Source organism: Paenibacillus sp. P2(2022), assembly GCF_029522175.1.
In the GTDB taxonomy this organism is placed as follows: Bacteria; Bacillota; Bacilli; order Paenibacillales; family Paenibacillaceae; genus Paenibacillus; species Paenibacillus polymyxa.
Map to the genome: position 1 here is coordinate 1 of NZ_JAKWFI010000009.1, position 57,671 is coordinate 57,671.

A 57,671-nucleotide genomic window follows, 5' to 3' on the forward strand; every position below is an offset into this window, starting at 1 on the left:
ACTCTCCATTAAAGACGTTACAAAGTAACGTCAACCTGTTTCATCTTCATCCACTCCAAGGAGAAGAACCGAAGATGAAACAATATAGAAAGAGCGATTAGCTCATTTTGAAACTGACGAGATAAAATATCTCTTGTTTGATTTTGCGAACAAAATCAGTTTACTCACTCGTTGTTCAGTTTTCAAAGATCAAACTTTATTTCGAATCAGCTTTTCGCTTCATCAACTCTTATATCCTACCACATACCAACCAACTTTGCAAGTTTTTTTTCAAAAGTCTTTTTTGAAACATTCGCTCACAACCTTGTGTTTCTTGGCCGGAATTAGAATATACCATATGTAATTTTAGTTTGCAAGTATTATTTATATAAATTTTCATAACACATATTTATTAATCGTTTTCTTTCATATATTAATTCTTTTGTTTTTACTCGTGGTTAACTATAAAAAAGAACCTCCTCCCTTTTAAACCAACAGGAAAGAGGTTCTGTATTTTATATCTACTGAATTATTCGGAGCCCATAAAGGCAAAGCGGATTACTACAATTATAGCAAGCACCCACATAAGCCAGTGAATTTTAACTTTATTGCTGGTAAACAGATTACTGAACACAGCCAGCACAACGTAAGACAGAATACCAGCAGAAATACCATTCGCAATTCCACCTGTAAAAGGCATCAAAACAATAGTCAGAAACGCTGGGAATGCCAACAGGAAGTTATCCCAGTCAATATTACGAACCTGACTCATCATCAACACCCCAACGATAATCAGAGCCGGAGCAGTAGCCGCAGAGGGCACAACCAGTGCCAGCGGCGCAATAAAGAGGGCCAACAAGAACAGAACGCCTGTCGTTACAGCAGTGAGACCTGTACGGCCACCTTCTTCTACCCCTGCGGAGCTTTCTACAAATGCTGTAATTGTACTTGTACCCAATACCGCACCAGTACTTACGCCAACAGCATCTACCAGCATCGCTTTACCGATAATTTTCTCGCCTTTTTTCTTATCTTTCATTATGCCTGCGCGTGTAGCTGTACCTACCAACGTACCGAACGTATCAAACAACTCTACAAATGTGAAGATGAAAATAATATCAAACAAACCAATATGCAAAGCTGCCTTCAGGTCTAGCTGACCTACTGCCAAATTGCTGAAATTTGGAATCCAGTGGCCTGTTGTCAAGCTACTCAGATTCGTTACACCCATCGGAATACCGATTAATGTAGTAGCTACGATTCCAATCAGCAATGCGCCTTTGACCCGAACGACCATCAACGCTGCGATAATGAGCAACCCGATTAGCGCCAGCAGCGCATCCTTTTGATGTACCAGGCTACCTAGAACCAAATTAAAAGCATGACCCGGAACCGGTTGACCAACATCTGTCCCTGGAACAATACTCACCATAACCAGATTACAAAGCTTGAAGCCAACAATTGTGATAAACAAGCCGATACCAACTGTAATAGCGGTTTTTAAATTTTCCGGAACTGCAACAAGCAGCATCTGTCTAACCCGGGTAACAGTTAAAATCAGAAAGACGATACCGGATATAAATACAGCGCCAAGTGCCGCTTGCCAAGTAATCATCCCATTAGAACTCAAGACTACAGTCATAAAATAAGCATTCAAGCCCATCCCTGGTGCCATACCGATCGGCACATTTACAAACAAGCCCATCAGAATGGTTACTAAACCTGCACCTACTGCTGTCGCAAAGAAAACAGCTTCACTAGGCATCCCCGCTCCAGTTGGTCCCAAAAAGGTATTGTTGACCACCAGGATATAAGCCATGGTCATAAAAGTAGTGATCCCCGCAATAATCTCGGTGCGGACGTTCGTGCCATGTTCCTTTAATTTAAAGAAACGCTCCATGAGTCGTAATTCCTCCTACGCAAAGCATACTCGTATTGTTGTCGTTCAATTGCTGTAATATTCGCCTTCATATACGCTATATTACATCCGTTATTTTAGGCTCTCGCCTACGGCTTGTCAACAGAAAAAACGAATGTTACAAATTGAACACATATGTATTGTTCGGAAAATAGATAACCCGCAAGCTATTATACAGCTGGCGGGTTATTATTTAGGATAATCAGATATTTTTATACTTATCAAAGGCATCCGCTGTATCTGGTATATTTTCCAGATAAACGATCTTCCCTTCTGTATCCAGTCGGGCTTTGTCCACTCCAGTAAGTGTATAAACTTCGCCTGTTACTTTTTTACCGCACACTGCCCATTTAGTTTGATAGGTATCAGCTTCTTCGGAAACAAGCTTCCACCCCTCATACATATGCTTAATTTCGAGCGTCCCCTCGAAGAACATGTTCAAAAAGCTTTTCCAACTGTTCATCCCTTGTTTTCGATTACCATTCAATACAAACTCAATCTTCTCGGAAAAAAGGCTGATTAATCGTTCTCTGCTCGTCTCATCATCTTTTGCTAAATCATAGTAGTGAAAATAGTCTTCTAAAATCTTCATCGAGTGGCCTCCAAAATCATTTTGTCCTCGCATATTTTTACATATTCTTCACATTGCTAGACATACGCTGTAGTGCATCTGTTAAAGCCACAATTTCCTCGTCTTGAAAATTGTAGAGAAGTTGTTCCTGAAAGGCTTGTCTTTGCTCTGTCAAAACTTGCAGCTCTTGAATCCCTAATTCGGTTAAACGTATATAAGTTACACGCTTATCCTGCTCTTTTTTACTGCGTAAAATCAGACCTTCCTCTTCCAGCCTTTTCAGATGCCGGGTCACTGCTGCACCATCCAGAACGAGCAGATGTTGAAGCTCCAGCTGACTTAATTCCTGACGATGGTCAATATGATACAAAATTTCGACCTTGGTAAAGCTGGTTTTTAACTGTGCTTCAAAAGCGTTATTCATTTCTTTACACAAAAGATGCATGCGATAAAATAACTGGCTTTTTTCAGAGCAATGTTCGATGACTACCTCGCCTCCTTTTGATACTTGACCCATCAATTGATATATCAAGTATTATACACCCTCACTATAAATAAACAAGCCATGAGACAAGTCTACATATACAAAAAAGTTGGGGCTATGGCTTTTCTCCATCACGCAATTCATATCCAAACGTAATGCTATCGTCCAAAAATACAGCATGGTAGCCTTGGTATTTGCCTTGATTAATTGGCATTTGATGTCTCTCCTATTCTATTAGATCGTATTATTGATTTCGATAAATTTATGTTCAATTGCTGTCATTTTGTGATTGGGACGAGATATTAAATATGTATCCATATAGCCAAAAACCGGAGGAACGGGTAGATAGGATGCTACTTTAAATTGCCGGGCCAGCTTTTTGGACATAAGGGTAATTCCCATTCCCATTAGAGCGAATTCCACCATCGTATCAAATATTCCAACCTCGACAACCTCGACATGGGTCAATTGCATGTCCTGATACATCTTCTCTAAATGCGTGAGGTACAGGCAGCTATCCGACAATATGATAATAGAAGCTCCTTGTAGTACTTGCTGGAGATCCGAACCTTCGTGTATACCCTTCCCCACCAGCACCAGCTCTTCACGGCATATTTTTTGATAATGAATATATGGGTTGGTAGGATATCCTGTAACAAAAGCAATATCAAGCTCTCCGTCGAGGATGAATTGTTCCATTTCCGGGGTGGTTCCCGTTTTTAATGTCACCGAAACCTGCGGATACATCTCATATACCTTCGTTAGCGCCCTTGTTGTTTCGCCTGCTACAATGGACTGCATCGTGCCGACGCGCAGTTTTTCCTCCTGGGGTCTCATTTTCATCTCCGTGTCTTGCCATAGCAGCAAAATTTGCTTGTACTGAGCGTATAAAATTTCGCCTGCGGGTGTCAGTTCCATACCACGAGGCTTTCTGTAAAATAACGCTGTGCCATAATAGGTCTCCAGCTTCTTTATTTTTGCCGTCATATTCGATTGCAGATGATTCAGCTTCTGGGCAGCTTCTGTTAGACTTCTAAGCTCTGCCACCGAAACGAATGCCTGCATATTTTGAATATCCACCGCTTTACCTCCCATCAAATAAAATGATATCTACATCATTAACAAGCATTATTCTTTATGAGTTAAGTGTATTATATTGGGCTTGAGCGTTATTTTCTACTCACATTTTAAAATTAGGAGGGATGGCACATGGTTAAACAGAAGATTCGTGCAGGTATCATAGGAGGTTCGATGAATAACAAATGGGCCAGCCAAACGCATATTCCTGCTTTGCTCAAGCACCCGAGCTTGGATATCACGGCCATCGGCACTTCCCGTATGGGGAGTGCACGAAAAAGTGCAGAGGACGTAGGGGCAACATTAGCTTTTGACGATGCCAAAAAGCTCGCAGCTTCCGAGGATGTGGACATGGTCGTGGTGAGCGTAAAAGTTCCCCATCATTATGAGGCGGTGATGGCGGCTATTCAAGAGGGAAAGCATATTTTTTGTGAGTGGCCTCTGGGGGCCAACACTGCGGAAGCTACTGAAATGGCTAAGGCGGCGGAAATGGCGGGCATCCATCATACCGTCGGCTTGCAGGCACGTCAGGATTTTGAGGTGCAAATGATGAAAAAGCTGGTGGAAGACGGGACAATTGGTGAAATAGTATCCTGTCATATGCAAGTAGCTACTCCCGGCAAAGGAGGACGAACAAATCAGGATACGTCTTATCTACTGAATAGAGCCAGTGGTGCCAACCTACTGACCATTAACGGAGGGCATTCCTTGGATGCGCTACAATACATCGTTGGCGAATTCCGTGAGCTATCGGCCATCACATCCTCCCGTTATAATGAAGCCACTATTCATGAAACGGGCGAAGTCATTTCCAAGGATACTGCCGATCAAATTCTGATTCACGGACTAATGGAAAATGGAGCACCGACATCCGTTCACATTCAAGGTGGAGTGAATTCTAAGTTTGAGCTAGAGATTCAGGGGAAAAAGGGCATTTTGCGTTTGTCACAGAATCCTTCGCTTGGACATATTCAATTTGGGAATCTGACGCTTGAAAAACTGATATATGATCCAAGTAATGAGCAGAGTCATGCGCCTAACGGTGATTTTGAAACAATAAATATAGCTCATGAACCTGATAATACCCTGGATTTCCCAAAAGAAGGGGTAACCCTGAATGTAGCCAAAGCTCATCATGTATTTGCCAGGGATATTTTGACGGACACCCGTCTCGCCCCCGATTTCAACCATGCCTTAAAACTACATCAGTTACTGGACCGCATCGAGGAATCGGCTGCAACCGGGAAAAAGATCGTATGGTAAGTTAGAATTTAAAAAAAGAACCTTCAATACCAAGATAGATGTGGATTGAAGGTTCTTTAAAATATTTATCAGTTGAAATTCTCCTTTATTTAAGGAAGTCATGCATTCTCGACTTTTATACTATCACCTTCAACCAAAATAACCTCTTCGTTGCTGATTGGATATAAATTTAATTGGCTGCCATATTTCTCAATGATGTTCTCCACCGCTTTTTTAAACGGGATGTTCGTATGGTGAGGGACTGGATAGAATTCAATTGCCCTGAGTGCAGCAAAGGAATCCAAAGCAGGCGCCTCCTGCACATTGTCCATAAGTCGGGCATATTCGATATTAGGTGATAAAATCATCGAACCTGCCGATTCGCCTATATACAACTTCCCTGCATTAACTTCCTCAGCAATGATTTTGTCAGCTCCGGTTCTTCTTAACTCTTGAAGTAAATAAAATGTGTTGCCTCCGGTCATATAAATATAGTCATTTCCTCTAATTTTACTCTCTATTTCACTCCATGTTGCTGTGCTGATTTCGATTTCATCCACGATTAATCCTAAATTCTCTAATGCTTTTTTCCCTGTATTCACATAAAACTTAACTTTCTCTGGAATACTTGCGGTTGGGATGAAAGTGACTTTTTTTCCTTCCAAGTTTTCATCGGCAAAATGAACTAAGCATGGTGCAACATCCTTAAATGAGGACGACAAAAATAATTTTCTCATCTCTTTATTCTCCTTAGTAGCGTTTAATGAACCGGGATATGTAACACTTTAATCTAGATAAATTATAAAATATATTGGTATCAAAACATGACACCATTAAAAGATGACATGAAAATAAACGTTTAATTCCATACTTGATTTAAGCTATTTATAGCTTAAAGCTAATAAACTCATATAAAAAAAGGAGACATTACCATTGAATAATATCTCCTTTTTTCAACTTCATATTCTGTTTTGTAATAACAAATGACTTTATATCTCCGTCGCATGAGGCCATGCTGTTCGCCTTTAGCTAAACCTCGTCGATTGAGGTTGCCGTGCAGTAAACTTTCCCGAGCAAAGTTTCGACCTTGCCCCCGTAAAAAAAGACTCCAGCCGCATAGCGATATTTCGCCGATGCAGAGGAGCCTGATGTTGTATTGGTAAATCTCAAAGGGTTCGTGGTTAAGATGCGGGAGTCTCCACGCTTATTCCCACTCGATTGTTGCTGGTGGTTTGGAAGTTACGTCGTACACGATACGATTGACGTTGTCCACTTCGTTGACAATACGAACAGAGATTTTCTCCAACACGTCCCAAGGGATACGTGCCCAGTCGGCGGTCATACCGTCGATCGACGTTACTGCGCGAATACCTACAGTGTAGGAATACGTACGGGCATCGCCCATAACGCCAACACTCTTCATATTCGGCAGAGCGGTGAAGTATTGCCAAATCTCCCGATCCAGACCCGCTTTGGCAATCTCCTCGCGCAAAATAAAGTCAGAATCACGGACAATCTTGAGCTTGTCCTCTGTCACTTCGCCCAATACACGGATGGCAAGACCCGGACCTGGGAATGGCTGACGCCATACAATTTCGGCCGGAAGTCCGCATTCTTCACCGACTCTACGCACTTCATCCTTGAACAAAGCATTCAGTGGCTCGATCAGTTTGAACTTCATGTCTTCCGGTAAACCGCCCACGTTATGGTGCGACTTGATAGTTTGTGCCGTTGCTGTTCCGCTCTCTACAATATCTGTGTACAACGTGCCTTGTGCCAGGAAGTCAAAATCATCGAATTTAGCGGATTCTTCTTCAAAGACGTAAATAAACTCGTTACCGATGATTTTACGTTTTTGTTCTGGATCATCCACTCCTGCCAGTTTGGACAGGAAACGCTCACGTGCATCAATTTTGACAACTTTCATATCAAATTTACCAACGAACGTCTCCATTACACTTTCGGCTTCACCTTTGCGCAGCAGTCCGTGATCAATGAACATACATGTCAGTTGGTCGCCGATAGCTCTGTGAATAAGCATGGCTACGACGGAAGAATCCACGCCGCCACTTAAAGCGCACAGTACTTTCTTGTCGCCTACTTGCTGGCGGATTTCACGGATTTGCTCTTCAATGAACGATTCCATGGTCCAGTTGCCTTCACAACCACACACTTCATACAGGAAGTTGCTAATCATCTCATTACCTTGAACAGAATGACGCACCTCTGGATGGAATTGTACCGCATACAGATTCCGCTCCAGGTTACTCATCGCAGCAATCGGAGCACTCTCTGTTCCCGCATCCAGTGTAAAGCCAGTTGGCAGATCTGTAACGTGATCGCCATGGCTCATCCATACCGTTTGACGAGAATCCAGCCCTTTAGTCAAACGGGCATCCTCATTGAATTGCACGTCTGCTTTGCCATATTCACGCTTGCCCGCACGTTCTACTTTACCGTCCAGTTGGTGGGCCATCAGCTGCATGCCATAACAAATACCAAAGATAGGGATGCCAAGATCATAAATTGCCCGATCCACCTGAGGAGCATTGTCTGTGTATACGCTGGAAGGTCCGCCTGAGAAAACAATTCCTTTCGGCGCCAGCTCTCTCAGCTTCTCCGCAGGCGTATTGTATGGAAGGAGCTCGCTATATACGCCGAGATCCCGAATTCTTCTTGCAATTAACTGGTTGTATTGTCCTCCAAAATCGAGAACTACAACGATTTCATTAGGCTTATTCATTACCGTGCCTCCCTCAATTGTTCGTTTCATTATACGCAACGATAAAACAACACGTCAAGAAATCAACCATAGTTGAGTGGTCATGAAAAGATTGATAAAATAAATTGATTCTAAATTACTTAATCTGCCCGTAGGAGTGTACACGATGGATGTGCTGAAATGGATTGCGCAATTGTTCGAAGAATATGGATACGGCGTCCTTTTTTTCGGCTTGCTGCTGGAGTTTATTGCCTTGCCTTTTCCCGGGGAAACCACGATGGCTTATGCGGGATATCTCTCCTATGCCGGTACTCTGGATTTCAGCAAGCTGCTGCTGCTAGCTTTTTTGGGCACAACCATCGGTATGACCATTACCTACTTTATTGGAAAATGGGCTGGACTTCCCTTTATTCAGAAATACGGCAAATGGGTTTTGTTATCGCCGGACAAGCTACAGAAAACACAAAAATGGTTTCAACGTTATGGATACTGGCTTATTTTCCTTGGATATTTCATCCCAGGTGTCAGGCATTTTACCGGCTATTTTGCTGGAATTATAGCTCTTTCTTTCCGTAAATTTGTCCTGTATGCTTACAGCGGTGCTTTATTCTGGGTCGTCCTCTTTCTAAGCATCGGCAAGCTGTTTGGCCCGAAATGGGATGCCATTTTCCATTTGGTAGAGCTGTACGCACTACGAATCGCAGCAGCGGTTGGATTCGTAATCCTGCTGTATTTTATATATCGGTGGAGAAGCTTCCTGTTTGGATCACTATACAAATCCAAAAAATCAGTAAAAACCAGCCACAAGGATGACACGGAATAGTTAAACTCCTTCAGCCGAGCCCACATTCGCGGCTCATGATTTGAGCTACCCCTGCTCCAAACATAGACATTCCGATCATACCTTGGTTCTACGTCGTCAGCATACCCAACAATGGACCCTGTAAATACAATGGGGTCTCCTGCATTAATAATGTCTCCAAATATGCGGGTAATAAGCAGACCCTCCGCAGATGACAGGACCAAAAAAGGAATCACCCACTAGACAGTAAGACACCTACGCTAAACCCCGAAACCATAAGCCGTTATATTAAAACCCAACAAAGCGATACGGAGAAACGCCCCCCAATTCAATTAATGTTATCTGCAGCGAATAACTCCCTATACTGCCAATCTACCATTCTAATCAGTTCTAATACGACAGACTCCATAAATTAAACAAAAATATAATTTAATTATTTATCACTAATCATCAGATTACTTTGCAGCCGTCAAGGCATAAATTCATATATTCAGAGCATACTAAGCCAACAAACTCCAATATCGGAGGATTTTACGTATGCCAAATCAGAATAAAAGTTGTCCACTTACTCATGTATCCTCTAACTTGAAAGATAATGTAAATCATATCGAGAGCTCCTTTGGAAACAGCGGAGATGTAATCATTAAAGAGCTATTATGGATGCAAAAATGGCCAGCAGCTCTTTTATATATCGATGGTCTGGTTAACACTCAATTGCTTCATGATTCCGTTCTCCGTTCATTGATGCGAGTAAATGAACATCATTTACCGGAGGGCGCAGAACCATTCGACTATTTGAAGAATCAAGTTTTGATTGCAGGTAACTCAGGTAGTGTGGATGAAATGGACGCCCTATTCAATCAAATGTTATCCGGCAGTATTATCATTTTGCTGGACGGATACGCAAAGGGCATATGGATTGATGCGGTCGGTTGGGAGGATCGCAGTGTTAGCGAGCCCCAATCCCAAAGTGTCGTACGGGGTCCAATGGAGGCTTTTACCGAAAATTTACGAACCAATACCGCTCTAATTCGTAGGCGAATCCGCGATCCGCGACTGTGGATGGAAACAAGACAGATCGGTCAAGTGACTCATACCAATGTAGCCGTGATGTATGTCAAAGGAATTGCTGACGAAGGGGTTATTCAGGAACTGAGAGAACGTTTGGACCGAATTGATATTGACGGAATTTTGGAAGGGGGTTACATCGAGGAGGAAATTCAGGATGAAACCTATACCCTGTTTCCCACCATTTATAACAGCGAGCGTCCGGATTCGGTCGCTGCCAGCCTGCTGGAAGGGCGAATTGCTATTTTGGTGGACGGAACACCATTTGTTCTACTGATACCTGCATTGTTCGTTCAATTCTTCCAGTCAGCAGAGGATTATTACCAGCGTGCTGACATCAGCACTTTGCTGCGTTTACTGCGTTTCTTTTCCTTTTTTATCGCAATGCTGGCACCCGCTGTTTATATTGCGGTAACTACCTTTCACCAAGAGATGATTCCTACAAACCTTTTGGTCAGTCTCGCTGCACAAAGAGAAGGCGTACCGTTTCCGGCTTTTGTCGAGGCGATGCTTATGGAAATTACTTATGAAATTTTGCGTGAAGCAGGAATCCGAATTCCCAAGACCGTCGGACAAGCTGTCTCGATTGTAGGCACGCTGGTTATTGGACAAGCAGCTGTCGATGCAGGAGTGGTCTCGGCGGCTATGGTCATTATTGTGTCAATCACAGCGATCTCCAGCTATGTTATTCCAGAAAATGGTTTGTCGATAGCGGTTCGTATTGTACGCTTCGCCTTAATGATGCTTGCGGCAGCCTTCGGACTGCTTGGAATATTGATGGGGTTAATTGTACTTTTGCTGCACTTAACCAGTCTGCGATCGTTCGGCGTCTCTTATATGAGTCCATTCGGCCCATATGTGGAAAGCGATTTGAAAGATACGCTGTTTCGCCTACCTTGGTCTCATATGAAATCACGACCTCAATCCACCCCTATCCAAAATACGATCCGCCAAAAAACGAAAAAAAGACGGATTGGCAATAAATCAAAAACCAGAAGGGATCAACCATGAAGCAGATCGTACATTTGCTCTTCGTCTGGGGGCTGATTGCATTACTATTGGGTGGATGCTGGGATCGAAAAGAATTAAACGAGTTGGGCATCGCTATCGGGATTGGGGTAGACATGGAAGGAGACCAATATCAGGTGACTGCTCAGGTGGTCATTCCTTCTGCTGTAGCCTCCAAATCCTCACCCAGCTCAGGCTCACCAGTTGTTACTTATCAGGCTACTGCGCCCACGATTCAAGAGGCTATTCAAAAAATGACGGATACAAGCCCGCGATCCATCTATTTATCTCATATTCGTATGCTGATTTTAGGTGAAGAGTACGCGAGAAGAGGAATTTCGGATGCGATTGAAACCTTGATGCGAGAGCCTTTTACCAGAAGCGACTTTTATATTGCCATAGCTAAAAATAATAAGGCCTCTACGATGTTAAAGATCCCCACTCCACTGGAAAAGTTGCCAGCCAATAAAATGTTTGCTTCATTGGATACGTTAACTAAAACATGGGCTCCTGCCACCAAAGTAACCATGGATCAATTGCTGAGCGACTTGGCCAATCCTGATATCCAGTCCACTCTACCCGCATTGGAAGCTGTGGGGGATATAGAATCGTCCAATGAAAAAGGTGTAGATGCCACCAAAAGCATATCTCCTGGAACCATACTAAGGTTCTCTGGCATTGGTGTATTAGAAAAAGACCGCTTGCTGGGCTGGATCAATGATCAAGACAGCAAAGGGTTCAACTACATTCGGAATACAGTGGAGTCAACTACAGGACATGCCGACTGTCAGGGAGGGGGGAACATTGCCTTATTAACCTTAAGCAGTAACACCCAAAAAAAAGTGCTTATTCGCGATGGAGAGCCTGTTATCTCCATATCCGTTACTAACGACAGCACAGTACGAGAGGTCAACTGTAAGCATATGAAGTTAAGCAGTATGGCTGATATCAAAGAAATTGAGGCCGCAAGCAATGAAAAAATCGTTGAAATTATGAAGCATTCCGTAGAGACTGTTCGACGTGAGTTTAAGTCAGACATATTCGGCTTTGGTCAACTGATCCACCAGTCCAAACCAGAGCTTTGGAAAAGACTAAAAGAAGAAAAAGAAAATCCATTTATGGATTTACAGATTGAATACAAGGCAAAGACTACGATCAAAAAAATTGGTTCCTTGTTTGAATCGTTCCAAAAAGAAATAAAGGAGTGAGCTTGGTGGAGGAGAAAGGGCGTATCAGCATTACAAATATAGCCGTACTCGTATTTTTGAGTATTATTGGAGACTGTGTACTGGTATACCCCTCCCTCATTACTAGCATATCCAAGCAGGATGCCTGGATCAGCTCATTACTTAGCATCCCTGCAGGACTGGCTGTACTACTGTTACTCTTGCGGGTACATCAGCTGTATCCTGATCTCACCTTTGTTCAGCTCTGCCAGCGAATTTTGGGTCCGTGGCTAGGCGCCCTCATCTCCATATGGTATTTGTTCCATTTAATGATGAATTCAGCGATTTATTTAAGAGAAGTCGGAGATTTTATGAACAGTCAGACCTATGTGATGACGCCTCTTCCCGTGATCAATTTACTCTTCATCCTTGTGCTGATGTGGGGGATGTATATGGGATTGGAACCCATTGCGCGTACGGCTCAAATCTTATTTCCATTATGCTTGGCTTTCGCTTTGTTTTTAATCCTATGCTTGCTTCCCCAATGTGACAGTCAGCAGCTTAAGCCCATTATGGAGCAAGGTATTCCTAAAATTATGGAGGGCAGCCTATTTGCGCTCTCCTACCCATTCGGTGAACTAGCTTTTTTACTCATGATTTTTCCCTATGTGAGCAAAAAACCGGGTCTAAAAAAATCAGTTTTACTCTCAGGACTTACGGCCAGCATTCTGTTAAGCGTACTCCTCCTGGTTTCTCTCATGGTGCTGGGTCCTTTTGTAACCGAACATAGTGTGTATACCTCTTATACGCTATCTAAAAAGATCAACATAGGAAATTTCCTGCAGAGAATTGAATCCATGATGAGTACTGCCTGGATTATCACTACTTTTGTTAAAACCATTTTACACTTCTATGCCTTTACCTTAGGAATGACTCAACTACTGCGATTAAATAATGTTCGGACCTTTCTTGGTCCTAGCTTCATGATCCTGTTTGGTCTGATTATCGTGTCGGCGCCTAATATTACTTACTATCTGGATACGATCGTCAACGCCTGGATTTATTGGGATTTGACGGATTCTGTTGTCCTTCCTTCGCTGCTGCTTATCGTATACAAGTTAAGATCGAAAGGCCGCCACAGCCTGGAACCCAGTTGATCCACACCCTTTAACGGAAGGAGTCTTCACCGTGCTAATCACCACTGTTATTATCTGTATCGGTCTAGCCATTGCTGCCAAAGATTTGCCAGGCTTGTATCGAAAACATCGCTTTAAAGATATGTTCGTGTACATCATTATGCTCGGAATAGGCACATGGCTTAGTGTCCTTGCCGCCAAGTCAGAGGTTACGCCAAGCCCGCTGGTACTGATTGAAATCATCTACAACCCTGTTAACGCTTTTGTGTCACATGTATTTGGTTTTTAGAAAGGAGACAGCCACATGTCAAAAAAAACACGTATTAGCGTTCGGCAAGTGACTGTCCTGATGTTTATGAGTTTAATCGGGGATATGCTCTTATTCTATCCGACTATGATTACACATATTGCTCATCAGGATGCCTGGATCAGCTCCATGCTGTCCATTCCGCTGGGCTTAATCATAATTTACGTGCTTATTCGCGTTCATGAGCTCTACCCGAACCTTACACTTATTGAAGCGATTCGCAAAATTTTGGGGCCCGTGTTAGGAACCGTTGTTTCCTGCTGGTATTTATTTTATTTTTTAATGAACACCGTTCTTATTGCGAGAGAGGTAGGCGATTTTCTGACTACACAGTTATTTGTAAATACCCCTCTACGTGTTCTGCTCGCTATGGGAATAGCCTTAATGGTGCTTACTGCGTTAGCCGGAATTGAAGCTTTCGGTCGTGTTAGCGAGATGCTATTACCAGCATATATATTAATTTTCTCTGGTCTATTCCTTGCACTCCTGCCACAAGTTCAGCTTTCCAATGTACGGCCTGTTTTGGAAAATGGGCTGGCTCCTGTTGCTCAAGGAATGGTTCCAGGCGTGGCAATGCCTTTTGCCGGAATGTCTATTATGCTCATGGTTTTTCCTTATGTAAACAAAAAAGCCCATTTTAAAAAGGACATATTGCTCGCTTCCCTTATAGGCGGAATCGTGATTAGCCTATTTCTGCTGCTCTCCCTGCTTGTGATTGGACCCTTTGTGACCCATTACAGTCCATACATTTCTTCTGTACTCACGACAAAAATTAATGAACTGAATTATATTACACGTGTTGAATCGCTTGTTGCTTTAACCTGGGCACTGGCTGCCTATTTCAAGGGAGTTCTTTTTTTCTACGCCTTCACTTTTGGAACACCCCAGTTGTTCCGAATTTCTAATAGTCGTCCATTCGTCATACCCGCAGGAGCGATTGTGTTTGGTATGACCATTTCGATAACCCCCAATGTGTTTTATTATGTAAGAACTCTTGTTTATCCCATGGCTGCCTGGCATTATACGAACGGCTTGATCATTCCGCTTCTTTTGTGGATTGTTTACCTCTGCCGGCAAAAGTGGAAACATCGGCAAAATACACCCAAAAATGAATAAAAAACCTTTTGAAACCGATGCTTAAAAAGCATAACCCGATTCCAAAAGGTTTTTTTAATTTATGCCATATCCTGAATGTATGCCAGCGCGGCATCAATATGTCCTTTTACCCTTAAACCACGCCATTCATGAACTAAAATGCCATTCTCATCAATAAGGAACGTAGAACGAACAATGCCCATGTACTGCTTGCCGTACATCTGTTTTTGCTGCCAGACACCATATGTCTCAGCCACCTGATGCTCTTCATCAGATAACAGCTGAAAAGGTAGGCCATACTTGGCAATAAACTTGTCATGCTGCTTGAGTGGATCGGGGCTTATGCCGAGAATCACGGTGTTTAAGCCTTTAAACTCCGCATGTTTATCCCGAAAATCGCAAGCCTGGGTCGAGCAGCTAGAGGTCAAATCCTTGGGATAAAAGTACAACAATACCCTACTGCCTCGATAATCCGACAGCTTGACACTCTTTCCCTCACTCCCAGGCAATTCAAAATCCGGTGCCGCTTGTCCAATAACGGTCAATGTCGTGGACATCTTATCATCTCCTATCTTGTAGGGGTTCTTATATCATCCGCCCTATGAGCCAGCACCCCGGTAACGCCGAATCCCCCAGTTCCAAGCCAGTAAGCCTAGTGTGAGAAAGACAATTCCCATCACAGGAGTTAAGAGCGCCATATGGCGCATGTCCTCTCGTTGAAGGAACAGGGAAGCGGGATATACGCCAACAAAAGCAAAAGGCAGTATCCAAGTCAGCACAACCTGAATGGCACGGTTATAGATCGTTACCGGATAACGTCCGTAACCCTGAATATTGTACATGAGCGGGATAATTCCTGTGGGCGCATCCGAAAAGAATGAAAGAGAAGTCAATATGGTGTATATGCCCGTATAGATCGCCACAGCACTTAGGCTCAAAACGATTAGTGCCGGGACAAACCACCACTCCATAGCCAAATCCATCTGTGCGCCGCTGATCCCCATAATAATCAGACCAATCACTGAGCCGACCAACGCGGGCGGGTCCACATTTTCAAGGAAAATCTGGAACAGATTATACGCAGGACGGGTCATTACTCGGTCGAGTTCACCTTTTACAATATAACGCTCGCTAAAGTTCCAAAGATTAACGAAACAACTAAACAGTCCGTAAGGAACCATAAAAAATCCATAAACGAACACGACCTCATTTTCACTCCAGCCACCCAAGCTGTCTGTATGCATAAATATAACTAAAATAAAAATAAGATTCGTGGCCTGAAAGAGCAGATCCGAAATGACTTCTACCCAAAAATCGGCACGATAGGTGAGCCGTGACTTCATGTAATTTTTCAAATATTCGCTAATGAGGCCCAAATAGTACATCATCGGCTTACCCTCCCTGCACGAACAGACGTCTGCGCGCCAGCCGCCAAATGATGATCATCGGCACGAGCAGAACGACCAGCCAAATGATTTGGATACCCAGCACATTCCATATGCCAACGCCTTTTACACGTCCCGTAAATACAGAGCCCGGCAAATAAGTAATTGCCTGAAACGGCATCCATTGGGAAATTGTCGCCAGCCAGCCCGGAAACAAGCTAATTGGCAAAATCAACCCTGAAAACAGGTCTACGACTACGCGCTTCATGCGCATCATGCCCTCATTATTTTCGATAAAGAAGGCCGTCAAGCCCGTAATAATATTAATCTGAGTGTTGATCAGAAAGCTGAAAAACAGCATGACCAGAAAACCAATCCAGGCTACCGGGTCACTGGGAAGCTTCACGGGGAACAGCAGCATCGCAATCGCCATGCCCGGAATCATAAACAAGAGGAAGCGAAACATCCCCTCACCGAGTCCCTGCATAAACTTAACAAGTACATAGTTATAAGGTCGGATCATCTGAATAGCAATGCTTCCATCACGAATATCTGTCGATATTTCGCGATCCAGATTGTTAAAATAAAAGGCTCTCGCCATCCACGATACGGCTACATAGGTCGTCATCTGAGCAGCAGTAAAGCCTCCAATACTACCCGCATCGCCATATATCGCTTTGTATGTGAAATAATACACGCCGATATTCATGGAATAAATAAGTATGCCCGAATAATAGTTCACACGATAAGCAAGCATCGTGAGAAATCGGATACGAATAAAATCGGTATATACGCTAAGCATGAACTTTGGCCTCCACTAGCGGATTGCCTTGGCGTTCTGCCGAGCCAGACTGATAGATACTGCGAACGATATCATCCGTGTTGGTTTCAATGATTTTGATATCCGTAATGTCCGTGCGGCCAACTACGCTAGCCAGCACATCCGATACATTAATATGAAGAGGAATCCACACCTTGGCAGCCAAATCGTTATCCATAGTCCACGTCAATGGCATATCGGCTGTCCATGCCTGCAATTGCTCCAGCACAGTCGTCGTACCAAATTGGAACCGTACTTCCCGACCTGTCCCCCAACGAGCCTTGAGATCATCCAGTCCACCATCATAAATGATATTCCCATCATCCAACATAATGACGCGCGAGCACAGCGCCTCAATATCCTGTAAATCATGGGTCGTCAACAAAATAGTGGTCCCGTGGTCCCGGTTCATATCCTTCAAAAACTCACGAATTTCGGACTTCACCATAATATCAAGCCCAATGGTCGGCTCGTCCAGAAAAACAATCGACGGATTGTGCAGCAAAGCAGCTACCAGTTCACAACGCATCCGTTGTCCAAGACTAAGTTTACGCACCGGGCGGCTTAGCAAATCCTGCAATTGCAGCCTTTCTACCAGCTCATCCAGCCTGCGTTTGAAGTCCATAGCCGGAACCTGATATACTTTGCGCAGCAGTTGAAAAGACTCGATCACGCCGATGTCCCACCAAAGCTGGCTGCGCTGACCAAAAACAACGCCTATGTTACCTACAAACTTCTCGCGATCCTCATAAGGGACATAGCCCCCCACCTTGAGATGTCCCGATGTTGGCACGAGAATACCTGTCAACATCTTAATCGTGGTGGACTTTCCGGCCCCGTTCTCACCAATATAACCGCATATTTCCCCTTGCGGAATACGGAAGGATATATCTTTGACCGCAGCCACCTCGTTGTATTCGCGGGCGAATAAATCAAGGAAGGCACCTTTTAAGCCCTCGCGGTTTTTTTGAACCTTAAATGTTTTGCGCAGATCCTGCACATCAATTGCCAGCATGTTATACCTCTCAATCAGGATTTGTAAAATCCATAGTTAAATTGATTGTGCTCCAAAAAGAAATTATAATGTAATGAACTGAAAAGCGAAAGGGAGAGCATCCATGACAAGCAGAACCAAAAGGACGATATGGTCGGTTCTAGCCGTGGTAATCGTCGCGATTGTCGGCTTTGCCGTGTACTATTTTACATCCATTTATAATCAGCTGGATAATCTGCATAAAGAGGGTGCTAACTCCCCCTTCAAAAATGTAAAGCAGGTCGATCAGGTTCGTACACCGGAACCGCCCAAGTGGGAAAGTACCGATATGGTCAACATTTTGCTGATGGGTGTCGATGGTCGTGGCATCCAGAAAGGGGAAGTCCCCCGATCGGACAGCATGATGGTTGTATCGCTGGACCCTGTGAAGAAAAAAATGCACCTGTTCTCTATTTTGCGTGATACGTACGTGGATATTCCCGGCTACGGAAAAAATCGGATCAACACCGCCATTACTCACGGACCCAATACGGCCATGAAGACGGCTGGCGATCTATTGGGCATCCCAGTGCAATATTATGTGTATACGGATTTCCAAGGCTTTATTAAACTGGTGGACGCTGTAGGCGGCATTGATTTTGAAGTGGAAAAGGATATGCATTATACAAGTAATGCGGATAAGCATGAATACGATATTGATTTGAAAAAGGGTATGCAGCATCTGGACGGCAAGACGGCGCTTCAATATGTGCGATTCCGCCACGATGCCATGTCCGACTTCTCCCGTTCCGGACGGCAACGGGCATTTTTGGAGGCTGTAGCCCAGAAAATGCAGACCACGACTTCCATTGCTAATCTGCCAAGCATTTTAGAGCAGGTTAACCCGTACATTGATACGAATCTCAGTGTTAACGATATGTGGAAGCTGGCGAATGTGGGGTACCAAAGCAGCTTTGCAGGCAGCGAACAGGTTCCACCGATGAAGCTGCTTGGCGAAGAAAATGTGGGCGGCGCGGCAGTTCTTACCGTCCGTGATCCGGAAGAACTGAAATCTTATGTACAGGATATATTTAATAATCCTCCTACACAAACACAGGAACAAAATAAGGATCAGAACGAAACGAAACAGCCGGATAGTGCATCGTCCTCCAAGACGGATAAAGCTTCCTTTACAGGAGGCAATAAAACCAGTACTGAGGATGCTTCCACACAATCAACAACAAAGACAGGACAAAAAGAGCTATAATGATGTATGCAGGGGCAGCCGTGAACGCTGCCCTTTGGCGTGTGTATACCCTATTTTAATGAACGGAAAGGAAGTTTTGATGATGAAACGGGAAAACTCCGAAGCACTATATAAAGAAGCCCTGGAGCATATTGTCGGGGGCGTTAACAGCCCTTCACGCTCCTTTAAAGCTGTGGGCGGTGGCGCTCCAGTATTCATGAAACGCGCCCAAGGTGCTCATTTCTGGGATGAGGATGATAATCGGTATATCGATTATTTGGCGGCCTACGGTCCAATTATTACCGGACATGCTCATCCCCATATTACCAAGGCCATCAGCGAAGCGGCTGCGAATGGCGTATTGTACGGAACCTCGACGGCATTGGAAATCAAACTGGCCAAGATGCTGAAGGAGGCTATTCCTTCTATGGATAAAGTCCGGTTTGTGAATTCCGGCACAGAGGCAGTCATGACGACGATTCGTGTAGCACGAGCCTATACGGGGCGGAACAAGATCATCAAATTTGCCGGCTGCTACCACGGTCACTCGGATCTGGTACTTGTAGCCGCAGGCTCCGGCCCTTCCACACTGGGCATACCTGACAGCGCAGGTATTACAACCAACATTGCGAGCGAGGTCATTACTGTGCCATTCAACGACCTTGACGCATTGCGCCAAGCTTTGGAGCGCTGGAGCGACGATGTGGCGGCAGTCATGGTGGAGCCGATTGTCGGTAATTTCGGCATGGTGATGCCACAGCCAGGCTATCTGGAAGGGCTGTGCTCGATGGCGCGGGCGAACGGCTCCCTTGTCATTTATGACGAGGTCATTACCGCCTTCCGCTTCCACTACGGCTCAACCCAAACGTATGCAGGTCTCGACAATCATGATGCGATTCAGCCGGATTTGACCGCGCTGGGCAAAATCATGGGCGGTGGTCTGCCGATTGGTGCCTACGGCGGCAGCAAGCAGATCATGGAGCAGGTTGCCCCACTCGGCCCAGCCTATCAGGCAGGTACAATGGCAGGCAACCCGGCTTCCATCTCTTCAGGCATCGCCTGTCTTGAAGTTCTTCAAGGGGAAGGCGTGTATGAAGAGATGGAGCGTCTGGCTGTGAGACTGACGGACGGTATTCAGTCTTCCGCTGATCGCTACGGCGTGCCATTGACGATCAACCGCATTCGCGGAGCGTTCTCAACGCATTTCTGCGATCATCCGATCACGAACTATGCACAGGCGCAGGACACGGATAGCGAAGCGTTCGCATCCTTCTTCCGTCACATGCTGAATCGTGGTATCCATCTGGCACCATCCAAGTTCGAAGCTTGGTTCCTCACAACAGCGCATACGGACGAAGACGTGGATGCCACGCTGGAAGCAGCGGACGATTCGTTCCGTGCGATGTCACAAGGTAAATAAGCAGAGCAGTAAGCGATAGAAGGAAACAATAAGCTGGAAGCAGTCTGGAGATATGGGTACCTGAAAACGGGTATCTGACCTTTGAGGCTGCATTCCAGCTTTTTTAACCCTAAACTGTACCGGTACAGTTGTATGTTTTTTGGATTGTATCAAGTTACGCCGTCCGGTTATATTGAGAGAACCACAAGTTGAGATCATGATTACGGAGGTTTATTATGCACAGTCGTTCCAGAAATGGGGTCGCCTATCTGGCAGCTCTCAGCTATGCAGCTATACTTGGCTTCTCATTTTTATTTGTAAAACTGACAGTGACGGAGGCAAGCCCACTGGATGTGATCGCCCACCGCTTCGCGTTGTCATTGATTGCTTTGACCATTCCAGTGCTGCTGGGTTGGATTAAAATCAATATCAAGTGGCGTGATGTGCTGCGTATCTTGCCATTGGCGCTGCTTTCACCGTTACTGTTCTTCCCCTTGCAAGCGTTCGGGCTGATGAGCACTTCTTCATCGGAAGGTGGAATTATTCAAGCTACTGTTCCTATCTTTACACTTCTGTTAGCCTCCTATTTTCTTAAAGAGCGCACAACAGTGCTTCAAAAGATTTCCTTACTACTCTCTGTCTTTGGTGTGGTTTTTATATTTGTGATGAAGAGCGGAGCACCGCTAGCTTCCAATAGTTTTGGCGGTATTGTTCTGCTCGTGCTCTCTGCTATATGCCTATCTGGCTATAACGTGCTGGCTCGTCCATTAACGCAAAAGTACAGTCCGATGGAGTTGACCTACGTTACCTCCATTTTAGGATGTATCGTTTTTAACCTGGCGGCCTTGGGGTATCATGCCATAGACGGCTCTATGAGCGCCTATACCGCGCCGCTGGTAAAGCCAGATTATTGGCTAGCACTGGCTTATCTGGGCATACTGTCTACCCTCGTCACCTCGCTGTTATCGAGCTTTGCCTTGAAGTGGATCGAAGCCTCCAAAATGAGTGTGATCGGTAATTTATCCACCCTTATCTCCATGATTGCCGGTGCCTACATTTTGAAGGAACAGCTTGCCTACTATCACATTATTGGTGCTGTGGTGATCATTATCGGTGTGGTGGGCACCAATTTCGGAGGACGAAAAAGCTTCGCGCCGATCAAAACAACTTCGGCAAAATCGCAATAATGGACTAAGAGCAGGCACAAATCTTGTCTTAAAAAAGAAATCTCCAAGCTGGGCAATTCCAGCCTGGAGATTTCTTTTTTTATCTTCTTTGCCTTCGTCGGACTAGACCGGATACGCCATGACACTCATTAATGCCAGCTCCGGCTGTGTGGTGTCCAGTCTACTATATTGTACGATGATGGGCACATCGCTAGTGACCGTAATTGCGTAAGGAATACCTGTCGGAATCCGTTCGCCGGACTTTTCCAGCGAGGCTGTTCGGATATGGCGGGTTCGTCTTCCTTCCACCACCTCGATCATTCCCTCCAACGGCTCGCGGTCTTCAAAATAAATGTCTATGCTCAGCTTTGCCGCACAGTTTCCACAGTTCAGCACACATATACTTTCATGACTGAGCAGCTCTCCCCGGCTTTCCGGTGGAATATACCCGTCGGGAATGACCCAGAATAAGCTTCCTTGCGGCTGATTAGCCGCCTTTTCCTGTGACCGTTCAGTATCTCCCATGCCAATGGCCTCCTTTCAGCTATGAATACTTTTACATCTCTATGCCTCTTTTCTACCCGTACGGATTCTCCTGGGTACGCAGCAGTTCAGCCAGAAAAGCAAGCGCCAAGCCCTGACCCCACCCCTGAATGCGTTTGTAGGGTACGTTTCGGTAGCCATCTATATCGTTCATTACAGCAGTTCCAGCGGATACGCCAGTCACTGTGCCGTCCTCTTTAATGCGGGAAAGGATACCGTCAATCGCCTTTTGCGTGTATTTGTTAAACAATCGGCCCTGCATAAGCAAAGCAGTCGCAATTCCTGCCGAACCAGAGGTTTCCAGATAAGAGGTATCATCGTTCAGCACCGTATGCCATAGCCCTTCGGGGGATTGCAGCCGCACCAGTGCATTGAGTTGGTCACGCAGTGAGCCGTCAATGATCATGTAGGATGGATGCTGCACCTCGACACATTTCAGCGCCTTGGCCATCGTGAGTGCTGCCCATGAATTGCCGCGCGCCCAGTATATGCCCGACATGCGGCTTTGGTTCGCATGATCCCAGCCATGGTAATACAAATTCGTATCCGGGTCCTGCAAAAATTCTTCATGCCCGTGATATTGCCGGATTCCATCCTCCCAATATGTCTTGTTGCCCAGCAAATGACCGATCCGCAGCAAATAATAACCGGCCATAAACATCGTATCCACCCATGCTTGCTGCGGAAATACATCATGTAGTGAATTCACGGTATGCTGGAAAATGCCGTCGGCAAACCGTTCAGCTTTTTTCGTCAAAAATTCTGCCATCTCGATAGCGATATCCAGGTATTTTTGCTCACCTGTAGCCTGATGTAGCGTCAACAAACAATGCCCGACAGAAACGCCGTTCACCGACAGTGGCGGAAGTCCATCCTCAATATTTTCGTCAACCCATTCTTTCAGCTTGGTCAAATACTGTTCATTGCCTGTCGCTTCATAGGCTTCGCATACTCCATAAAAGGCTACTCCACCTGGCCAATCCCAGCTATAGTGCATTTGAAACGTGCGTTCCACTACCCGGTCAATCACCTGTTTAATCTGTTCCTCATCAAAACTCAATGCGGGCATTTCCACGTCTCCTCTCTTGGTAAGCTTCACGCTAGTTGCCCTCCTTGCCACCTGTTCCAAAAAAGGTCATCCGTCAACGTAAGTACATGCGCAGCGGTTGCAAATCCAGTTCCTTCACAGCCGCCGTCACCATATTTGCAATCCGAACCGCGCCATTCTCATGAAAATGTGTATTATCCTCTAAACCGCCGGAAAAGTTCATATATTCCCCAGGCAGCAGCCACATAAAAAGCTCCTTGCTCTCTTCGGGGCCAAGCTCTTCATATAACTCCTGCGTGCGGGCAGACAGATCAATAAGCGGCACGTTCGCTTCTTCGGCCAGCTCGCGAACCCCCGTTATATAGTCGCCATGTGTGTCGGACAACGTACCGTCCACGTTAAAATAGCGACGATGTACAGGCGTAATCAGCACCGGGGTTCCGCCCTTGCTTCTCGCTCCGTCTACATACAGGCGCAGATGCTCCTTGTAGGTCGTAAAAGGCTCCGTGGCCCGCTCCAGATCGGGCTTCTGATCATTATGGCCGAACTGGATGAACAGGAAGTCTCCTGTCTTCATTTCCTCCAAAATAACGTTCAACCGTCCCTCGTCCACGAAGCTCTTGGAGCTTCGCCCCGATACAGCGTGATTATCCACGCACACATCATGCTTGAACAAGGCCGGCAAAGCCTGTCCCCAGCCAGTGTACGGATAGCCGGACATCCCTTGATCCGTAACCGTGGAATCTCCGGCTAGGAATAGCCGGAGATTCTGTGGTGCTGGCACAATCTCCAGCGCATTGAGTCTCGGTGCGGTGCCAGATACGATGAGGCGCAGTTTACCATCCCGGATAGGCACCGTAAACATTGCCTCGGTGAACTGGCCTGGCAACGTGTGGACGGGAGGCAGCATATGCTTGCCCTCACCAGCCCGGAACCGCGTGAGCGTTTCCGCCAGTGGATCGCCAAGCAATACGGTGACCAAAACTATTCCGTCCGGTACATCTGCAACAAACGAAGCGTTCAGTGGAATACAAAAGCTGCTTCGCAGCCGTGTATGTGCATCCTTGGCTGGATTCTGCCTTTGTCGGCCATACACATGCTCCGTAGTCTCGAAGCCATAGCCTTGCTCAGCCGTATATATGCAATCCGGGGACACGGCCTTGTAGCCCTCCGCAGGTTCCCCCGGACCAAAGTCAAACTTCCACATTTTACTCACCCCTCGGCCTTCACCCTTAAATCCTCACCATCAATTGTATGCATATTCAGGTGCATCCCCTTTTTATGTGCACGCTTTATATCCTCACGCTATGCATTTTTTAGGTCTTAGCCCTTCAGGCCACTCGTACTCATTCCTTCTACGATTTGCTTTTGGAAAGCGAAGAATACAGCGATGACAGGCAGCAGGCTTAGGATGGACATCGCGAACATTCCTCCCCAGTTGGAGGCTGACTCGCTGTCGAGGAACATTTTGAGTGCAATCGATACGGTATATTTTTCTGGCGAGTTCAGATACAGTACCGGGCCTAACAAATCCTCCCACTTCCAGTAGAAAGAGAAGATTGCCGCCGTAGCCAGCGAGGATTTGAGCAAGGGTAAAATAATTCGAAAATACAACCGGAACTTGCCGCATCCGTCAATCGTCGCCGCTTCATCCAGCTCTGCTGGAATCGTCCGTATAAACTGCACCATCAGAAAGATGAAGAACGGCATCCCGAAAAAGGATGGCACTACCAACGGTAAGATCGTATTGATCCATCCAAGCTTGGTGAAAATAATATATTGCGGTACCAGCACTACATCCCCCGGCAGCATCAGCGTCACCATCATCAGAGCAAACCACAAGTTACGCCCTTTGAATTTCAAACGTGCGAAGCCAAATGCGATCAATGAGGAGGAAAGCACAGCACCAATCGTGGAAATCACTACGATCGTGAGCGAATTCAGAATATATGTGCCAAAGTTATAACCAGTCGTGCCTTTCCAGCCTGTTACATAGTTTTGCCAAATCCATTCTGTAGGGAAAAGCGAGGAGGCCGTGACGAATATCGTCCGACTTTCTTTAAAAGAGCTGAACAGCATCCAGAACACGGGATACAGCATTAGGAGCGCCAGTGCAGCAACCAGAATGTGATAAATTGGCCATTTGAACGTTTTCCATGCCATTGGTATCAGCGCCCCTTTTCCGTTTCATAGAACACCCAGAATTTGGATGTCATAAATAAAATCGCTGTCAGTATCGCAATCATAATGAGCATGACCCAGGCCATAGCTGCCGCATATCCCATATTGCTGAACATAAACGCCTGCCGGAACAGATACAGTGAATGTAGCATCGTTCCATCCATTGGACCACCCTCACCCTTGGAGATAACATAGGCTGGGACGAAGGTCATAAACGCACTGATCGTCTGCATAATCAAGTTAAATAAAATAATCGGACTCAGCAGTGGCAGCGTAATACTGAAAAATTTTCGTACTGGCGTAGCGCCATCTACACTGGATGCCTCGTACATTTCAAGCGGAATGTTTTTCAGCCCTGCCAGAAAAATAAGCATGGATGAACCAAATTGCCATACAGACAAGGTGATCAGCATCATGAGCGAAGCATTCGGATCACCAAACCATTTCACTGGAGTTGCCCCCAAGGCCGAAAGCAAGCTGTTAACAATGCCCTCATTACTGAAAATATTGCGCCACATGATGGACACTGCAACGCTACCCCCGATAATAGAAGGCAGATAATACATCGTCCGATAGGTGCCTACCATGCGTGACTTGGTATTCAAAATCATCGCCACAAACAACGCGAAAATCAGTCGCAACGGTACACCGACCAATACATACGTAAATGTGACCCTGATCGAATTCCAATATTTCGGATCACCTGTGAACATTTTTTCGAAGTTACCCAGACCAATCCATTTGGGCGGGGTGAACAGATTGTAGCTCGTAAAGGACAGATACAGTGAAATAAACATTGGAATTAACGTAAATGCCAGAAAGCCCACAATAAACGGGCTGATAAACGCATATCCGGTCATATTGGCTTTCAAGCTCTGATGATTTCGCAAGCTCATCAAGCCTCCCTTCTGTTGCATTTTAAGAATTTGCGTACGTGTAAATATAAACTATGCGTTGTTATATGAATTATTTTGTGATATCTACAAAGGTTGCCTCTGCAATGGGTTCGTCGGATCAACCGTGCGCAAGTCATGCTTTGCACTACGCACGGTTAACCTAACGAATCGATCCTTCAACCCTGCATTATTACTGCTTGTTATTCGCAAGGATGGTATTCGCATCAGCCCGGAATTTGACCGCTGCGTCTTCAGGCGTCATCTGCCCGAAATTGACCTGCTCAATATAATCGGTCAAAGTAGCAATCACTTCTGGTGATCCAACTGGCGGAGGTGGGCTCATTGGAGAAGCTTTTGGCTCCATGGAAGCCACAAATTCAAACACCTGCTTCGTTGCCTCGCTCAACTCCGGCGCTACAGCTTCCTTGATTTTGGCGGAAATTGGTACTCCACGTTCGCCTTTAATCAATTTATTCGCTTCTACATCGTTCATCCAGAAATCAATAAACTTTGCGGCCTCATCCTTCACCTGTGAACGGGAAGCCACCGCCCAATACATGGTAGGCTGCATATACACGCCTTTTTCCATATTCGGTCCAAACATCGGAGCAAGCGCCATTGGGCGATTAACGACCTGTTGTAAGCCCACATACTGATTGGACCACTGCCAAATGCCGATACCTGTTCCTTTTACGATATCCGATTCCTCAAGAATTCCCTTCGTTTGGTTCATGACTTCAGGAGTCGGTGTCGCCCCCTTCTTAATCAGCTCAGCTAAACCACCGAAGAAATCAACAAACAGCTTATCGTCATCATACCCCAATCCTGTTCCTTCCGTATTGTAGAGAGATTTTCCATGTGTCCGCAAATAGTAGTGGAAGAAAATATCCGCAGCCATGGAGCTGTCAAAGTAAACTTTATTGGAGGCTGCCTTCAAAGCCAGCTCTTTGTATTGGTCCCATGTCCAGTCATCAGGAATTTTGTCTATGCCCGCTTTTTTGAGCAGTGCCGGATCGTACTGGAAGCCCAGCACATTGACACCTGTTGGAATACCATATTGCTTACCGGCAATGATTCCGGTTTTGAGTACATTTTCGTTTACATCAGCGACTTGGATTTTCTGATTCAAGTAAGGCGCCATATCTTCCAGCTGGCCGTTCTTCGCATATTGGCTAATATACGAAATGTCCATCTGCACGATATCCGGCAGTTGGTTTGCTGCCGCCTGCGGTGCGAGCTTCTTCCAGTAGTCATCAAAAGAGGCATATTCCACATCAATCGTTACATTCGGATTTTTTTGCTTATACAAATCGATAACCTTCTGCGTATATTCGTGGCGCGTATCCGATCCCCACCAAGCGATCCGCAACTTTACTTTCCCGTCTGCACTTGCGCCCGAATTGCCTCCACCGTCTGCTCCACTACATGCCGTCGTCAACACGAGCAGCATCGCTATGACCAGAAACCATCCCTTTTTGCCCACCTATCTCTCCCCTTTTCGCTGTTCTAGAAAGGAGCCTTATTACGAGTAACAATGTACTTACGCTTGTTTGATAGCGTTTACATTTGCTCCTGTTGTTATTTTCCCAAAAGCAGAGAAACATTGGAATACACAAATCAGATTTCAAAGGTTTAAAAAACAGAGGGACTCAACTGCTCATCCCCGTTCGTGTGATTTAATGTACTCGGAGGGTGTCATACCTGCCCATTTTTTGAACACCTGGCTAAAATATTGCGCGTTCCCGCCGAAGCCGAACCATTCCGCCAGCTCAAACACCTTTACGTCTCCCGTCTCCCGAATATGCTCAGCCGCGCGCTCGATCCGGTAACGGTTAACATAATGTGAAAAGTTTTCGCCTGTCACTTTTTTGAAAATTTTCCCTAAATAGTCGGAATTCATATAGAGCATTTGACCCGCCACACCGTTCAACGAAAGATCGGATTTTCTATAGTTTTGCTCAATAATAGTGATCATTTTATCCACCGTGGAAGATTGGCGATATACATTGCTTTTATAATAAATTGCGGTCATTCGTTCGGCGGCTTCCTGTACAAAAGATTTGAGGCATGCCAATGTTTTTTGCTCTGCCAGCACGACCATTCGACTCGTGAACGCCGCACGCTCTTCTTCAGGACATATACGAATCATGGCAGCATATAGCTGTAGCACATAAGAACGGGTTACGGAAATTTCCAGCTTCATACGGGACAGGATGCCGAACAGCCGATCCACTTCCTGTGCAACTTCCTCCCTATTTCCAGCCTTGATCAGCAGACCGAACTTCTCTTCGTCCAGTTCCAAATCTGCCATCTCCCGGGTGTCATCAGCCGCCAAATCTTCCTTCGTAATGAGGCTGCCCTCCCCGGTGTAAAAGCGGTGATTCATACAATGCAATGTCTCCCGGTACATCCCCCGCGAATGCTGCATGCTATCCGACTCGCTAACTGCGACGGTCACCTCTAGCTTATAAAAACGGTGGAACGTCGTACGTACCGCTTCAATCTGTTTCATAAACCCAGACGTGTCATCCGCACTTTCCAGCACAATCAGCAGCTGCCCTTGCATCGTCGTACTGAGCAAGACATGATCCATTAAATCCCCTGCTATATTTTGCAAAGCAAACAAATGCTCCGGCTCGTGGGACTCCTCTACCCGCAGCAGCAGCATTCGAACCTGCTTATCTTGCAACTCCAGACCGAACAAACGCTCATAAAAAGCGATATCACGGCTACCGTAAGTTTTATAGGAAATAAACTCCTTCAAAAAATGCTCCTTCACATGCGGCAGCATACGCTGAAAATCAAGCTTCATCCGGTTCACAAACTGCTTGCGTTCTTCCTGTTCCTCTCGCTCCTGTCCCAGCTCAGTCAGAGCCTCATGAATTTGCCGCTCATTGCAGGGCTTCAACAAGTAGTGCTTTACCCCGTATTGCATGGCCCGACAGGCATAGTCAAAATCTTTGTAGCCAGACAGCAGAATAAAACGAACGTCTGGAAAATGCTCCGTCGTTTTGGCAACGAGTCCGATACCGTCCAGTCCTGGCATGGAAATATCGCTGATCACAAAATCAGGCGGGCTCGCCTGGATCTGATCATATGCCTCAATCCCATTACGCGCCGTACCTACCAGTTGTGTTCCGGCCTTGCCCCAATCGACCACCTGTGATATGCCTTCCAAAATCATACGCTCATCATCAACCAGTAGCACCTTGTACACGACCCTGATCCCCTTTCACATATGGAATACAGACATGAATTGACGTACCTGTTCCTGACTCGCTGTGCAGTTCTATCCCCCAAGGTGTACCAAATGTCAGGTTAATCCGTTCCTGAATATTCGCAAGTCCAATGCCCCGCCCACGGGTTGTGATCTGACCGCTGCGTAGCTTTTCCAAGAAATCCGGGCTCATTCCAGGTCCGTCATCTTCAACCCGCAGGAACAGCGCTCCCTCGCTTTCTCTGGCCACAATCGTGATCCGACACGGTTCAATACGCGGCTCCAGCGCATAATGGATCGCATTCTCCACCAAGGGCTGAAGCGTTAGCTTCGGAATTTGTGCATCCATCAGCTCTTCCGGGACATCGAGGTGGAAATCGAGGCGCTCATCAAAACGTGTTTTTTGGATCGTTACGTAGCTCCTTACGATATCCAGCTCTTTTTGAAGTGGAATCAACTGCTCTTCAAAACTGACCGTGCTGCGTAGTAGAAAAGCAAGGGCTTCCACCATTTCTGAAATCCGATCCTGCTTGTTGGCCTTCGCGAGCCAGTTCACAGATTCTAACGTATTGTATAGAAAATGTGGATTAATCTGTGCCTGTAGCGCCTTTAGCTCTGTTTCCCGCAGCAATAGCTGCTTGGCAACATTCTCATTAATAAGCTCGCGGATACGGCGGATCATCTTCTTATACGTCCGATGCAAGAGACCAACCTCATCCTGTGTGGAAAGGGGTACCGCCCCAAGCGCTTCCTCTTCCAGACGGTCGAGGTCGCCTTTTTCTATTTTACGCATGTTCTGGATCAACTGAACAATCGGTTGAGTAATGCTGCCCGACAGCCTCGCGCCCAGCGCCAATGCAATAAGCAGCATAATGACAAAAATAGCGCTTACAATTTCTTTGATTATCGTAATACTTCGAAACATATCATCAAAGGGAGTCATATGTAAATACGTCCAGCCCGTATAAGAGGATTTGATCTGAGCAGCAAAAAAGGTTCCGCCTGTATAGGTCGCGATCCCGTAAGGTTGCTTCCGCCCAAGCTCTGCCTGAATATCGCTCTCACTCAAAAGCGGTGTTTCGGGATAAATCATCCGTCTTCCGTCTGTAATCATCAACTGTCCGTCACGGCCGGAAGTCTGCACTCGATCCGCTACAATCCGGTCAATTCGTACACGAATCGCAAGCGTGCCGAGCCCGTTCAGCGTAAAATTGGAATCGGTAAAGGATTTGAATTGCCGCGCTGCCAGCAAGGAGGAGTGACCTGCCGCATACCATGCATGGGAGCCGTCATATTCGTCTGCCAACTCCGACAGGGTGGATCGAAGCTCTTGGGGGATACCTTCGCGGTTGCCCGCACTCATGACCTGTCCCTCTTTGTCGATCACCATCATAGAATAGACATAGGTTTCAGAGCCGGCGAAGGCAATAAGCCTATTCGTTATTTTTTTGCGCAGTACCGTTTTGACATAAGGTGATGTTTCCTTTTCCAATTGGAGCAAATAACGCTGAAGCTGCTCGTCCGTTATTACCTTAAACGTAACTTTTTCAACATCCTTCAGTTCATTTTCAATGCCAATCGAAGAAATATTGAGTACTTCAGATGTCTTTTTATACATTTGATTATCATAAATATGAAATACGTATTTAAGTATGACTGCAACAACCGCAAAGTTAACCAGCATGAGCACCGTAATCAGCAGTACCATCTTATGATGGATTCCAGCATTTTTGTAAGCGCTCTTAAAATAGGTGATCAGTACACGTCGCCTCCTTCGCACGTCCTGCCCGTCCAGCTCAAAATGGAGAAAACTCTATATATTATACAAAATACCCCATGCCTTGGTCATTCGGCAAGAGGTATTTGGGCTTGCTTAGCGTTGATCGGTTGCTTTCGATTTGTCCGCCTTGCTCATATATTCGTCATATCGGTCATCAAGCTCACGTGCCATATTCCGGTATTTACGCGTCTCCTCGACAATAGGGTCCATTTGAGTCTGAACCCGCACCTCATATTTGGGACTGAGTCGTTCCCGTTTTTTGGCCTCATTCTCACGAATTTCGCCTTCCGTCAGCAGTTCACTGAGCTGGCGTTCCAATTCTTCGGACTGGCTCATCGCGATTTCCTCCTTCAGAATGATGGTGTACGTAGTATTATAACCCGGTTGCGTCTGCTTCTTTCAGCACTTGAATAAGTTGAGAATGAATAGCTGTATTCGTAGCTACAATATGCCGTACACTCAGGTCATAAGGTTGGCCCAATGTGTCCGTAATGGTACCTCCTGATTCCTGTACCAGCAAAGCGCCCGCTGCCACATCCCAGGCATTCAAACCGATTTCGCAATAAGCAGACAAACGTCCCGACGCCACATAAGCCAGATGCAACGCTGCCGACCCGAGCGCCCGAATGCCGCGTACCTGAGGTGTAAGAACCTGCGTAATTTTCATATTCAACGGTTGTGCATACGTACGATCCGGCGGGAAACCGATGCACACCAGGCTATCTCCCAGCGTCTCTTCTCTCGATGTTTGCATGCGATTGCCGTGGACATATGCGCCTTTTCCTTTTTCCGCTACAAACATTTCATCACGGGACGGATCATAAATTACCCCGACAATCACTTCACCACGATGAGCCAAGGCAATAGACACACTGTAGTACGGCAGACTGTGCACGAAATTGGTAGTGCCGTCTACCGGATCAATAATCCATAAATATTCCTCTTCACGGGCAGCTTCTAATGCTCGGGCTGAAGCTTCGGCTCCCGGCTCTACCCCTTCTTCACCCAAGATGGCATGATCGGGAAAATGGGTGAGAATGAGTCTACGAATCATCTGTTCTGCACCTTTATCTACCTCTGTCACTAGATCGGTCGGCGACTGCTTGGTATTCAATTGTTCAACTGTGCCCAGCCTGCTTTTAATCCATTCCCCGGCTTTGGATGCCGCATTAATAGCCACGGCCGTATAGCTTTTTCCTGATACGATATAGGGAACCTTTTCGTTTTCATGTTCGTTCAACGTGTTCACTCTACTTTCTATATCATTGTTACGTGGTTTACGAGCCTGCCCAACAGACATTCTCTTAACCATCTCTGTTTCAGTACAAGTTTGCTAGTTTACACATTCTAGTATACACAATAAGCTTCATAAAGTTTCTCCATATGGAAGCTTTATCCGCGAAATACTGCTTTCTAAGGCGTAATTTCTATGGAAGCCCCATCCAACACTTTGACCCCGTTATCTTCCTGAAGACGCAGTTCATTCATTAATCCGAACAACGCTTCATCCTTAAGTTTGGCTTCAAGCATGACATCAATCCGATCCGTATATCCAGCGATATTACGCAGAAAGGTCAGCAATGGCTCCACCAGAACACCGTCTGCATGACCACGAGGGTCTTTTTCACTTTTGGGACTGGACGCATGAATTTTGGGCGGCAATGGATGATCCGCAGAAGATCCGGCTTGGGCCAATTCCCCTTTCCAGGTATCCAATATATCCGGCCAAAGCTCCCACGGCTTCTCTCCCTCGTTATTGACCCATTGATGATGAATATCAAGAACCATTGGTAAGCCTGTTATTTTGCAAGCTTCCAGTGTTTCCACCGCATTGAACGTTTTATCATCATTTTCCAATGTTAACCGTTCTCTTAATGAAAGATCCAGCGCACTAACCTGCTCTACAAAACGCTGACCTGAGGTCACCTTATCTCCGTATGCACCACCAATATGAATGTTGTTCTTGGCTTCGGCACTAAGTCCCATAGCCTCCAGCATCGCCACGTGGTACTTCAGATCATGAATAGAGCTTTGCAACACTTCAGGACGGGGAGTGCTCAGCACTGTAAAATGATCGGGGTGAAACGATACCCTCATCTTATTCGCCTTGACATAGTCCCCCACCTCTGCAAAATCAGCAGCAAGCGCCTGAAATGGGTCCCAATCCCTCAGATCTTGATGGGTCGCAAGCGGAATCAGCTTGGATGAGAAACGATAGACCTGAATATCACTCGCACGATTATGACGCAGCAGCCTCAATGTATTATGGAGATTTTCGGCTGCAATCCGTTCTAACTTACGGATCGCGGCTTCTCGGTCTCCGATCTTGTTAAAGCTGGCCATGGTCATGGTTTTAGAAGGGGATGCATTTTGCACGGTGACCGACATGGCAACATAACCGAACCTTACGATCATAGATGTCCTTCCTTTCAGCAGTTCGCAGTAGATGGCAAGGCCGATTTCATTCTGTGACCTAAACCCCTTTTCTACTGATCATACCCGGAAAAGCACCTGCTGATTCGGTGTATTGCACAAAACTGTAAGAAACAAACAGCTAGGATTGCTGCTGTGCTCCAAAAAACATTTCATCCGCCAATGCGGTCTGAATTCTTGATTCCTCTTCATTCAGCTTACGGATGAGAGTCATTTCTACCTCGGTCACTTCGTCACCTTGGAAATTGATTTCGGCGATACAGCCCACAATCTGAACGATGGCTACTGCCACGTTATCCACGCTGTAAGCGATGACCTTCTGTCCTGTCGGAAAAACGCGCAGGCCGGATTTAACCATTTTGCCACGTCCATATTCCAGCAGTTCATAAAGTTCTTGTTCGCTCTTAAATTTGCACACCGAGTTAAATTCAGTTTGAAAGCCCATGTGTAGCCGCCACCTTTCATACTTAAGAGTTTGGTAAAATGCTCAAGTCTATCAATGTATATGAACAAAAAGGAGAGTGATCAGCTCCCCTTCGTTTTTCGTTTATGAGTTCTCATAGTGCAGTGCCGACCTGCGCTCATAACGCTCCAGCGCAAGAGCAATCATGCGATCCAGCAGACTTACATAGGATACGCCGGTTTCTCTCCACAATAATGGATACATGCTGAACGGTGTAAAGCCAGGCATTGTATTCACTTCATTAATAAGGATATGTCCATCTGAGCGTCTGACGAAGAAATCGGCACGGGAAATCCCGCAACCTTCCAGAGCACGGAAAGCTTGCAATGCGGCTTCACGGATACGATCTGCCACTTCCTCGTCCAGTGGTGCCGGAATGAGCATTTCCGATTGACCATCGGTATATTTGGCAGCATAGTCGTAGTAATCACTCGACGACACAATTTCACCCGGTACCGAGGCAATCGGCTCGTCATTGCCAAGTACGCTGACTTCAATCTCACGGGCATCGACGTACTCCTCCACAATCACCTTCAGGTCAAATTGCAGAGCCAGATCAACAGCCTTTTCCAGTTCTTCTCGGTTACTCGCTTTGGAAATACCAACACTCGATCCCAGATTGGCTGGTTTGACAAAGCAAGGATAACCCAACTCAGTCTCTATGTTACGCACCAAGTCGTGACCGGTTTGTGCCCACTGTGTACTATTAAAATAGCAGTATTTCACTTGCGGCAATCCTGCATGCTCAAACAGCTTCTTCATGACGCCTTTATCCATACCTGCTGCCGAAGCCAGCACGCCTGCCCCGACATAGGGCATATCAGCCATTTCGAACAGACCCTGAATCGTTCCGTCCTCGCCAAAGGTGCCATGCAGCAGCGGAAACAGTACATCCAGCGTCTGCTCTCCATACAACTTGCCGAACAACGTATCTAATGCCGCCTTGGTGCCACCCTCAGCGTGCTCCAGCTTCAATTGGTCTACAGTAGTCAGAGGCGCACTTAACAGCGTCCCTCTACGCCAATCGCCAGCCTTCGTAATATAAAAAGGAATAATCTCGTATTTCTCATAGTTAAAAGCGTTCATTACCGCATACGCCGTTTGCAGCGATACCTCATGTTCGCCCGATTTACCACCGTACACCAGCCCTACGGTCAATTTTTGATTTGCCATGCCTATCCTCCGCTTTCCTGCTTTCGTCATTGTGCCTGATTTGCTTCACTGTACCTGTTATCCATCATCTCATTTAAAAATAGTCGGCGATGTGATAAAAGCGATATACCGTATTGTCCGTCCACGCATACGAATTTTTATAGTCCCAATAACGATGTCTGGAGCTTACCGTATGTGCATTGACTAGCGGCATGCCGCCAGCATCAAAGGCCGTTACCACCGTGCTGTGCTGGAAGGTTCCGTCACCATCCCAATCATAAAAAATGACGTCCCCCAGCATGAGCTGCTCCGGTCGACTCACCTGCTCTGCGGTCAACCCCCAGGAGCTGGAGCCCAAATACCGCTCCAGACTGTTGGAAACCGCCCAGCTATAGCTCCACAGCTCACGTCCGGCGACCCGTCCTTTATACCACCAGCCCGATTCTCTTTTACCAGTATAGTGGATCGGTGCACCACCTGCAAAGAGGCACTGCGAGATATAATTGGTGCAATCCACATCAAACGCCTCAAACTCCGGGTTAAAGTTATCCCACCACTGATCTGCATAGGCCGCTGCTTCTTCACGACGATATCGACTGGGGCGTGCTGATGAGCCGAAGCCCAGCACACCACGATTCAGCAGCGGCAGACTTCCTCCCTGATTAAACGACGCTTGTTCAAAAGGAACCTCTCCTCCCGCCGGCTTTCTTTCTGCCGGATCGCGCTCGATCCTCGTCACCTGCCAGGCTTCGCCCTCGCGTGTAAACGTTAGACGCTCCCGTTCAATCCGATCCTCCCGGTGCGTCATCCCGCCCTTCTCATAAAAGAGCCTCACATGCAGTTGTACATCGACCACTGCCTCATCCGGGTTATCCTGCACTATTCGTAGCGGCTTGGCGCGTGTCTCGCTGCGCAGGGGAACAGCGTCCCGTTCGTTGTACCACTGCTCCAATCTGGCCGCACGTGCCGCCCGCTCCATTCGCTGGCCCACCTCCAGGTACTCATCCGGCTGTGGTACACCATTTACCTCACTGCGATTGTACTGATTCACATAAGCAAAAAGGGCCTGTTTCCATTCCCGCTCCCCCATCCCTATCCCTCCATTTTTCGTCTCGCTATCCTTATTCGGGGATAACCACGCTGATATATAACTTCCTTCTTTCCTCTCTGGTCGGATATGCTCTCTATCTATAAGTATGAATCTCTAAAGCTTGGTATGAACATCGAAACGCGGGGGAACGGAACGTTTTATTTTCCAGTCTGAACACGCATAATTTAGGTCAAAAAAACTTTACGGAACCGTCTGAAAACGGTATACTTAATCCAAAAGCAATCATTTTGAAATCATGTTTCATCTAATGAAACGAATTACATTCATCTCAACCTCTTAACTTACGATGCACCACTGAAGATGAAATTGAGAACGCAACCAATTAAAACCAAATGTGCAAGACGTCGAACAAAGACATCCCTATTTTCCCGCAAGCATCCACTTCAAGGAGGTAATACTTATGTCAGGAAAAGATCAATTCTCCATTGCCCGTAGTTTGGAAGTTAACGGGAAGCCTTATCGCTACTACAGTCTTAAGGCACTGGAGGAACAAGGAAAAAGCGGTGTTGCCAAGCTGCCTTTCTCCATTAAAGTGTTGCTGGAAGCAGCGGTTCGCCAGTTTGACGGACGCGCCATTACAGAAGAACACGTGCAGCAGCTGACAGGCTGGGCTGAGGATCGTGACACCAACAAGGAAATTCCGTTCATTCCTGCACGTATCGTGCTTCAGGATTTTACTGGCGTCCCGGTGGTTGTCGATTTGGCAGCTATGCGTGATACGGTGAAAAAAGCGGGCGGCGATCCGAAACAAATCAACCCGCTCGTTCCCGTTGATCTCGTAATCGACCACTCGGTCATGGTTGATGCCTTCGGTACCAGTGACGCGCTGGACTACAATATTAATGTAGAGTTTGAACGTAACGAAGAACGGTATCGTTTTTTGCGCTGGGCGCAAACGGCATTCAATAACTTCCGTGCGGTGCCGCCATCCACCGGTATCGTTCATCAGGTTAATCTAGAGTATCTCGCTTCCGTGGCTGCCACCAAAACCATCGACGGCGAAACTGTTGTCTTCCCGGATTCCCTTGTGGGAACGGACTCCCATACGACGATGATTAACGGACTCGGTGTCGTAGGCTGGGGTGTCGGCGGGATCGAGGCAGAGGCGGGTATGCTGGGGCAGCCGCTGTATTTTGTCACTCCTGATGTGATCGGCTTCAAGCTGACAGGTAGCCTGTCGGAAGGAGCTACCGCTACCGACCTGGCGCTGACAGTCACGCAAATGCTGCGTAAAAAAGGCGTGGTCGGCAAATTCGTAGAATTTTACGGCCCAGGTCTGGCCAACATTAGCTTGGCTGACCGTGCGACCGTGGCCAACATGGCACCGGAATACGGCGCAACGATCGGCTTTTTCCCGGTTGATGCCGAAACGCTGGCTTACCTGCGCAGCACTGGACGTTCCGATGAGCAAGTCAGCCTTGTAGAGGAATATTACAAAGCTCAAGGCATGTTCCGCACATCCGATACCCCAGACCCTGTGTTCAGCGATACGCTTGAGCTGGACCTGGCTTCAGTTGTACCGAGTCTCGCCGGACCCAAACGTCCGCAGGACCGTGTTGAGCTAAGCCGCATGAAAGAAACTTTCGAAGGCATTATCCGTACCCCGGTAGACAAAGGCGGCTATGGACTGAGCGATGAAAAGATCGCACAGAAGGTTCCACTGACCCATCCGGACGGCTCCACCAGCGAGCTGGGTACTGGCTCAGTCGTGATTGCAGCGATTACAAGCTGCACGAACACCTCCAACCCAAGCGTTATGCTAGGCGCGGGCTTGCTCGCCAAAAAGGCAGTACAGCGCGGGCTCAAAAAGCCAGGCTATGTTAAAACAAGCTTGACACCAGGCTCGCTTGTCGTAACGGAATACCTGCAAAAAGCCGGACTGATCGAACCGCTTGAAGCCCTCGGCTTCCATGTGGCAGGCTATGGCTGCGCGACCTGTATCGGTAACTCCGGACCCCTTCCTGACGAAGTGAGTCAGGCTATTACAGACAATGATCTGACCGTTGGCGCAGTTATTTCCGGTAACCGGAACTTTGAAGGACGTGTGCATGCGCAAGTCAAAGCCAACTATCTCGGCTCACCGCCACTGGTAGTCGCTTATGCTCTCGCCGGCACGGTAAATATTGATATGGTGAACGAACCACTCGGTTACGATCAGGACAATCAGCCTGTCTACCTAAAAGATATCTGGCCTACTTCCGAAGAAATCAAGGAAGCGATCAGCCTGTCTCTGAGCCCGGATATGTTCCGTCGCAAATACGAAAATGTATTTACAGCCAACGAAAAATGGAATTCCATTCCGGTTCCTGAAGGCGAACTGTATGAATGGGATGAAAACTCAACTTATATTCAAAATCCGCCATTCTTTGAAGGGCTTCAGGATGGTGTGCAGGATATCAAGGAAATCCGTAATGCCCGTGTACTTGCCTTGCTGAATGATTCGGTCACGACTGACCACATCTCACCAGCAGGCAACATCGCCCCTTCCAGCCCGGCAGGACTGTACTTGAAGGAGCATGGTGTAGAGCGCAAGGACTTCAACTCCTATGGCTCCCGTCGCGGTAATCATGAAGTCATGATGCGCGGTACATTCGCCAACATCCGTATCCGCAACAATGTAGCTCCAGGCACCGAAGGCGGTGTGACCAAGTACTTGCCTACAGATGAGGAAATGTCCATCTATGATGCGTCCATGAAATATCAGGCAGCCGATCAGAACCTGATCGTCATCGCCGGCAAGGAATACGGCACAGGCAGCTCACGTGACTGGGCAGCCAAAGGTACGCTGTTGTTAGGTGTTAAAGCCGTCATTGCAGAAAGCTTCGAGCGGATTCACCGCAGTAACCTGGTCGGTATGGGTGTACTGCCGCTGCAATTCCAGGAAGGCTATGGCTGGTCCAGCTTGGGCCTGAACGGTCGCGAAACCTTCGACATCCTCGGCATTGACAATGACGTGAAACCAGGTCAAGAACTTACGGTTGTAGCCAAACGCGAGGATGGCACCAAGTTCGAATTCCCGGTCACTGCTCGTCTGGACAGCACCGTTGACATCGACTACTACCACAACGGTGGTATTTTGCAAACCGTACTGCGTCAAATGATTCAAGCGTAATGATCGAGTGAATAATGAAAATCCCCTCTCAAATGCGGTGTAAACTGCAATGGAGAGGGGATTTTTTACATGCCCGAAGCATTCAGAAGAAAACACATGCCTATGGTCGAGAATACAACAGATATAAGAACTGTAATGAGACCAGGCAGGCTTTTCAACATTTCAGAGCCTTCTTGGCTCTTGAATCGACGTCTGAGAATAGGCTGAAGCAAAAGCATAATCATAAATGATATGAGGCTAAGTCCACATAACAACCATACCTCAGGAGAGGATTTGTCAACAAAACGGTCAGCCACCCCATTAAAACCGTAGTGGATTGCTACCTTTCTGGGCATTGTCGGATACATGAAAAGGTAGATGACGAAAGGCAAAGCGGACACAAGAAAGGACAACACATTAAAAATATTTAATCTATTTCGCATGGAAGTTCTCCTTTTAGAGCTGATTTAATTCATATTATACACATATCAGCAATTTATATTTTTATATCCACGGCTAAGTAAAAGAGAAATTATGCGATTAGCAAAAGACATTCTCACTGCTAAATGCAAAAAAGCCGATCCTCTCAGGACCGGCTTGCCACTGTATTCTCTTATATCCTTGCCTTCGCATTGCTAAATTACTTCGAAATATCCAAAAAGCCCTCTCCGAATACGTCCCGTACGTCATGAATGGTGATAAATGCTGCTGTATCGATAGCTTTCACAATCTTTTTAAGCGCTGACACCTCTTGTTTGCTAATGACGATATATAAAACTTCTTTTGGATTTTTGGTGTAATATCCGTGGCCTGACAGGACGGTGACTCCACGATCCATTTGTGTAATGACCATCTCGGCAATTTTGTCTTGATGCTCCGAAATGATCATGACCGCTTTTTTCGGATTCAATCCTTCAATCATGAAATCCATAACTTTCGTACCGACGTACAAAATAACGATAGTTAGCATTAATTTTTCCGGGCCAATAATAAAGTAGGAAGAGAAGGCGACAATCAGATCAAAAAACAACAAGGCATAGCTGATATTCCAATCCAGATACTTGTTGGCAATCCGGGCTAAAATGACCGTTCCTGCCGTTGTACCACCGACCCGTACAATTAAGCCAATGCCGACCCCTACCAAAACTCCGGCAAATACGGCATTAATCGTCGGCTCATGCGAATCAATCCGCCAGTTGACTGTTAAATGTAAAAACAGCGAGTTAAAAGCGACCGCAATTATAGTATACAGAGTCGTTCTCTTGTCCAAAAATTTATATCCGACAATCAGCAGCAAGCCATTAATGACCAGATTGACGATCGAGGGAGACCACTGAAACAGGTAGTACAAGATGATCGTGACCCCTGTAACGCCCCCCTCGCCAAACTCATTCGGGATCACATACAGATTAACAGCCAGCGCGAAAAAAAACGCACCCAGAATAATAAATACGATATCTGCAATACTTTTTTTCATATATGCTCTAATCCTCTCTCTAACATTTCAACGGATGAATTGCCAGATGGATTGGCTGACTCTTCTTGCCAAAATACGCTGACAACCAGTTCATGGTATCCACTACCCAACATAAAGTCAATACAACTTTGACACTTTAATTCGCCACCAGACTGCCTTAGTCCAACCTTAGAATTCCGCAAAATTCCGCTAATACAAGGTTATTCGACAAAAAAACACAATCCCGACTACTAAACTGAGAAAACGGGCCTCTAGCCCTTGTTTAGGCCCTAGGCACATTTTCCCCTAAAATGACCATCCTCCTAATACACATTTTGGACACATACGACCATCTTCCTGTTTTATGTCAAAAGCGTTTTACTTTGGATAAATGCGGGTATAATGATTGAAACATTACCAAGCAACCTACACGGCATTACGACATCAAGTACATATACATAGTCCTATACAGACGTCCTAAGCAACTCAATCTGAATTTGACAAAATGGAATTGGAGGAATGACCACATGAATACAATGAACTTAACTGTCCACACCCTGATGCCTTTTCACCACCAATACCAACGTGCCAACGCGGTGAGTATGCAGAAGAAAGAAGACAGCTCGGAGAAGAAGCTCAGCTTTCAGGACATTTTGAATGAAAAAATGGGTAAAAAATAAAGCTCCGTTAATCCGGTAGCATGATCCCGCTTTACATAAGCTGAAAAGCCGTAGTTTTCTACATCGACTGTAGAGAACCACGGCTTTTTGTTACTCACGCGTTTCTAAACCTTGCTCATACGTTTATGGAAATAAACCTCTGACGAGCTTAACTGTACTTTTCGTTGAGGCTTCCCAGTTGATTGACTTTTGTATCGCTACCGATTTTTACTGCCCAGCTTCCCGATACTGCTCTGCCTTCTCTCGCATCCCGGCGGCAACGGCTTCCTCAGTATTCAGTCCCTTATCGGCCGCATAGGCACGAATGTCCTGCGTGATACGCATACTGCAAAACTTGGGACCGCACATCGAGCAAAAGTGGGCTTCCTTGGCCCCCTCTGCTGGTAGCGTTTCATCATGGTAGGACAATGCCCGCTCAGGGTCAAGCGAGAGATTGAACTGATCGCGCCAGCGGAATTCAAAACGCGCCTTGGACAAAGCATCGTCCCGCTGCTGTGCCCGCGGATGACCCTTCGCCAGATCGGCAGCATGTGCGGCAATTTTGTAGGTAATAACTCCTTCGCGGACATCATCCTTGTTCGGCAGACCCAAGTGCTCCTTCGGCGTAACGTAGCACAGCATCGATGTCCCGAACCAACCGATCATCGCCGCCCCGATAGCTGAGGTAATATGATCATATCCTGGTGCGATATCCGTCGTCAGCGGCCCTAAAGTATAAAAGGGGGCTTCCTTACAAATCTCCATTTGTAAATCCACATTCTCCTTGATTTTGTGCATAGGGACATGTCCTGGCCCTTCAATCATGACCTGGACATCATGCTTCCATGCAATTTGCGTGAGCTCGCCCAACGTCTCTAGCTCTGCAAATTGTGCTTCATCATTCGCATCATAGATACTCCCTGGACGCAGACCATCCCCGAGAGAAAAGGCCACATCATAGACTTTCATAATTTCACAGATTTCTTCAAAATGCGTATACAAAAAGTTCTCCTGATGGTGTGCAAGGCACCAAGCTGCCATAATCGACCCGCCCCGGGATACAATTCCCGTCATTCTATTCGCCGTCATCGGTATATATCGCAGCAATACACCCGCATGGATCGTAAAATAGTCCACTCCCTGCTCCGCCTGCTCAATCAGCGTGTCTCGATACAGCTCCCACGTCAGCTTCTCAGCTTCGCCGTTCACCTTTTCCAGTGCCTGATATAGCGGCACCGTTCCAATCGGTACGGGAGAATTCCTGATGATCCATTCGCGCGTTGTATGAATATTCCGGCCTGTAGACAGGTCCATGACGGTGTCTGAGCCCCAGCGCACAGCCCAGGTCATCTTCTCCACTTCTTCCTCGATGGAGGACGTAACTGCGGAATTCCCAATGTTTGCATTGATCTTTACGTGAAATTGGCGCCCAATGACCATGGGTTCGCTTTCCGGGTGATTGATATTTGAAGGTAAAATAGCTCGTCCAGCCGCCAGCTCCTGTCGTACAAACTCGGGCTCTACACCTTCGCGGATCGCCGCGAATTCCATTTCAGGCGTAATGATCCCTTGCCGCGCATAGTGCATTTGCGTCACAGTACGCCCTTGCGAGGCCCGTAGCGGACGGTTGGTCACGCCGGGAAATTCCACTGTCTCACGTTTGGAACCAGGCTTCATCCCGTTATCCTCCGGCTTGACGGCGCGGCCCTCATAAGCCTCCACATCTCCCCGTTCCAGTGCCCAAGCTCGCCGTAATGGTGGCAATCCCTGACGGATGTCGACCTGGTAGGCTTCGTCCGTCATCGGACCGCTGGTATCATACACACGCAGTGGGTCATGATGCTCGGTGCCCTGCGGGGTATGTGTGGGTTGTAGCGCGATTTCACGCTCAGGCACAGCAATATCCGGCCGAGAACCTTGAATATACACCTTACGGCTCCCCGGAAAGGGCTTTAGCCCACTGGCTTGCTCCGCTTTGGCCTTCTCTCCCTCTACTTCTATTATTCCCGCCAATCCTGCATCTGCTGATTTCATTCCTGTTTCTTTCGTTCCTTTTGTTTCTGTCGGTTTCATGGTCCATTCCTCCCGTATCGTTGAAATGACACACCGATCCGGAACCATTCCCAGGGTGGCGCTGATCTATGCAAAAAAGCCGGTTCCCTAGGGAACCGGCTAATCAAACGAGACAGCTATCCAAACCGATCGCACGTGGAATAATCATATTCCAATGCGCGGCCGTAGACAGCAGCTGCGTATACATTTCAATGGCCGATTACTTCCCTACGCTGGTATGATCCAGATCAGGTGCAAAGGGTCCGGAATCTTGCCTGATTCCATCTCAGCCCGCATTACAGGCTCCCCCAGTAACTGTGATACTTTCTATTCACATGAATTGGCGGCTATAACAGACATCCCGCCATCTCTATCAGACTACTTTAAATTTATAGCTTTGGCAACCCTTGTATGATTTCCTTTTGTATTGATTACTGTCACGGAAGCATAAGCCCCATTTCCTTGGCTGCTTCGATCAAAATCGGTGCAAACTCATGCAGCGTCTCGGGCGCAAGTCGACTGACCGGGCCGGATACAGATAAAGCCGCCGTGACCTGTCCCTTTCGGTTCACAATAGGCGCGGCCACAGCCGCAGCTCCTGGCTCACGTTCTTCATAGCTGGTCGCATAGCCCTTCTCACGAATGTCCTGCAGCTGGGCTTTATAAACCTCCGGGTCTACCGAAGGTGGCCATTCTTCACTGCTTAGCAATACCTCCAGCTCCTGCGGTGGCATAAAGGCCGCCAGCACCTTGCTGGAGGCTCCCACAGCCAGCGGCATACGCGCACCCACAGGCGCAACCCTACGGATCGCCTGATTGCTCTGCACGGCTTGTATGCGAATACGCATGCTTCCATCCCGCAGGTACAAGCTGACCGTTTCCCCTAAGCGATCACGCAGTCCTTCCATTGCAGGCTGTAACAACACCGCCGGCTCATCGCTTTGGGACAGATGCGTGGACAGCTCCCATATGCGAAAACCAAGCCTATATTTTTCCGTTTCGGCATTCCGAACGACAAATCCCCGATCCTCCAGCGTAGTCAAAAGACGATGAACAGTGCTTTTATGTAGACCAATTTGGGAGGCAATCTCCGTTAGACCAAGATCAGATTCTGCGGTAAAACACAGCAGTATATCAAGTGCACGCTCTACAGCGCGGACGGTTAATTTACGGTCTTCCATCGTGAACCGCTCCTCTTGTATCCATATTCGTTTCACACTATGAAACATGGTTACATAAATTATATAGAATAGTCGCGGCTACTGTAAACAGATGTTTTTGTGACAACCATATTACAGAACAAGAACAAACATCGACAATTCTTTGCATCATTTTTACTTTTCCGGTTCAGGCGTTGACTTTGGATAATAGCCATCATACGATAATAGGTATCTATACGGACATACCCTACTATTTTCAAGTGGAATTATACCTAAATTTTATGATTCGAAGATCAATTTTATATAAGGAGGCTCTTACATGATTTCGACATCCCAGCGCAACGCTCAGCTACAGACCGCTGTTCAGGAGCCGTCCACCCCACTCTTTAATCCCCGTATGCTGCGGTTCAAGCACGTTGTGATTGCTCTGCTGCTGTCGGTCGTATTTTTTCTGTTGTTTTGCTTTATTGCCTTGCATGCTTACATCGCCTGGGTGCTTACGAATCCCACCGTCGCACCCTTGTACTCTAATCCGATGCAGGCCAAAGGCATGCCTTATGAAGATGTCAGCTTCCCAGCCAAGGATGGTAGCCGCATCGTACAAGGCTGGTATATCCCGGCGGATCAATCGCGGAAAACCATTATTTTCAGTCATGGTTACGGGGCTAATCGCGAAGAAAGCTGGATTCCTATGTATGATCTGGCGCATTATGCCCACAGTCTGAACTTTAATGTGGTCATGTTTGATTATGGATTCGCGTCACAAAACAGCAAGGCCGTCGCAACCGGAGGTAAGGCGGAATCCCAGCAGCTTCTTGGAGCGATTCAGCTTGCGAAGCAACGCGGCTCGTCGGAAATTATCGTATGGGGCTTTTCTATGGGAGCAGGAACCGCTCTTCAGGCGGGCTTGCAAACCAAGGATGTGGACGCAATGATTTTGGACAGTACCTTCCTGCTGGAGCCAGATACACTGTACCATAACATTCACAATCAAATTAATCTGCCGAGACATCCGTCTTTGGAAATTTTGGAGTTGCTGTTTCCAGTCTTAAACGGCACCAGCTTGCATCAGATTCCATATCAAGAGGTTAAAAAGGAGAACTATCCGTTTCCAATCATGTTTGTGCATGGTACACAGGATGAAAAGGCTCCTTACCCCATTGCGGAAAAGCTTGCTGCCAATCAAACCAACCCGCTTTCCAGTGTATGGATTGTCAAAAACGGGATACATGAGCTTATTTTCAGAGAGCATCCTCGTGAATATTTGCGACGGGTATCGACATTTCTAAGCAGTGTGCAGGAGCTGGAGGACAAGAAAACCACTGCTGCTGCCCATAAACAAACGACTACGAAGTAAGAAATTATTTTCAAAACAAGTAATCATCGCCTTAAAGAAGCCTGCCTATGGACACTTAACCCGTGCCGTAGACGGGCTTCTTTTTTTATTTTCCATGAGTAATTATTGTTCTGCGCAACAGGTATAACCTGATGAAGGAAGTTCATAGACATATTCACGGTGAGACGGCGAATATACTGGGTACATATGCATCCAGGACAGATCTGCTAGATCTGCCGGATAGCCATAGCGGGGTACGGGAGGTAAAAACGAATGCTGAGTACTTATGGGTCTTTCCTGCCCTTACGTGTGCTGGAGGAAATTCGTCATTGGAAGCAGCAGGAAAGTTGGCACGTGGAAGTGATTAAATCTGCTACTGAAGGGCTAGAGCCTGCTTATGTGCGGCTGCTGGATGATTGGCGAACCGTATTTGAACAAACGGAACGCACCGCCATCGAGCTGCTCGAAGAGCAACGGAGCGCGCTTGATCCGGCAGAACAGGCATGGCAGCATCAATGGAAAAAAGAGTCGTCTGTTCCTCAAGCACATACACACCAGCTGGATGAATCATCAGCACATTCAAGGGGATCAGACGCATCAGCAACTGGAGAGAAATCGTTGTCTGTTTCAGGCTTGAATTCACAGCCTGCCTCACAGGAATTAAATCGTCGACTGGACGATTTGCTGCAAACCGCGAACCGTCAATCACAAGAATATGTACGGCAGCTAGGTTTGCTGACTGAACACAGTCATGCATTGCGTCAACAGCCAAAATCCGCCGGAGTTGTAATACACGCAGCACATGAAAGTCAATATTTCCTGATCTCAACCACTCCCTTTCAAGAGCCCGGCTCCATCGCGCGAGCCGCTGGGTTGTATCATGTAGCGGCAGAGGGTGAGGATTACCCGGAGCAAGCGTTTCGAGAGCGGCATGCCGGCATGAGAGGAGAGGGTTCTGGGGCTACTAAAGGCGTCCAGTCCGGCCAGGCTCAACCTTCGCCAGCAGAAAAGTCCTTAATCGGTCGCCCGGTCCCTATTGGCGGACATCGGCTCCCTCCGCTTCCTTACCCTTATAATGCGCTTGAACCGTACATTGATGAAAAAACGATGCGTATTCACCATGACAAGCATCATTTGAGCTATGTGAATGATCTGAATAAAGCGGAAAAGAAACTGGAAGAAGCCCGAAAAACAGGTGATTTTGACCTCGTAAAGCATTGGGAACGTGAACTGGCATTTAACGGTGCAGGTCATTATCTGCATACTCTTTTTTGGACGATCATGAGCCCTCAAGGCGGTGGAAACCCAAGCGGACCGCTGGCTGAACAGATTAAAAAGGATTTTGGCAGCTACGATGCCTTCAAAAAGCAATTTAGTTCAGCAGCCGAAAAGGTCGAAGGCGGCGGCTGGGCCATTCTGGTGTGGAGTCCGCGCGCCGGGCGGCTTGAAATTTTGCAGGCCGAAAAGCACCAGAACCTGACTCAATGGGAGTCTATTCCGCTGCTGGCGATCGATGTGTGGGAACATGCATATTACTTAAAGCATCAGGCTGAACGCAATAAATACATCGAAGATTGGTGGCATGTCGTCAACTGGCCTGAGGTGGAAGCGCGCTACGCTCAAGCCTCCAAGCTGAGATGGCAACCATTCTAAGCTAAAATAAACTACACCTGCAAATCGTATCGCTCTCTGAGCGCTGCCATCTGTTCTGCCAATCCTTCCAGTTGCACCAGCGAGCCATCGGCAGGCAAAATGGCCGCCCGACTCTCAACTACACGGCGTAGCGATGCTGTGTACGCCTCGACAGACGGCACTCCGGCCAGCTCTGCCAGGCTGCCCATCGTTGCCGGATTAACCCGGGGATAATCCGGCTGCTGCACGCCTGCCGGTGTATCCCCGGCTGCCTCCCGATAAAACTGCTGCACCGCCTGTGCGCGCTCTGCTCCGTGGCCCTCAATCATCACAAAGGCCGTGATGATATACGCCTTGGCCTGACGCCGCTGCGCAATGCCGCAAAACTTGCGTCCTCGGACGCTCACATCGTAATCCCCGGGACAGAAGGACCCGATGATTTCTCCAGTCTGCGCCTCGGCAGACCACGGGGCCAGCGCATCGGCAATCAGCCCTGCCATGAGCCGAAAATCCTCATGCAGGCTGATGGCCCGCTGCGGATTCGGCAAGATCAAGGACAGGTTCAGTACCCCCCTGTCCAGCATGACAGCTGCTCCACCTGAAGGACGCACGCATACCGACGTTCCTGAACTGCGCACTCGCTCCATCGCCTGTGGAGCGTTGGGAAGCCTGCGGTCCCGGTGACCAATCACAAGCGCTGCCGGATGCCGCCATACATGCAAAATGGGCGCAGCTCCTTTCCCTACTTGCCGACAAGCCAGCTCCTCCCAAGCCAGCGGAAACAATACGTCTTCCTGAGTAGTCATCAGTGGCGCTTCCAACCATTGCAACTCAGGCAATGCTGTTGTTGTTTCTGTTGAGCTATGTAAATGATCCATACGTTATCCCCTATCTTAAAAATAACTGTTATCCATAGGCTAATCGTAATTTTCAAGGCAGCATGCTGCTATTTTTTTATTTCATCTTCTTCACAGTAGCTATCCCATTGTCACTATTACCGATGTTAACAAAAAAAGGCGGCTACGCCTATGCGTAAACCACCTTTTTTTATCACTAACCATTGCATTCTGTTCAATTATTCCTTGATCAGGGACAAGAACTCTGCGCGTTGTGCTGCATTATCACGGAACGTACCGCGTACGGCAGATGTTACCGTTTTGCTGCCAGGCTTTTTGACACCTCTGGCACACATGCACAAGTGTTCGCCTTCCACGACCACCATAACTCCGTGAGCGGAGACCGCTTCATTTAGAATATCAGCGATCTGCGATGTAATACGCTCCTGTACCTGCAATCGGCGGGTCACCGCCTCCACCAAACGGGCTAGCTTGCTTAGTCCTACAATTTTACCGCTGGGTACATAGCCGATATGCACTTTTCCGAAGAAAGGAGCCATATGGTGTTCACACTGACTGTAGTAGACAATATCCTTCACGATTACAAGCTCCTCGTGATTCTCGTCAAATGTCACACCCAGCGCATCCCGTGGATCAACCTCATAACCCGCAAATATTTCCTCATACATGCGCGCAACGCGTGCCGGTGTTTCCAACAAACCTTCACGCTTGGGGTCCTCACCGATCAGTTTTAAAATCTGCTCCACATGGTACTCGATTTTATCCCGGTTATCCGCAGCTTTGCGGTTAATATAATCTTTTACGCCAGCCACAGTAATCCTCCTCTATGCAGCAACCTCATGCGGCATCCGTACTCACGTTGCTCATTATTTCCGACGGCCCTGATTTTTACGCGCACCAGGCTGATTTTTGGAGAACTGTTGGTTCTTCATCATCTGCTGGGCTTTTTGCATCTGTTTCCCATTCAGGTTGTAGCCCATCTGTTTGGCCATTTTTTGCAGCGTTTCAGGGTCGTTCTGCATCTTTTCAAGCTGTTTGCGAAGATAATAAGCACCGATGAAAAATCCCCCGACCAAGCCAACAATCAGGGTAATAATCGGAATGACAATATTCCACACCACGAAGTCGTCACCTCTGTATATTTATATGAGACATCTTGAATTACACGAACTTATCATAGCAAAACATGGGACAGCTAGCAAATTACTTTTTGCAAACATATGTCCTTATTCCTTCTCCAAATCCAGCAGCTTCATTTTGACTGGCAAGCCTCCGGCATAGCCAACCAAACTACCGTTTGCACCCGATACACGGTGGCATGGAAACAGGATAGGCAATGGATTTTTGTTATTGGCTTCGCCGACAGCACGTATCGCCTTGGCTCGTCCAATCGATTCTGCAATATCTTGATAGGACACACTTTGTCCGTACGGAATATTTTGCAGTGCGCGCCATACCTGCTCTTGAAAAGGAGTGCCTCTCAAATCATAGGCTATACTGAATTCCCGTCGTTCTCCCGCAAAATATTCACGCAGTTGTTCTGCAGCTTCGCGCAGCTTTTCCGGCTCCTGTACATAGACATATTCCCCGACCCATGTCCGGGCCCATTGCTGAAGCAATGCTTCCTTCGCATAAAAAGAGCCATAGTCAATTCGGCATAGCCCTCGATCCGTAGCACACAGCGTCAGAGTGCCCACAGGCGTCTCCATTTCGTCATAATAAATCTTAGTTGGACCCTGTGAATCCTCCGTCTTTAATTCAGCAGAAGTTTGCTGCTCTGCCTGCTCTTGTTCCGCTAGCTTGGAATGCGCCTGCGCGATCATTTCGCGTACTTGCTCATGTTGTTCCTTCTCTGATGCTTGCTTGATCGCTGTCATAGCGTTTTCCCCTCCTATTCGACTCAAAGCCCACGCCGCCGTGCCTCGCAGCTCGGGACGCGGATCATCCAATAAAACCTCCGTCAATTTGGGCACCGCGCTAACATCCTTGAAATTTCCAAGACCAATGACTGCATTGCGTTGAATCGGCTTCTTCCCCCGCCAAGCCGCTGCACTTTGACCAAACCGGTCTTTGAATTCGCGATTGCTCAAATCCAGTAATGGTAACAGCAACGGCTTTACAATTTCAGGATCGGGTGTAAGCTCGGGATGATGATCCCAGTTAAGGCCTCGATTTTTGGGACATACGATTTGACACGTATCACATCCATACAGCCGATTCCCTATTTTCAGCATAAACTCCTCGTCCAAAAAGCCCTTGGTTTGCGTTAAAAAGGATACACACCGCTGGGCATTCAGCTGTCCCGGACCTACAAGCGCACCGGTAGGACATGCATCCAAACATTTGGTGCACTCTCCGCAACCATCCGTAACCGGTTCATCGGGCTGGAAGGGAATGTTCGTCAACAGCTCCCCGAGATAAATCCATGACCCCAGTGTCGGTGAAATCATCATCGTATTTTTGCCGCTAAAGCCAATTCCTGCGCGTTCCGCAACGGCTCGGTCCGACAATTCTCCGGTATCCACCATGTTTTTCAACAGTGCATCAGGTACCCGCTCACTTATAAAAGCCTCAAGCTTTTCCATCGCTTCGCGCAGTACCAGATGATAATCTTTGCCCCAGGCTGAACGCGCCATAATACCACGGTATTTGCCCTTGTCCGACTTCGGCGGGTCCTTCATTTTCGAAGGATACGCCACCGCAATGGCAATCAGGGATGCGGGCTGCGAGCCATACAGCTCTGGATAGATACGCTTATCAATATCAGGCTCCTCAAAGCCGGATTCATAGCCTTTAGCACGGTGCTCTTCCAATATAGCTTTCAGAGACAGAAAGGGATCGGCGGATGCGAACCCGATGGAATCAATCCCCAGCCCTGGAGCTGCCTCAATAATTTCCTGCTTGAGCGAAGCCCAAGTCGAAGCCGTTCCGGTCGCCGTCCGAGTTAGTTCGCGTTGCATCCGATACTCACCTCTCTTTCACAATTCTTCGTGACAGATAGGAGAATGATGTATCATTCTCCTATCTCAAATTTCAACAGAAAATAGCAGCAGATGCTACCGTAAATTTTTAACAGCACTCGTCGCCAGAAAATCACAGCGATTATTCAGTTCGTTGTCACTGTGGCCCTTCACCTTCACATATTCAACCTCATGCTTACCCATTAGTGCCCATAGTTCTTCCCAAAGTTCCTTGTTCTCCACCGGCTGATTTTTACTGTTGCGCCAGCCATTACGGAGCCAATTCTTAATCCAGCCTTGTTTGAAGCAATTGACGACATAGGCAGAGTCACTGTGTACTTTTACACGGCACGGCTCCTTGAGCAGCTTCAGCGCTTCAATCACCGACTTGATCTCCATGCGGTTGTTTGTCGTCATCTTTTCGGCACCCGACAGCTCCTTACGATGCTCTCCATACAGCAAAACAATCCCCCAGCCCCCTGGGCCCGGGTTCCCCGAACAAGCACCGTCGGTATAAACCATCACTTCTTTCATCGTCCTCTTCCTTTCCTGATTGGGAATCGCTGATCCGTTGTAGCTCTGATCGGGTCGCACGTATTCCGCATTGATTTCAGACTCATAACTGCTCTATAGCCACTTCCACTCCGAGATCGGCCAAAATATAAACTCTGCACGTCCCAGTAAATCTTCAGACTTAACGCTGCCAAAGTACCGGCTATCCTTGCTTGCAGCCGTATGGCGATTATCTCCCATGACAAAGAAGTGTTCTGGCTCCACCGTAAAAGGACCGTAATCACCATCCTCCACGTCCGAGTTGGTGTACGGTTCATTTAGCAGCTCACCGTTTACATATAAATGATTATGCTCAATCCGAATGACATCTCCGGGAATACCTATGACTCTTTTCACTAAAAATCTTGGGCTGGACAGTTTGGAATCGGGATCTTTTAAAATCACAATGTCCCCTCTTCCCGGATCATGAAAATTATAAACCAGCTTGTTAACGAACAAATGCTGGCTTTCCATTAGCGTCGGCTGCATCGAATGTCCTCTGACCGTAGACAAGTTAAATACAAACAGGTTCAGAAGCAGTAAGACAACCATCGCGATCAGCAGAGTGACTAACCAATCGCGTATGTAACCAGAGCGACCTGCCTGTTTGGACGTTTCCGGTGAAGGAAGCGGGTCTGACGAAGGAGCCAAAGCGTCCATAATTAACCTCCTCAACCCTGTTATAAATAGAAAAGCATATCCCGTACCCGATTGCAACGGTTACTCAGATATGCTCTAAATGTAAATATTATACTTCGTTTCTGTATATCGAATACCGATTAATGAGGTGCCAAAATACTCAGCTTCTGAAACGCCTGTAAAATCTGGCTTGCTCCGTAGCCCATAGCTTCGTACAACGGCATGGCCGCACTGTTATGCTTGTCCCCTGCTACCCAAATACGGCTAACCTTACGTTGCTGAAAACGCTGCTCCATGGACTCCACAAGCGATTTCCCGATTCCCATCCGACGATGATCCGGGTGAATAGCAATACGATAATAACAACCATGATTCTGATCAATCGTGCCAATCAGGGCACCAACGATCTCTCCCTCTTCTTCGGCAACGACGATCAAACCGGAATCCCACGAAAGCTGACGGGCAAAAGCACCCACCGTCTCTTTGTAGCACTCCTCTGACAAGGCAATTTGCATGAGTTCCGTTACTGAATTCACATCACTTAATTGAAAGGAACGAACGTGCATAAGTAATATCTCCCTTTTCGTAAGCATAATAAAAAAATTGAGACAGCACCGTCATTTTTACATAAATCCATAAAGCGCTTATCATGGTGTTAATCACAAGGCATTATGATAAAAATGCATACGATCTGCTATATATGAAATGAAGAACAGGAAAAGGGTGTGTGCCCTCAAGTTCGTCATGTCATAGACATGACAGCTTATAGCAGACGACAAAAAAGCCCAAAATTCTGCTTCCTTGACCATTAAACCATACTTTTTGACGGAATACATCCTTTTTTCTCATGTAAGCGCTGTATATAAAGCGTTTACATTTTTGAGGGGCAAATTTACCTCTTATTACCTATGTATTACGTATTCCAATCAGGTTTTTGGACATGCTAGCTACCAGGCCCTATTGCTCAGTTTGGTATTTTACAAACAAAAATGTTGAAAAAATAGGCCGAATGCGGTTTAATATAACTATCGAGGGTATTATTACATAGGAACACTTACCCAACCATATAACCAGGAGGGATTTTATTATGGCATTTCAATTACCAGAACTTCCTTACGCAAAAGACGCACTGGAACCACACTTTGATGCACTGACAATGGAAATTCACCATGATCGTCACCATAACACATATGTTACGAACTTAAATGCAGCTCTGGAGAGCGCTCCTGAACTGCAAAGCAAAAGCCTGGAGGATCTGATTTCCAATCTGGACAGCGTTCCTGAAAGCATCCGCACTGCGGTTCGCAATAACGGTGGTGGACACCACAACCACAGCCTGTTCTGGGAAGTTATCGCTCCTAACGGCGGTGGACAGCCAACAGGTGCAATTGCTGAAGCCATCAGCAACGAACTGGGCGGCTATGACAAGTTTAAAGAAGACTTCACTAAAGCAGCTACAACTCGTTTTGGTAGCGGCTGGGCTTGGCTGGTTGTCGGCAAAGACGGCAAATTGGCGATCACTAGCACTCCAAACCAAGATAGCCCGCTGTTCGAAGGTCTGACTCCGGTCCTTGGATTGGATGTTTGGGAGCATGCTTACTACCTGAAATATCAAAACAAACGCCCAGACTACATTGCAGCTTTCTACAATGTAATCAACTGGGATGAAGTTAACAAACGTTACGCAGCTGCAAAGAAATAAGCCAGTAACAACATTCTTATCCTAAATCATGAAGGGCTGTCTCAAAAGTAGATTTTCTACGAATGAGACAGCCCTTTTGGCATTCTGTGGTAAACTGGTGGAAATCATTTTTTATTACAGTCCCTGGAGGGTAATGGATGCAGACTTTTTTTCGTTACAATTGGATGATTCGGGAACAATGGTACCGCTGGTGTGAAGAGGTGCCGCAGGAGGAACTGCTGAAAGAACGCATCGGCGGAGTTGGCGGAATTCTAAAAACGCTCTTTCATATCGTTGATGTAGAATGGAGCTGGATTCAAATCATTCAAGGCAAACCTGATTTTCAGGAAGACTTCTCTCAGTATAATACGCTGAATAAAGTCCGCGAGCTGGATGCAAAGTTTCGACTCGATGTAGAGCCGTTCGTACTCGCCTGGCATGAAGGTCTGGAACGAAAAAGGTTTGAAGATCACCTCCCGGACGGCAGAATTGCGATTGATGCCTGGGGCGAGGTAATGCGCCATGTCATTGCCCATCAGATTCATCATATCGGGCAGTTATCCGTATGGTCGCGCGAGCTCGGCAAGCCTTCGGTATCAGCCAATGTGATCGGCAAAGGGCTGATTGAGAGCGATCCCTCCCTATAAGTACGATACCCCCAAATAAAAAGGAGTAGAAAAGAGCCTGCAAGCTCTTTCTACTCCTTTTTATTCATAAACTTCGATTCATTCCTTAAGATATTACTTTTGACCTCTTGCTCTTGATCATACCGTAAGCCAATGTAAATAATGCTCCACATAACAGGGCAATCAGATGAGCAACAAGATAATTGATATGACCGTGGTTATCTGATGCTGCAATTGCAAAGCCAGGAAGAGCCGTGGTTCCGAATCCTATGGCTGTCAGCTTGCTTAAATATACATATGCCCCTGCAACCATTCCTCCAAGGCAACCAGCAATTAAAGGGAATTTATACTTTAAAGTGACCCCGAAGATGGCTGGTTCCGAGATTCCAAAAAGTACAGACCCGAATGCAGAGTAACCCAGTTCTTTAACCTTGGTGTCTTTGCGATTCAAAAGAACATACCCCAAAACGGCGCCCCCTTGAGCCATCAAAGCTACCGATGCCAACGGATTAATAAAATTTCTGCCTGTATCGGTTAACAACTGTGCTTCTACCGCGCCCATAACATGGTGCAAACCCGTAATAACGATGATCTGCTGAATACCTGCAAAAAACATAAAGCCGAATATCCCTAGGTTTTGCGTCATCCAGAGCAACGAAACAGTCACCAGACTGGCCAACTCTCTCCCAAGAGGACCGATAATGGTAAACAGAAGCAGGGAAGAAACAAAGACCGTCAGCAAAGGGGCCAAAAATAGTTTAATCATGTCTGGAACCTTTTTGTTAAAAAACTGATCCAACTTGGCTACCACATATCCCATCATTAGAGCAATAATAATACCGCCCTGAAAGCCAACCAACTGTACGGGAAGCCCGAAAAGACTGATCGATTCCGGATTTTGGCTTCCTTTAGCTACCTCAAAAGCATCCGCCAAGGCCGGATGAAGCATAATCGCACCTAGCACAAGCCCGAGAATTGGACGACCACCGTATCTCTTGGTTGCAGAATACACAACAAGCAGCGGGAGGATGGTGAAAATCCCTGTGGAAACGATCTGAACAAAGCGATTGATCCCTTGGAAAATTGGATACATCTCCACAATCGATTTAGGGCCGAATAGCCCCTTTTGACCTAGAAGACCGGTTATCCCCATTAACAATGCGGCGGCAAGAATTCCAGGCATGATCTCAATGAAGACATCTGACAGCGATTTAATCGCTTTCTGAAAAGGATTTTGCTTTTGTGCGGACTTCGATTTGACATCACTTAATGACATATCTTCCGTTCCAGTCAGTTTGGAGAACACAGCATAGATATTATTGACCAACCCTGCTCCAAAAATGATCTGCAGTTGATCCCCTGCTATGAAAACACCTTTAACCAGATCAATATCTTCAATCTTCTTTAATTCCGCTTTTTCATTGTCCTCAAGGACAATTCTTAGTCTTGTGGCACAATGGGCCACACCGATAATGTTCTCTTCACCACCGATATATTTTAAAATTTCTTGAGATATTTGCTTATAATGCTTTTCTTTTGCTTCCATCTAGTAAAACCTCCTCTAGCTGAATCAGATGTCCTCTTTAACAAATCTCCAGAACATGCCTAAAAAGTCCTGCTTCACCCTGGCAAGCGTTATGCCAACATGCATTAATTCATCACCACCGAACAGCTCACCAGTTTCTATATTTCTGTAAACGTAGTCTGGATTCAGACCTTTGAATTTTAACGTTTTAATCGCAGCAGCCGGTTGGGATAAAACCTTGAAATAGCTGGCCGCCATTTCCGTTTGATCCTCTGACACAAAGCTCCATGCGGCTTCATTTTCATCAAATGGATTAATAATTCTGTAAAACTTTCCAAACTGAATGAGCGATCTCATTTCTTTATACAGAGCTATCTGTTGTTTTACCACTTCTTTTTCTTCAACGGTTAATGCCGTCAGATCCAGCTCATATCCTAAATTCCCGGCCATGGCGACATAACCTCTGGTCTCCAATGGAGTTATTCTGCCCACTTGATGGTTAGGTACCGTGGAGACGTGTGCGCCCATCGTAATCGGAGGGTAGACAAGACTTGTTCCCCATTGAATTTTCAGTCGGCAAATGGCATCCGTATTATCACTTGTCCAGGTCTGAGGCATGTAATAGAGCATACCGGCATCAAAACGGCCTCCTCCACTAGAGCAGCTCTCGAATAAGACATGAGGAAACTTCGATGTAAGCTCTTCCATAACACTGTAGAGCCCCAGAATATAACGATGCGCCGTCTCCCTTTGTCTTTCAGGTGGTAAAGCGGCCGAACCCACATCTGTCATGTGACGATTCATGTCCCATTTCACATAAGTAATTGGAACATCCGATAAAATGTCGGAAACCGACTTAACGATGTACTCACACACTTCCTTCCTCGATAGATCCAACATAAGCTGATTTCTGCCCAACGTATACGGACGATCAGGGACATGGATACACCAATCGGGATGCTTTCTGTATAAATCGCTGTCTATGGATACCATTTCAGGTTCAAACCACAAGCCAAACTCCATACCCAGATTTCGAATGCGGTTGGCAAGATCCGGT

53 protein-coding genes and 1 riboswitch (1 of these 54 running past the window's edge) are annotated in these 57,671 nt (G+C 46.8%); of the genes, 16 read left to right on the forward strand and 37 right to left on the reverse strand.

From position 1 onward, the window contains the following. Positions 1-508: 508 nt before the first annotated feature. The 4 genes from MMB75_RS21665 to MMB75_RS21680 all read right to left on the reverse strand — a co-directional run bounded on the left by MMB75_RS21665 (position 509) and on the right by MMB75_RS21680 (position 4,032). Positions 509-1,879 (reverse strand): NCS2 family permease, encoded by a 1,371-nt coding sequence (locus MMB75_RS21665; RefSeq protein WP_016819288.1) that lies wholly within the window; start codon positions 1,877-1,879, stop codon positions 509-511. 220 nt (positions 1,880-2,099) lie between these two features. Beyond that, complete coding sequence (locus MMB75_RS21670; RefSeq protein ID WP_016819289.1) at positions 2,100-2,489, reverse strand: hypothetical protein; 390 nt, start codon at positions 2,487-2,489, stop codon at positions 2,100-2,102. Between the two features lie 37 nt (positions 2,490-2,526). Further along, positions 2,527-3,000: a MarR family winged helix-turn-helix transcriptional regulator gene (locus MMB75_RS21675; RefSeq protein WP_016819290.1), complete on the reverse strand. Its 474-nt coding sequence runs from the start codon at positions 2,998-3,000 to the stop codon at positions 2,527-2,529. Positions 3,001-3,186: 186 nt separating this feature from the next. Then, a complete protein-coding gene (locus tag MMB75_RS21680; protein WP_257126680.1) occupies positions 3,187-4,032 on the reverse strand; it encodes a LysR family transcriptional regulator in 846 nt (281 codons plus the stop codon). A 129-nt stretch (positions 4,033-4,161) separates the two neighbouring features. Here MMB75_RS21680 and MMB75_RS21685 point away from each other — a divergent pair, with 129 nt between their 5' ends. Further along, positions 4,162-5,292: a Gfo/Idh/MocA family protein gene (locus MMB75_RS21685; RefSeq protein ID WP_257126679.1), complete on the forward strand. Its 1,131-nt coding sequence runs from the start codon at positions 4,162-4,164 to the stop codon at positions 5,290-5,292. A 98-nt stretch (positions 5,293-5,390) separates the two neighbouring features. On the opposite strand, the gene MMB75_RS21690 is transcribed toward MMB75_RS21685, so the two are convergent. Both MMB75_RS21690 and guaA read right to left on the reverse strand, forming a co-directional pair. Continuing rightward, positions 5,391-6,008 carry a Type 1 glutamine amidotransferase-like domain-containing protein gene (locus tag MMB75_RS21690; protein WP_257126678.1) on the reverse strand — a complete coding sequence of 206 codons (618 nt, stop codon included), beginning with the start codon at positions 6,006-6,008 and terminating at the stop codon, positions 5,391-5,393. 467 nt (positions 6,009-6,475) lie between these two features. After that, positions 6,476-8,014: a glutamine-hydrolyzing GMP synthase gene (guaA, locus tag MMB75_RS21695; RefSeq protein WP_257126677.1), complete on the reverse strand. Its 1,539-nt coding sequence runs from the start codon at positions 8,012-8,014 to the stop codon at positions 6,476-6,478. 145 nt (positions 8,015-8,159) lie between these two features. Between guaA and MMB75_RS21700 the strand changes: the two genes are divergently transcribed. The 6 genes from MMB75_RS21700 to MMB75_RS21725 all read left to right on the forward strand — a co-directional run bounded on the left by MMB75_RS21700 (position 8,160) and on the right by MMB75_RS21725 (position 14,596). Then, positions 8,160-8,816: a DedA family protein gene (locus MMB75_RS21700; RefSeq protein ID WP_242210515.1), complete on the forward strand. Its 657-nt coding sequence runs from the start codon at positions 8,160-8,162 to the stop codon at positions 8,814-8,816. Between the two features lie 516 nt (positions 8,817-9,332). Beyond that, positions 9,333-10,874 carry a spore germination protein gene (locus MMB75_RS21705; protein ID WP_257126676.1) on the forward strand — a complete coding sequence of 514 codons (1,542 nt, stop codon included), beginning with the start codon at positions 9,333-9,335 and terminating at the stop codon, positions 10,872-10,874. Continuing rightward, complete coding sequence (locus tag MMB75_RS21710; protein ID WP_257126675.1) at positions 10,871-12,079, forward strand: Ger(x)C family spore germination protein; 1,209 nt, start codon at positions 10,871-10,873, stop codon at positions 12,077-12,079. The genes MMB75_RS21705 and MMB75_RS21710 overlap by 4 nt, the downstream gene beginning before the upstream one ends. A gap of 5 nt (positions 12,080-12,084) precedes the next feature. Then, positions 12,085-13,194 (forward strand): GerAB/ArcD/ProY family transporter, encoded by a 1,110-nt coding sequence (locus tag MMB75_RS21715; protein WP_277510701.1) that lies wholly within the window; start codon positions 12,085-12,087, stop codon positions 13,192-13,194. Between the two features lie 31 nt (positions 13,195-13,225). After that, on the forward strand, positions 13,226-13,462 hold the full coding sequence (locus MMB75_RS21720; protein WP_016819308.1) for a hypothetical protein: 237 nt from the start codon (positions 13,226-13,228) through the stop codon (positions 13,460-13,462). 15 nt (positions 13,463-13,477) lie between these two features. Continuing rightward, positions 13,478-14,596 carry a GerAB/ArcD/ProY family transporter gene (locus MMB75_RS21725; protein ID WP_045245111.1) on the forward strand — a complete coding sequence of 373 codons (1,119 nt, stop codon included), beginning with the start codon at positions 13,478-13,480 and terminating at the stop codon, positions 14,594-14,596. 59 nt (positions 14,597-14,655) lie between these two features. Here MMB75_RS21725 and bcp read toward each other — a convergent pair whose 3' ends face one another. From bcp to MMB75_RS21745, 4 genes are read right to left on the reverse strand one after another with little or no spacing between them, the layout of a single operon-like run. Next, positions 14,656-15,132: a thioredoxin-dependent thiol peroxidase gene (gene bcp, locus MMB75_RS21730; RefSeq protein WP_045245112.1), complete on the reverse strand. Its 477-nt coding sequence runs from the start codon at positions 15,130-15,132 to the stop codon at positions 14,656-14,658. A gap of 42 nt (positions 15,133-15,174) precedes the next feature. Further along, a complete protein-coding gene (locus MMB75_RS21735) occupies positions 15,175-15,963 on the reverse strand; it encodes an ABC transporter permease (protein ID WP_080902359.1) in 789 nt (262 codons plus the stop codon). A 4-nt stretch (positions 15,964-15,967) separates the two neighbouring features. Continuing rightward, the gene (locus tag MMB75_RS21740) at positions 15,968-16,762 is read right to left on the reverse strand and encodes an ABC transporter permease (RefSeq protein WP_016819311.1); all 795 of its coding nucleotides are present in this window, start codon (positions 16,760-16,762) and stop codon (positions 15,968-15,970) included. Then, positions 16,755-17,795, reverse strand: a complete 1,041-nt coding sequence (locus MMB75_RS21745) for an ABC transporter ATP-binding protein (RefSeq protein ID WP_045245113.1) — start codon at positions 17,793-17,795, stop codon at positions 16,755-16,757. The genes MMB75_RS21740 and MMB75_RS21745 overlap by 8 nt, the downstream gene beginning before the upstream one ends. A 103-nt stretch (positions 17,796-17,898) precedes the next feature. On the opposite strand from MMB75_RS21745, the gene MMB75_RS21750 reads away from it, so the two are divergent. From MMB75_RS21750 to MMB75_RS21760, 3 genes are all read left to right on the forward strand, one after another. Next, entirely contained in the window at positions 17,899-19,020 is a 1,122-nt protein-coding gene (locus MMB75_RS21750; protein WP_025364032.1) for an LCP family protein, read from the forward strand. Positions 19,021-19,102: 82 nt separating this feature from the next. After that, positions 19,103-20,419, forward strand: coding sequence for a glutamate-1-semialdehyde 2,1-aminomutase (locus MMB75_RS21755; protein ID WP_029514832.1), 1,317 nt, complete (start codon positions 19,103-19,105; stop codon positions 20,417-20,419). Between the two features lie 215 nt (positions 20,420-20,634). Further along, positions 20,635-21,585, forward strand: a complete 951-nt coding sequence (locus MMB75_RS21760; RefSeq protein ID WP_025364030.1) for a DMT family transporter — start codon at positions 20,635-20,637, stop codon at positions 21,583-21,585. 102 nt (positions 21,586-21,687) lie between these two features. On the opposite strand, the gene MMB75_RS21765 is transcribed toward MMB75_RS21760, so the two are convergent. From MMB75_RS21765 to MMB75_RS21830, 14 genes are all read right to left on the reverse strand, one after another. Next, the gene (locus MMB75_RS21765) at positions 21,688-22,089 is read right to left on the reverse strand and encodes a sensory rhodopsin transducer (protein WP_025364029.1); all 402 of its coding nucleotides are present in this window, start codon (positions 22,087-22,089) and stop codon (positions 21,688-21,690) included. A gap of 52 nt (positions 22,090-22,141) precedes the next feature. Continuing rightward, positions 22,142-23,176, reverse strand: a complete 1,035-nt coding sequence (locus tag MMB75_RS21770; protein WP_025364028.1) for a glycoside hydrolase family 88/105 protein — start codon at positions 23,174-23,176, stop codon at positions 22,142-22,144. 73 nt (positions 23,177-23,249) lie between these two features. Then, positions 23,250-24,362, reverse strand: coding sequence for a rhamnogalacturonan acetylesterase (locus MMB75_RS21775; RefSeq protein WP_045245114.1), 1,113 nt, complete (start codon positions 24,360-24,362; stop codon positions 23,250-23,252). A 116-nt stretch (positions 24,363-24,478) separates the two neighbouring features. Further along, on the reverse strand, positions 24,479-25,318 hold the full coding sequence (locus tag MMB75_RS21780; protein ID WP_013369435.1) for a carbohydrate ABC transporter permease: 840 nt from the start codon (positions 25,316-25,318) through the stop codon (positions 24,479-24,481). A gap of 5 nt (positions 25,319-25,323) precedes the next feature. Beyond that, positions 25,324-26,232: a carbohydrate ABC transporter permease gene (locus MMB75_RS21785; RefSeq protein ID WP_016819319.1), complete on the reverse strand. Its 909-nt coding sequence runs from the start codon at positions 26,230-26,232 to the stop codon at positions 25,324-25,326. Between the two features lie 190 nt (positions 26,233-26,422). Then, complete coding sequence (locus tag MMB75_RS21790) at positions 26,423-27,715, reverse strand: ABC transporter substrate-binding protein (protein WP_019686149.1); 1,293 nt, start codon at positions 27,713-27,715, stop codon at positions 26,423-26,425. A 174-nt stretch (positions 27,716-27,889) separates the two neighbouring features. Then, positions 27,890-29,449 (reverse strand): response regulator transcription factor, encoded by a 1,560-nt coding sequence (locus tag MMB75_RS21795; protein ID WP_016819321.1) that lies wholly within the window; start codon positions 29,447-29,449, stop codon positions 27,890-27,892. Beyond that, positions 29,427-31,157 carry a sensor histidine kinase gene (locus tag MMB75_RS21800; RefSeq protein ID WP_211189203.1) on the reverse strand — a complete coding sequence of 577 codons (1,731 nt, stop codon included), beginning with the start codon at positions 31,155-31,157 and terminating at the stop codon, positions 29,427-29,429. Before MMB75_RS21800 ends, MMB75_RS21795 begins: the two co-directional genes overlap by 23 nt. Before the next feature lie 165 nt (positions 31,158-31,322). Then, positions 31,323-31,565, reverse strand: coding sequence for a hypothetical protein (locus MMB75_RS21805; protein WP_019686147.1), 243 nt, complete (start codon positions 31,563-31,565; stop codon positions 31,323-31,325). Between the two features lie 37 nt (positions 31,566-31,602). Continuing rightward, the gene (locus MMB75_RS21810; RefSeq protein ID WP_025364024.1) at positions 31,603-32,469 is read right to left on the reverse strand and encodes an inositol monophosphatase family protein; all 867 of its coding nucleotides are present in this window, start codon (positions 32,467-32,469) and stop codon (positions 31,603-31,605) included. Positions 32,470-32,642: 173 nt separating this feature from the next. Continuing rightward, positions 32,643-33,644, reverse strand: a complete 1,002-nt coding sequence (gene uvsE, locus MMB75_RS21815) for a UV DNA damage repair endonuclease UvsE (protein WP_025364023.1) — start codon at positions 33,642-33,644, stop codon at positions 32,643-32,645. Between the two features lie 139 nt (positions 33,645-33,783). Further along, positions 33,784-34,107 carry a hypothetical protein gene (locus tag MMB75_RS21820; protein ID WP_016819326.1) on the reverse strand — a complete coding sequence of 108 codons (324 nt, stop codon included), beginning with the start codon at positions 34,105-34,107 and terminating at the stop codon, positions 33,784-33,786. 102 nt (positions 34,108-34,209) lie between these two features. Continuing rightward, positions 34,210-35,298, reverse strand: coding sequence for a D-alanine--D-alanine ligase (locus MMB75_RS21825; RefSeq protein ID WP_019686144.1), 1,089 nt, complete (start codon positions 35,296-35,298; stop codon positions 34,210-34,212). 73 nt (positions 35,299-35,371) lie between these two features. Further along, positions 35,372-36,367 carry an amidase domain-containing protein gene (locus MMB75_RS21830; RefSeq protein ID WP_123796789.1) on the reverse strand — a complete coding sequence of 332 codons (996 nt, stop codon included), beginning with the start codon at positions 36,365-36,367 and terminating at the stop codon, positions 35,372-35,374. Between the two features lie 421 nt (positions 36,368-36,788). Here MMB75_RS21830 and acnA point away from each other — a divergent pair, with 421 nt between their 5' ends. Further along, the gene (acnA, locus tag MMB75_RS21835; protein ID WP_277510731.1) at positions 36,789-39,500 is read left to right on the forward strand and encodes an aconitate hydratase AcnA; all 2,712 of its coding nucleotides are present in this window, start codon (positions 36,789-36,791) and stop codon (positions 39,498-39,500) included. A 65-nt stretch (positions 39,501-39,565) separates the two neighbouring features. Here acnA and MMB75_RS21840 read toward each other — a convergent pair whose 3' ends face one another. Next, positions 39,566-39,922, reverse strand: coding sequence for a DUF1648 domain-containing protein (locus MMB75_RS21840; protein ID WP_016819330.1), 357 nt, complete (start codon positions 39,920-39,922; stop codon positions 39,566-39,568). A gap of 197 nt (positions 39,923-40,119) precedes the next feature. Further along, entirely contained in the window at positions 40,120-40,956 is an 837-nt protein-coding gene (locus MMB75_RS21845; RefSeq protein WP_013369422.1) for a YitT family protein, read from the reverse strand. A 506-nt stretch (positions 40,957-41,462) separates the two neighbouring features. Between MMB75_RS21845 and MMB75_RS21850 the strand changes: the two genes are divergently transcribed. Then, on the forward strand, positions 41,463-41,615 hold the full coding sequence (locus MMB75_RS21850) for a hypothetical protein (RefSeq protein WP_010348453.1): 153 nt from the start codon (positions 41,463-41,465) through the stop codon (positions 41,613-41,615). A 207-nt stretch (positions 41,616-41,822) separates the two neighbouring features. Here the strand turns inward: MMB75_RS21850 and thiC are convergent, their stop codons facing one another. After that, the gene (thiC, locus tag MMB75_RS21855; protein ID WP_263559890.1) at positions 41,823-43,667 is read right to left on the reverse strand and encodes a phosphomethylpyrimidine synthase ThiC; all 1,845 of its coding nucleotides are present in this window, start codon (positions 43,665-43,667) and stop codon (positions 41,823-41,825) included. A gap of 187 nt (positions 43,668-43,854) precedes the next feature. Further along, positions 43,855-43,966: riboswitch (TPP riboswitch) on the reverse strand. Between the two features lie 117 nt (positions 43,967-44,083). Then, on the reverse strand, positions 44,084-44,827 hold the full coding sequence (locus MMB75_RS21860) for an IclR family transcriptional regulator (protein ID WP_016819332.1): 744 nt from the start codon (positions 44,825-44,827) through the stop codon (positions 44,084-44,086). A 298-nt stretch (positions 44,828-45,125) separates the two neighbouring features. Here MMB75_RS21860 and MMB75_RS21865 point away from each other — a divergent pair, with 298 nt between their 5' ends. Further along, positions 45,126-46,163 (forward strand): alpha/beta hydrolase, encoded by a 1,038-nt coding sequence (locus MMB75_RS21865; protein ID WP_017428436.1) that lies wholly within the window; start codon positions 45,126-45,128, stop codon positions 46,161-46,163. Positions 46,164-46,415: 252 nt separating this feature from the next. Continuing rightward, positions 46,416-47,795 (forward strand): Fe-Mn family superoxide dismutase, encoded by a 1,380-nt coding sequence (locus tag MMB75_RS21870; protein ID WP_017428439.1) that lies wholly within the window; start codon positions 46,416-46,418, stop codon positions 47,793-47,795. An 11-nt stretch (positions 47,796-47,806) separates the two neighbouring features. Here the strand turns inward: MMB75_RS21870 and MMB75_RS21875 are convergent, their stop codons facing one another. From MMB75_RS21875 to MMB75_RS21905, 7 genes are all read right to left on the reverse strand, one after another. After that, positions 47,807-48,652: a lipoate--protein ligase family protein gene (locus MMB75_RS21875; RefSeq protein ID WP_031462868.1), complete on the reverse strand. Its 846-nt coding sequence runs from the start codon at positions 48,650-48,652 to the stop codon at positions 47,807-47,809. Positions 48,653-48,849: 197 nt separating this feature from the next. Further along, positions 48,850-49,443 (reverse strand): GTP cyclohydrolase I FolE, encoded by a 594-nt coding sequence (gene folE / locus MMB75_RS21880; protein ID WP_013369415.1) that lies wholly within the window; start codon positions 49,441-49,443, stop codon positions 48,850-48,852. Between the two features lie 54 nt (positions 49,444-49,497). Continuing rightward, complete coding sequence (locus MMB75_RS21885) at positions 49,498-49,752, reverse strand: YneF family protein (protein WP_013369414.1); 255 nt, start codon at positions 49,750-49,752, stop codon at positions 49,498-49,500. A gap of 105 nt (positions 49,753-49,857) precedes the next feature. Further along, complete coding sequence (queG, locus tag MMB75_RS21890) at positions 49,858-51,591, reverse strand: tRNA epoxyqueuosine(34) reductase QueG (protein WP_025364019.1); 1,734 nt, start codon at positions 51,589-51,591, stop codon at positions 49,858-49,860. Between the two features lie 96 nt (positions 51,592-51,687). After that, a complete protein-coding gene (gene rnhA / locus MMB75_RS21895) occupies positions 51,688-52,125 on the reverse strand; it encodes a ribonuclease HI (RefSeq protein ID WP_016819337.1) in 438 nt (145 codons plus the stop codon). 93 nt (positions 52,126-52,218) lie between these two features. Beyond that, entirely contained in the window at positions 52,219-52,803 is a 585-nt protein-coding gene (lepB, locus tag MMB75_RS21900) for a signal peptidase I (protein WP_016819338.1), read from the reverse strand. A 119-nt stretch (positions 52,804-52,922) separates the two neighbouring features. Further along, the gene (locus MMB75_RS21905) at positions 52,923-53,348 is read right to left on the reverse strand and encodes a GNAT family N-acetyltransferase (RefSeq protein WP_013369410.1); all 426 of its coding nucleotides are present in this window, start codon (positions 53,346-53,348) and stop codon (positions 52,923-52,925) included. Positions 53,349-53,869: 521 nt separating this feature from the next. On the opposite strand from MMB75_RS21905, the gene MMB75_RS21910 reads away from it, so the two are divergent. Both MMB75_RS21910 and MMB75_RS21915 read left to right on the forward strand, forming a co-directional pair. After that, entirely contained in the window at positions 53,870-54,484 is a 615-nt protein-coding gene (locus tag MMB75_RS21910; RefSeq protein ID WP_277510751.1) for a superoxide dismutase, read from the forward strand. Positions 54,485-54,621: 137 nt separating this feature from the next. Next, positions 54,622-55,110, forward strand: a complete 489-nt coding sequence (locus MMB75_RS21915; RefSeq protein ID WP_277510754.1) for a DinB family protein — start codon at positions 54,622-54,624, stop codon at positions 55,108-55,110. Positions 55,111-55,195: 85 nt separating this feature from the next. On the opposite strand, the gene MMB75_RS21920 is transcribed toward MMB75_RS21915, so the two are convergent. Together MMB75_RS21920 and MMB75_RS21925 are read right to left on the reverse strand one after the other, a co-directional pair. Beyond that, the gene (locus MMB75_RS21920; protein ID WP_016819341.1) at positions 55,196-56,635 is read right to left on the reverse strand and encodes a PTS transporter subunit EIIC; all 1,440 of its coding nucleotides are present in this window, start codon (positions 56,633-56,635) and stop codon (positions 55,196-55,198) included. 24 nt (positions 56,636-56,659) lie between these two features. Then, positions 56,660-57,671 carry the 3' portion of an alpha-galactosidase gene (locus MMB75_RS21925; RefSeq protein ID WP_016819342.1) on the reverse strand. The gene runs 1,181 nt beyond the window's last position, so the window shows 1,012 of its 2,193 coding nt (coding positions 1,182-2,193); the start codon falls outside the window, past its right edge; it ends in the stop codon at positions 56,660-56,662.

Coding starts and splice junctions, on each gene's coding strand:
- MMB75_RS21755 (WP_029514832.1), top strand. CDS start 19,103: ATGAAACGGGAAAACTCCGAAGCACTATATAAAGAAGCCCTGGAGCAT.
- MMB75_RS21800 (WP_211189203.1), bottom strand. CDS start 31,157: ATGGTACTGCTGATTACGGTGCTCATGCTGGTTAACTTTGCGGTTGTT.
- lepB (WP_016819338.1), bottom strand. CDS start 52,803: ATGGACGCTTTGGCTCCTTCGTCAGACCCGCTTCCTTCACCGGAAACG.
- MMB75_RS21750 (WP_025364032.1), top strand. CDS start 17,899: ATGACAAGCAGAACCAAAAGGACGATATGGTCGGTTCTAGCCGTGGTA.
- MMB75_RS21780 (WP_013369435.1), bottom strand. CDS start 25,318: ATGGCATGGAAAACGTTCAAATGGCCAATTTATCACATTCTGGTTGCT.
- MMB75_RS21765 (WP_025364029.1), bottom strand. CDS start 22,089: ATGGGAGATACTGAACGGTCACAGGAAAAGGCGGCTAATCAGCCGCAA.
- MMB75_RS21700 (WP_242210515.1), top strand. CDS start 8,160: ATGGATGTGCTGAAATGGATTGCGCAATTGTTCGAAGAATATGGATAC.
- MMB75_RS21840 (WP_016819330.1), bottom strand. CDS start 39,922: ATGCGAAATAGATTAAATATTTTTAATGTGTTGTCCTTTCTTGTGTCC.
- MMB75_RS21740 (WP_016819311.1), bottom strand. CDS start 16,762: ATGCTTAGCGTATATACCGATTTTATTCGTATCCGATTTCTCACGATG.
- MMB75_RS21670 (WP_016819289.1), bottom strand. CDS start 2,489: ATGAAGATTTTAGAAGACTATTTTCACTACTATGATTTAGCAAAAGAT.
- MMB75_RS21705 (WP_257126676.1), top strand. CDS start 9,333: ATGCCAAATCAGAATAAAAGTTGTCCACTTACTCATGTATCCTCTAAC.
- MMB75_RS21685 (WP_257126679.1), top strand. CDS start 4,162: ATGGTTAAACAGAAGATTCGTGCAGGTATCATAGGAGGTTCGATGAAT.
- MMB75_RS21690 (WP_257126678.1), bottom strand. CDS start 6,008: ATGAGAAAATTATTTTTGTCGTCCTCATTTAAGGATGTTGCACCATGC.
- MMB75_RS21825 (WP_019686144.1), bottom strand. CDS start 35,298: ATGGCAAATCAAAAATTGACCGTAGGGCTGGTGTACGGTGGTAAATCG.
- MMB75_RS21745 (WP_045245113.1), bottom strand. CDS start 17,795: ATGCTGGCAATTGATGTGCAGGATCTGCGCAAAACATTTAAGGTTCAA.
- MMB75_RS21870 (WP_017428439.1), top strand. CDS start 46,416: ATGCTGAGTACTTATGGGTCTTTCCTGCCCTTACGTGTGCTGGAGGAA.
- MMB75_RS21735 (WP_080902359.1), bottom strand. CDS start 15,963: ATGATGTACTATTTGGGCCTCATTAGCGAATATTTGAAAAATTACATG.
- MMB75_RS21830 (WP_123796789.1), bottom strand. CDS start 36,367: ATGGGGGAGCGGGAATGGAAACAGGCCCTTTTTGCTTATGTGAATCAG.
- MMB75_RS21770 (WP_025364028.1), bottom strand. CDS start 23,176: ATGCCCGCATTGAGTTTTGATGAGGAACAGATTAAACAGGTGATTGAC.
- MMB75_RS21760 (WP_025364030.1), top strand. CDS start 20,635: ATGCACAGTCGTTCCAGAAATGGGGTCGCCTATCTGGCAGCTCTCAGC.
- MMB75_RS21665 (WP_016819288.1), bottom strand. CDS start 1,879: ATGGAGCGTTTCTTTAAATTAAAGGAACATGGCACGAACGTCCGCACC.
- thiC (WP_263559890.1), bottom strand. CDS start 43,667: ATGAAACCGACAGAAACAAAAGGAACGAAAGAAACAGGAATGAAATCA.
- MMB75_RS21915 (WP_277510754.1), top strand. CDS start 54,622: ATGCAGACTTTTTTTCGTTACAATTGGATGATTCGGGAACAATGGTAC.
- MMB75_RS21710 (WP_257126675.1), top strand. CDS start 10,871: ATGAAGCAGATCGTACATTTGCTCTTCGTCTGGGGGCTGATTGCATTA.
- MMB75_RS21910 (WP_277510751.1), top strand. CDS start 53,870: ATGGCATTTCAATTACCAGAACTTCCTTACGCAAAAGACGCACTGGAA.
- MMB75_RS21725 (WP_045245111.1), top strand. CDS start 13,478: ATGTCAAAAAAAACACGTATTAGCGTTCGGCAAGTGACTGTCCTGATG.
- MMB75_RS21865 (WP_017428436.1), top strand. CDS start 45,126: ATGATTTCGACATCCCAGCGCAACGCTCAGCTACAGACCGCTGTTCAG.
- MMB75_RS21920 (WP_016819341.1), bottom strand. CDS start 56,635: ATGGAAGCAAAAGAAAAGCATTATAAGCAAATATCTCAAGAAATTTTA.
- MMB75_RS21805 (WP_019686147.1), bottom strand. CDS start 31,565: ATGAGCCAGTCCGAAGAATTGGAACGCCAGCTCAGTGAACTGCTGACG.
- rnhA (WP_016819337.1), bottom strand. CDS start 52,125: ATGAAAGAAGTGATGGTTTATACCGACGGTGCTTGTTCGGGGAACCCG.
- guaA (WP_257126677.1), bottom strand. CDS start 8,014: ATGAATAAGCCTAATGAAATCGTTGTAGTTCTCGATTTTGGAGGACAA.
- MMB75_RS21860 (WP_016819332.1), bottom strand. CDS start 44,827: ATGGAAGACCGTAAATTAACCGTCCGCGCTGTAGAGCGTGCACTTGAT.
- MMB75_RS21905 (WP_013369410.1), bottom strand. CDS start 53,348: ATGCACGTTCGTTCCTTTCAATTAAGTGATGTGAATTCAGTAACGGAA.
- MMB75_RS21875 (WP_031462868.1), bottom strand. CDS start 48,652: ATGGATCATTTACATAGCTCAACAGAAACAACAACAGCATTGCCTGAG.
- MMB75_RS21820 (WP_016819326.1), bottom strand. CDS start 34,107: ATGGGCTTTCAAACTGAATTTAACTCGGTGTGCAAATTTAAGAGCGAA.
- MMB75_RS21845 (WP_013369422.1), bottom strand. CDS start 40,956: ATGAAAAAAAGTATTGCAGATATCGTATTTATTATTCTGGGTGCGTTT.
- acnA (WP_277510731.1), top strand. CDS start 36,789: ATGTCAGGAAAAGATCAATTCTCCATTGCCCGTAGTTTGGAAGTTAAC.
- MMB75_RS21785 (WP_016819319.1), bottom strand. CDS start 26,232: ATGAGCTTGCGAAATCATCAGAGCTTGAAAGCCAATATGACCGGATAT.
- queG (WP_025364019.1), bottom strand. CDS start 51,591: ATGCAACGCGAACTAACTCGGACGGCGACCGGAACGGCTTCGACTTGG.
- MMB75_RS21775 (WP_045245114.1), bottom strand. CDS start 24,362: ATGTGGAAGTTTGACTTTGGTCCGGGGGAACCTGCGGAGGGCTACAAG.
- MMB75_RS21850 (WP_010348453.1), top strand. CDS start 41,463: ATGAATACAATGAACTTAACTGTCCACACCCTGATGCCTTTTCACCAC.
- bcp (WP_045245112.1), bottom strand. CDS start 15,132: ATGTCCACGACATTGACCGTTATTGGACAAGCGGCACCGGATTTTGAA.
- uvsE (WP_025364023.1), bottom strand. CDS start 33,644: ATGATCGTAAGGTTCGGTTATGTTGCCATGTCGGTCACCGTGCAAAAT.